General features: G+C 60.4%; 43 protein-coding genes and 2 pseudogenes (1 of these 45 running past the window's edge). 19 read left to right on the top strand and 26 right to left on the bottom strand.

Annotated elements, in window-relative coordinates; genetic code table 11:
* Window positions 1–38 carry the 5' portion of an ABC transporter substrate-binding protein gene (locus tag BLS87_RS11270; RefSeq protein ID WP_074752574.1) on the bottom strand. 1027 nt of this gene lie to the left of the window's left edge, so 38 of the gene's 1065 nt are visible here — the first part of the coding sequence; its start codon is at window positions 36–38; its stop codon lies beyond the left edge, outside the window.
* Window positions 39–426: 388 nt separating this feature from the next.
* Here BLS87_RS11270 and phnR point away from each other — a divergent pair, with 388 nt between their 5' ends.
* The 3 genes from phnR (at window position 427) to BLS87_RS11255 (ending at window position 2815) form a co-directional block, all read left to right on the top strand.
* Window positions 427–1146 carry a phosphonate utilization transcriptional regulator PhnR gene (gene phnR / locus BLS87_RS11265; RefSeq protein WP_074752573.1) on the top strand — a complete coding sequence of 240 codons (720 nt, stop codon included), beginning with the start codon at window positions 427–429 and terminating at the stop codon, window positions 1144–1146.
* A gap of 195 nt (window positions 1147–1341) precedes the next feature.
* Window positions 1342–2046 carry a TetR/AcrR family transcriptional regulator gene (locus BLS87_RS11260; protein ID WP_074752861.1) on the top strand — a complete coding sequence of 235 codons (705 nt, stop codon included), beginning with the start codon at window positions 1342–1344 and terminating at the stop codon, window positions 2044–2046.
* On the top strand, window positions 2036–2815 hold the full coding sequence (locus tag BLS87_RS11255) for a pyrroline-5-carboxylate reductase family protein (protein WP_074752572.1): 780 nt from the start codon (window positions 2036–2038) through the stop codon (window positions 2813–2815). The genes BLS87_RS11260 and BLS87_RS11255 overlap by 11 nt, the downstream gene beginning before the upstream one ends.
* A 186-nt stretch (window positions 2816–3001) precedes the next feature.
* On the opposite strand, the gene BLS87_RS11250 is transcribed toward BLS87_RS11255, so the two are convergent.
* Complete coding sequence (locus tag BLS87_RS11250) at window positions 3002–5038, bottom strand: NADH:flavin oxidoreductase (RefSeq protein WP_074752571.1); 2037 nt, start codon at window positions 5036–5038, stop codon at window positions 3002–3004.
* Window positions 5039–5254: 216 nt separating this feature from the next.
* Between BLS87_RS11250 and BLS87_RS11245 the strand changes: the two genes are divergently transcribed.
* On the top strand, window positions 5255–6163 hold the full coding sequence (locus BLS87_RS11245) for a glycine betaine ABC transporter substrate-binding protein (protein ID WP_074752570.1): 909 nt from the start codon (window positions 5255–5257) through the stop codon (window positions 6161–6163).
* 64 nt (window positions 6164–6227) lie between these two features.
* On the opposite strand, the gene BLS87_RS11240 is transcribed toward BLS87_RS11245, so the two are convergent.
* From BLS87_RS11240 to minC, 7 genes are all read right to left on the bottom strand, one after another.
* Entirely contained in the window at window positions 6228–8390 is a 2163-nt protein-coding gene (locus BLS87_RS11240; RefSeq protein WP_074752860.1) for a mechanosensitive ion channel family protein, read from the bottom strand.
* A gap of 177 nt (window positions 8391–8567) precedes the next feature.
* A complete protein-coding gene (locus BLS87_RS34150) occupies window positions 8568–8732 on the bottom strand; it encodes a hypothetical protein (RefSeq protein WP_167362053.1) in 165 nt (54 codons plus the stop codon).
* 151 nt (window positions 8733–8883) lie between these two features.
* Window positions 8884–10173 (bottom strand): M18 family aminopeptidase, encoded by a 1290-nt coding sequence (locus BLS87_RS11235; RefSeq protein WP_074752569.1) that lies wholly within the window; start codon window positions 10171–10173, stop codon window positions 8884–8886.
* 1363 nt (window positions 10174–11536) lie between these two features.
* The gene (locus BLS87_RS11225; protein ID WP_074752568.1) at window positions 11537–12172 is read right to left on the bottom strand and encodes an RluA family pseudouridine synthase; all 636 of its coding nucleotides are present in this window, start codon (window positions 12170–12172) and stop codon (window positions 11537–11539) included.
* Window positions 12173–12302: 130 nt separating this feature from the next.
* Window positions 12303–12557 carry a cell division topological specificity factor MinE gene (minE, locus tag BLS87_RS11220; RefSeq protein WP_037013831.1) on the bottom strand — a complete coding sequence of 85 codons (255 nt, stop codon included), beginning with the start codon at window positions 12555–12557 and terminating at the stop codon, window positions 12303–12305.
* Window positions 12557–13369 (bottom strand): septum site-determining protein MinD, encoded by an 813-nt coding sequence (gene minD, locus BLS87_RS11215; protein ID WP_074752567.1) that lies wholly within the window; start codon window positions 13367–13369, stop codon window positions 12557–12559. Before minD ends, minE begins: the two co-directional genes overlap by 1 nt.
* A 198-nt stretch (window positions 13370–13567) precedes the next feature.
* Window positions 13568–14314, bottom strand: coding sequence for a septum site-determining protein MinC (gene minC / locus BLS87_RS11210; protein ID WP_074752566.1), 747 nt, complete (start codon window positions 14312–14314; stop codon window positions 13568–13570).
* A 145-nt stretch (window positions 14315–14459) separates the two neighbouring features.
* Between minC and BLS87_RS11205 the strand changes: the two genes are divergently transcribed.
* From BLS87_RS11205 to BLS87_RS35190, 3 genes and pseudogenes are all read left to right on the top strand, one after another.
* Window positions 14460–15392, top strand: coding sequence for a lipid A biosynthesis lauroyl acyltransferase (locus BLS87_RS11205; protein WP_074752565.1), 933 nt, complete (start codon window positions 14460–14462; stop codon window positions 15390–15392).
* Between the two features lie 64 nt (window positions 15393–15456).
* Window positions 15457–16351: pseudogene (locus tag BLS87_RS11200) on the top strand (patatin-like phospholipase family protein); the annotation flags it as partial.
* Window positions 16352–16413: 62 nt separating this feature from the next.
* Window positions 16414–16662: pseudogene (locus BLS87_RS35190) on the top strand (patatin-like phospholipase family protein); the annotation flags it as partial.
* A 151-nt stretch (window positions 16663–16813) separates the two neighbouring features.
* On the opposite strand, the gene BLS87_RS11195 reads toward BLS87_RS35190, so the two are convergent.
* From BLS87_RS11195 to BLS87_RS11185, 3 genes are all read right to left on the bottom strand, one after another.
* Window positions 16814–17668 carry a pirin family protein gene (locus BLS87_RS11195; RefSeq protein WP_074752563.1) on the bottom strand — a complete coding sequence of 285 codons (855 nt, stop codon included), beginning with the start codon at window positions 17666–17668 and terminating at the stop codon, window positions 16814–16816.
* 233 nt (window positions 17669–17901) lie between these two features.
* Window positions 17902–18705, bottom strand: coding sequence for an MlaA family lipoprotein (locus tag BLS87_RS11190; RefSeq protein ID WP_074752562.1), 804 nt, complete (start codon window positions 18703–18705; stop codon window positions 17902–17904).
* Window positions 18698–19996, bottom strand: a complete 1299-nt coding sequence (locus BLS87_RS11185) for an alpha/beta fold hydrolase family protein (protein WP_074752561.1) — start codon at window positions 19994–19996, stop codon at window positions 18698–18700. The genes BLS87_RS11190 and BLS87_RS11185 overlap by 8 nt, the downstream gene beginning before the upstream one ends.
* Window positions 19997–20218: 222 nt before the next feature.
* Here BLS87_RS11185 and BLS87_RS11180 point away from each other — a divergent pair, with 222 nt between their 5' ends.
* Window positions 20219–20578 (top strand): hypothetical protein, encoded by a 360-nt coding sequence (locus BLS87_RS11180; protein WP_074752560.1) that lies wholly within the window; start codon window positions 20219–20221, stop codon window positions 20576–20578.
* Window positions 20579–21313: 735 nt separating this feature from the next.
* Here BLS87_RS11180 and BLS87_RS11175 read toward each other — a convergent pair.
* Complete coding sequence (locus BLS87_RS11175; RefSeq protein ID WP_143024361.1) at window positions 21314–22948, bottom strand: glycoside hydrolase family 17 protein; 1635 nt, start codon at window positions 22946–22948, stop codon at window positions 21314–21316.
* A 500-nt stretch (window positions 22949–23448) separates the two neighbouring features.
* Here BLS87_RS11175 and BLS87_RS11170 point away from each other — a divergent pair, with 500 nt between their 5' ends.
* From BLS87_RS11170 to BLS87_RS11160, 3 genes are all read left to right on the top strand, one after another.
* Window positions 23449–24306 carry a glycine betaine ABC transporter substrate-binding protein gene (locus BLS87_RS11170; RefSeq protein ID WP_074752559.1) on the top strand — a complete coding sequence of 286 codons (858 nt, stop codon included), beginning with the start codon at window positions 23449–23451 and terminating at the stop codon, window positions 24304–24306.
* 369 nt (window positions 24307–24675) lie between these two features.
* Complete coding sequence (locus BLS87_RS11165; RefSeq protein WP_062390323.1) at window positions 24676–24987, top strand: DUF485 domain-containing protein; 312 nt, start codon at window positions 24676–24678, stop codon at window positions 24985–24987.
* Complete coding sequence (locus BLS87_RS11160) at window positions 24984–26642, top strand: cation acetate symporter (RefSeq protein ID WP_074752558.1); 1659 nt, start codon at window positions 24984–24986, stop codon at window positions 26640–26642. Before BLS87_RS11165 ends, BLS87_RS11160 begins: the two co-directional genes overlap by 4 nt.
* Before the next feature lie 1057 nt (window positions 26643–27699).
* Here the strand turns inward: BLS87_RS11160 and BLS87_RS11155 are convergent.
* The gene (locus BLS87_RS11155; protein ID WP_020290439.1) at window positions 27700–27858 is read right to left on the bottom strand and encodes a DUF3309 family protein; all 159 of its coding nucleotides are present in this window, start codon (window positions 27856–27858) and stop codon (window positions 27700–27702) included.
* 305 nt (window positions 27859–28163) lie between these two features.
* Between BLS87_RS11155 and BLS87_RS11150 the strand changes: the two genes are divergently transcribed.
* The 6 genes from BLS87_RS11150 to csrA all read left to right on the top strand — a co-directional run bounded on the left by BLS87_RS11150 (window position 28164) and on the right by csrA (window position 31812).
* Window positions 28164–28541 (top strand): DUF2784 domain-containing protein, encoded by a 378-nt coding sequence (locus BLS87_RS11150; protein ID WP_074752557.1) that lies wholly within the window; start codon window positions 28164–28166, stop codon window positions 28539–28541.
* A 104-nt stretch (window positions 28542–28645) separates the two neighbouring features.
* Window positions 28646–29461 (top strand): SDR family oxidoreductase, encoded by an 816-nt coding sequence (locus tag BLS87_RS11145; RefSeq protein WP_074752556.1) that lies wholly within the window; start codon window positions 28646–28648, stop codon window positions 29459–29461.
* A 173-nt stretch (window positions 29462–29634) separates the two neighbouring features.
* Window positions 29635–30606, top strand: coding sequence for a hypothetical protein (locus BLS87_RS11140; RefSeq protein ID WP_074752555.1), 972 nt, complete (start codon window positions 29635–29637; stop codon window positions 30604–30606).
* Window positions 30606–30971, top strand: coding sequence for a hypothetical protein (locus tag BLS87_RS11135; RefSeq protein WP_074752554.1), 366 nt, complete (start codon window positions 30606–30608; stop codon window positions 30969–30971). The genes BLS87_RS11140 and BLS87_RS11135 overlap by 1 nt, the downstream gene beginning before the upstream one ends.
* Window positions 30972–31084: 113 nt before the next feature.
* Entirely contained in the window at window positions 31085–31417 is a 333-nt protein-coding gene (locus tag BLS87_RS11130; RefSeq protein WP_074752553.1) for a YnfA family protein, read from the top strand.
* A gap of 197 nt (window positions 31418–31614) precedes the next feature.
* Window positions 31615–31812 carry a carbon storage regulator CsrA gene (csrA, locus tag BLS87_RS11125; protein ID WP_074752552.1) on the top strand — a complete coding sequence of 66 codons (198 nt, stop codon included), beginning with the start codon at window positions 31615–31617 and terminating at the stop codon, window positions 31810–31812.
* A 45-nt stretch (window positions 31813–31857) separates the two neighbouring features.
* On the opposite strand, the gene BLS87_RS11120 is transcribed toward csrA, so the two are convergent.
* From BLS87_RS11120 to mnmC, 8 genes are all read right to left on the bottom strand, one after another.
* Complete coding sequence (locus BLS87_RS11120; protein WP_062390314.1) at window positions 31858–32088, bottom strand: YheU family protein; 231 nt, start codon at window positions 32086–32088, stop codon at window positions 31858–31860.
* Between the two features lie 265 nt (window positions 32089–32353).
* The gene (locus tag BLS87_RS11115) at window positions 32354–33541 is read right to left on the bottom strand and encodes an osmoprotectant NAGGN system M42 family peptidase (RefSeq protein WP_074752551.1); all 1188 of its coding nucleotides are present in this window, start codon (window positions 33539–33541) and stop codon (window positions 32354–32356) included.
* Between the two features lie 144 nt (window positions 33542–33685).
* Window positions 33686–35434, bottom strand: a complete 1749-nt coding sequence (ngg, locus tag BLS87_RS11110) for an N-acetylglutaminylglutamine synthetase (protein WP_074752550.1) — start codon at window positions 35432–35434, stop codon at window positions 33686–33688.
* A gap of 3 nt (window positions 35435–35437) precedes the next feature.
* A complete protein-coding gene (locus BLS87_RS11105; protein ID WP_074752549.1) occupies window positions 35438–37210 on the bottom strand; it encodes an N-acetylglutaminylglutamine amidotransferase in 1773 nt (590 codons plus the stop codon).
* Between the two features lie 537 nt (window positions 37211–37747).
* Window positions 37748–38836, bottom strand: a complete 1089-nt coding sequence (locus BLS87_RS11100) for a lipocalin-like domain-containing protein (protein WP_074752548.1) — start codon at window positions 38834–38836, stop codon at window positions 37748–37750.
* Window positions 38826–41306 carry an ABC transporter permease gene (locus tag BLS87_RS11095; RefSeq protein ID WP_074752547.1) on the bottom strand — a complete coding sequence of 827 codons (2481 nt, stop codon included), beginning with the start codon at window positions 41304–41306 and terminating at the stop codon, window positions 38826–38828. The genes BLS87_RS11100 and BLS87_RS11095 overlap by 11 nt, the downstream gene beginning before the upstream one ends.
* Window positions 41306–41974 carry an ABC transporter ATP-binding protein gene (locus tag BLS87_RS11090; protein ID WP_074752546.1) on the bottom strand — a complete coding sequence of 223 codons (669 nt, stop codon included), beginning with the start codon at window positions 41972–41974 and terminating at the stop codon, window positions 41306–41308. The genes BLS87_RS11095 and BLS87_RS11090 overlap by 1 nt, the downstream gene beginning before the upstream one ends.
* 302 nt (window positions 41975–42276) lie before the next feature.
* On the bottom strand, window positions 42277–44244 hold the full coding sequence (gene mnmC, locus BLS87_RS11085; RefSeq protein ID WP_074752545.1) for a bifunctional tRNA (5-methylaminomethyl-2-thiouridine)(34)-methyltransferase MnmC2/FAD-dependent 5-carboxymethylaminomethyl-2-thiouridine(34) oxidoreductase MnmC1: 1968 nt from the start codon (window positions 44242–44244) through the stop codon (window positions 42277–42279).
* Between the two features lie 166 nt (window positions 44245–44410).
* On the opposite strand from mnmC, the gene pap reads away from it, so the two are divergent.
* Window positions 44411–45913, top strand: a complete 1503-nt coding sequence (pap, locus tag BLS87_RS11080; RefSeq protein WP_074752544.1) for a polyphosphate:AMP phosphotransferase — start codon at window positions 44411–44413, stop codon at window positions 45911–45913.
* A gap of 373 nt (window positions 45914–46286) precedes the next feature.
* Here the strand turns inward: pap and BLS87_RS11075 are convergent, their stop codons facing one another.
* The 3 genes from BLS87_RS11075 to BLS87_RS11065 are packed head-to-tail and all read right to left on the bottom strand — an operon-like array spanning window position 46287 to window position 51214.
* Entirely contained in the window at window positions 46287–47630 is a 1344-nt protein-coding gene (locus tag BLS87_RS11075) for an HlyD family type I secretion periplasmic adaptor subunit (RefSeq protein WP_074752543.1), read from the bottom strand.
* A gap of 12 nt (window positions 47631–47642) precedes the next feature.
* The gene (locus BLS87_RS11070) at window positions 47643–49805 is read right to left on the bottom strand and encodes a type I secretion system permease/ATPase (protein ID WP_074752858.1); all 2163 of its coding nucleotides are present in this window, start codon (window positions 49803–49805) and stop codon (window positions 47643–47645) included.
* Window positions 49806–49858: 53 nt separating this feature from the next.
* Window positions 49859–51214 carry a TolC family outer membrane protein gene (locus BLS87_RS11065; RefSeq protein ID WP_074752542.1) on the bottom strand — a complete coding sequence of 452 codons (1356 nt, stop codon included), beginning with the start codon at window positions 51212–51214 and terminating at the stop codon, window positions 49859–49861.
* A 420-nt stretch (window positions 51215–51634) separates the two neighbouring features.
* Between BLS87_RS11065 and BLS87_RS11060 the strand changes: the two genes are divergently transcribed.
* The gene (locus BLS87_RS11060) at window positions 51635–57379 is read left to right on the top strand and encodes a retention module-containing protein (protein WP_074752541.1); all 5745 of its coding nucleotides are present in this window, start codon (window positions 51635–51637) and stop codon (window positions 57377–57379) included.
* A 102-nt stretch (window positions 57380–57481) separates the two neighbouring features.
* On the opposite strand, the gene BLS87_RS34430 is transcribed toward BLS87_RS11060, so the two are convergent.
* On the bottom strand, window positions 57482–57671 hold a 190-nt coding region (locus BLS87_RS34430; protein WP_208605157.1), incomplete at its 5' end, for a hypothetical protein.

Raw genomic sequence — 57671 nt, 5'->3', positions numbered from 1 at the left:
GCCGAACCCAGGAGTGATGCCAGCAAAAGGTGTTTCATTCGAAGCTCCTTTGGTGCACTTCTCGACGTTTTATAAGAAAGGGTCGGTGAAATGCTCATTGCGGGTTGGGGTGTCTGGTGCGTTGGTCTAGGTCAGCAATACCTGAGCCAAGTTAGGCCACTCTCATGACACTTTCGTGTCTGGACTGACTTTTGCTGGGGTGAATACGAGCAGACGGTACGGCTGTGGGGTAAGCGTAGACCATGGCCAACTCACTGATATAAAAAGCCTAATTTCTTTTTATTGTCTGGTTTTTCAAGCGGATCGCGCTGGCTTGTCACGTAACAGTCATCTACGCTGCCTAGGCTCTAGAGCACTGAAACGGGCCATCACGCTGCCGATCCTGCCCCCCCCTTTAGCACTGGTCTAGTCCAGATAGGTAACGCAATGCGCCAGGATGTGCCTCGAGCGGTGACGACCATCTGCAATGCCCTGCAGGAGCAGATCGAGCACGGTTTGTTGCTGCCCGGTAGCAAATTGCCTGCTGAACGCAAGCTTAGTGAAGTATTCGACACCACGCGCATTACCTTGCGTGAGGCGCTGGTGCAGCTGGAGGCTCAAGGGCTGATCTATCGCGAGGAGCGTCGCGGCTGGTTCATCTCGCCGCCTCGCCTGGCCTATGACCTGATGCGCCGTAGCCACTTCCACGCGATGGTGCAGGCGCAAGGCCGGGTGCCGGCGACGCAGGTGATTTCCGCCCGACTGCAACCGGCGTCGGCGGCGATCTGTAATTTGCTGCAGCTTCCGGCATTGTCCAGCGTGATCCAGATCTGCCGCGCACGGCGCATCGACGAGCGCTTGGTGCTGTACGTCGAGCATTACCTGAACCCCGAATATTTCCCGCAGATCCTGGAGTTCGACCTCAATCAGTCACTCACCGAGCTGTACGCCAGTCACTACGGCATTCGTTACGGTCAGGTGCGGTTCGAAATGGTGCCCACCGCGCTGCCGATGGACGCGGCGGCGGCTTTGAAAGTCTCGATCGGCAGTCCCGGTTTGCGCATTGCCAGGGTCAACCACGATCAGAGTGGCCGGCTGATCGATTGCGACCTGGAGTATTGGCGGCACGATGCGATTCATGTGAGTGCGGTGGTGGGGGATGTTTGAGACGTGTCCCTGCTGACCTGAGCATCCGTTCCTGACTCGCTGCAGTCTCCTACAAAAAAGGTTGTACGCCTGCGGTTACAGATCCCGCACACCAAAACCGAATGACTGAACGTCGTCCGAATGTACATCCGTGTACATCAAAAGACCATGAGCGTACAGTTGCTCCACTCGTTTTCAATCAAAGGCAACACGCATATGTCGGAATCAGGTAAGAGCCGGGGCAAAACCCAGGACTCCGGATGGCGGGGCTCGCCCGAGGGCTGGCTGGAGGCTGCCTACGATGCCTTGAAGGAATCCGGCGTGGACGCCGTGCGCGTCATGCCGCTGGCCAAGCGGCTGAATCTGTCGCGCACCAGTTTCTACTGGTTCTTCCAGGACCGCGAACAACTGTTGGCTGCCTTGCTGGCGCGTTGGAAAGACAAGAACACCGGCGGCATGGTCAAGCAGTCCGAAAGCTACGCGGAAAACATCACCGAGGCGATCCTTAACGTATTCGAGTGCTGGCTGAACCCTGCGGTTTTCGATTCCCAGTTCGAGTTCGCGGTGCGCAGTTGGGCGCTGCAGTCGGAGGAGGTCACTCAGGAAATCGTCGCGGCGGACGACGCGCGTATCAGCGCACTGACCGCCATGTTCAGGCGTTTCGGCTACGAGCAGGACGGCGCCGACACACGGGCCCGAACGATTTATCTGACGCAGATTGGCTACATCTCGATGAAGACCACCGAGGACATCACCGAGCGTTTCCGACGCATCCCGCACTACGTCGCGATCTTTACCGGCAAGGCGCCCAGGAAACGAGAGCTGGACCGCTTTTACGGCAAGTTCGGTTACGCCGAAAAAGAGCCGGGCGAGTTCGTTCCGCTGGCAGCTACCTTCGAGGAGACAACCGGTGCGAGCTGACTCGGTGGGCATCATCGGCGGCACGGGCTGGCTGGGCGGGGCACTTGCGCAGGCGTTGCTGGAGACGGCCTTTGTCGGCGCTGGCCGGCTGTTTCTGTCCAACCGGTCCGGCAGCCATCCGCTGGCGGACGCGGGTGCGCAGTTTATGACGAACAATCAGGCGCTGGTGGACGCCAGCGACACCGTCATCCTGTCGGTGCGTCCCGAGCAGTTCAGTGCATTGAGCGTGGACGCTTCGGGCAAACGGGTGATTTCGTTGATGGCGGGCGTCACATCACAGGCGATCAGCGCCGCGACTGGCGCATCCGTCATTGTGCGGGCGATGCCCAATGCAGCAGTAGACATCCGGCAGTCGTTTACGCCGTGGCATTGCGCGAGTGAGTTGTCGGCGTCCGATGTCGATTACGTGCAGGGTCTGTTGACGTGTGTCGGCACGGCGAGCCGGGTGCCAACGCAAGACTGCATCGACTACCTGAGTGCGTTGTCTGGCACGGGGCCGGCGTTTCCCGCGCTGTTGATGACGGCGCTGACTCGTCAGGCTGTGGCCGCCGGTATTCCAGAGGAGGTTGCCCGAGACGCGGCGCGAGGCGTGGTGCTCAACGCGAGCCAGTTGCTGAGCACGACCGAGCCGCAGGCGCTTATTGATTCACTGGTGGCGTACAAAGGTGTAACGGCGGCGGCGTTGCAGAGCCTGATGAACGCGGGCTTCGAAGGATTGATTGGCAATGCCGTGCAGGCAGGGGCTGAGGTCGCGCGCAGAGGAATGTAGGCGCGGAGCCTGGATCGATCCTCAGATCTTGATGCGAATGACATCCTGTGGGAGCGAATTCATTCGCGAAAAATCGTCCAGAAGACAAAGATCCATCCCCCGTGCCGACCCATCGCGAATGAATTCGCTCCCACAGGCAATCGTGTTGTCCCGTCGCGCCTCGGTGCCTGGCCCGACGGACACAGCCTACAAATCCTTCACCAACCGCAGCGCGTCATAAATCGCGGCGTGGGTATTGCGCGCGGCCACCGCGTCCCCGATGCGGAACAGCTGGAAGCGTCCGTCCGGATTGGTCACCAGGTTCTGCACCTTGCCCGCGATCAGGTCGTGCTGTTCCACCGCGCCGCCGTTACTGGAATGCGGACGCAGGTCGAAATACAGGTCATCCAGCGGCAACGTGCCGTGGTTGATCACCACTTGGTCGACCACACGCTCCTTGTTGACCTTGCCGTAATCGCTGCCGAAGACCGCCACCAGCTTGCCGTCACGCCTGAGCACCGACTCCACGCGATAGGTCACGGTGAACACCACGTCCAGATCCTGCAGGCTGCGCATGTACGGCACCAGGTTCATCGCCATCACTTCCGGTGAAAAGGCACGGTCTGGGGTTACGATCTCCAGCCGTGCGCCACTCTGCGCGATCACTTCGGCGGCTTGCAGCGCGGCGTGATCCCCCGCGTCGTCGAAGATCAGCACGTTCTTGCCCGGTTTGACGTCCCCGGAAATGATGTCCCAGGCCGAGACCACCAGGTCGTTGCCTGCCTTCAGCACTTTCGTATCCGGCAATCCGCCGGTGGCAACGATGACCACGTCCGGTTCCAGATCCTGCACCGTTTGCGCTTCTGCCCACGTGTTGAACTGAAACTTCACGCCCATGCGTTCGCACTGCGCCATGCGCCAGTCGATGATGCTGATCATCTCGCGGCGACGCTCGCTCAACGACGTGAGACGGATCTGCCCGCCGGGCTGGGCCGCAGCCTCCAGCACGGTGACGCCATGGCCGCGCTCAGCCGCCACACGCGCCGCTTCGAGTCCGCCAGGGCCTGCACCGATCACCACGACCTTGCGGTGAGTCGCGGCCTTGGGAATCTCGTGCGGCATGGTGGTTTCACGACCGGTCGCCGGGTTGTGGATGCAATAGGCCGCACCGCCCTGATAAATGCGGTCCAGGCAGTAGTTCGCGCCGACACAGGGCCGGATGTCCTCTTCGCGTTTTTCGATGATCTTGCGCACGATGTGCGGATCGGTCATGTGCGCGCGGGTCATGCCGACCATGTCGACCTTGCCCGATGCAATGGCGTGGCGAGCCGTCGCCACGTCGGGAATCTTGGCGGCGTGGAAGGTCGGGAAGCCCGTCGCGGCACGGATTTCGCCGGCAAAATCCAGGTGAGGCGAGTTGCGCATGCCCTGGATCGGGATCACGTCCGTCAGGCCGGCATCGGTGTCGATGTGCCCTTTGACGACGTTGAGAAAGTCCACCAGCCCGCTGTCCTTGAGCTTGTGGGAAATCGCGATGCCTTCCTCGGCGCCGAACCCGCCCGCCAGGTCTTCGTCGCCGGTGTAGCGCACGCCGAGCAGGAAGTCTTCACCGCATTGTTTGCGAATCCCGCGCAGGATGTCGAAGGTGAAGCGCAGGCGATTGTCCAGCGAGCCGCCGTATTCCCCTTGAAGGTCGTTGGTCAGCGGCGACCAGAACTGGTCCATCAAATGCCCGTACGCCTGAAGCTCCAAGCCGTCCATGCCGGCGGCTTTCATGCGTTCGGCAGCGTCAACGTAGTCCTTGATGATGCGCTGGATGTCCCATTCCTCCAGCTTCTTGGGGAATGACCGGTGGGAGGCCTCGCGCCGATGCGAAGGCGACACCACGGGTAACCAGTCAGCCTTGTCCCAGCGTGTCCGACGACCCAGGTGCGTCAGCTGAATCATCACGGCCGCGCCGTGCTCGTGGCATTCGTCGGTCAGTTCCTTCAGCCAACCCACCACTTCATCCTTGTACGCCAGCACGTTGTTGAACACCGGAGGACTGTCGCGTGACACCGCGGCGGAACCTGCGGTCATGGTCAGTGCAACACCGGCTTTGGCGCGCTCCACGTGATAGGCCCGGTACAAGTCTTTCGGCATGCCATCGACCGGATAAGCCGGTTCGTGGGAGGTGGTGATGATGCGATTTCTGAGGGTCAGGTTCTTGATCTTGTAGGGCTGCAGCAGCGGATCGCTGGACATCGTGGGGCGCTCCTGTCGGGGAACATCAGGCTTGGTTTGACGCAAAATTAGGTGGAATGTACATGAGTGTCAAGCATGGATGACGCAGGTGTACATTTCGCTTGCGCCCCCACTCTCTGTGTGGCTACTATCGGCCGAACAGCTGGCCGAGACTGGCGATTCGACACTTTCACTGCCGCACCCAGTAACACCCATACACGACAGGGGACATGCACGATGGATGCTTATTCGCCGTATAAGAAAAAACGTATTGGTTGGTTAGCAGGGATTGCCTTGACGACTGTGAGCCTGATGAGCCACGCCGCGGATCAACCGCCCGTGCGCATCGGATGGGTGAACTGGTCGGACACGGAAATCACGGTGAAGCTGGCCAACCTGGTGTTGGAAGATCAGTTGAAACAGCCGGTCAAGCTGGTGATGGCCGACATCGGCATTCAGTTCCAGGCCATGGCCAACGGTAATATCGATCTCATCCCGATGGTCTGGTTGCCGGGCACGCACAAGGCTTTCTACGACAAGTACAAGGACAAGCTCGAAGACTTGGGCGTGCTGTATGAGGGACGCATCGGCATGTCGGTGCCGGACATCGTGCCTGCCAGCGAGGTGTCGAGCCTTGCTGACCTGAACAAGCCGGGCATCTCGGAGAAATTCGACGGCAAGATCCTGACGTCCGAGGTGGGCAACGGGCAGTACAAACTGACCGAGAAAGTCCTCAACGATAAGAAGATCGTCGGCTACAAAATGGTCGCGTCTTCGGAAAGCGGCATGCTCAGTGAACTGGACCGCAACCTCAAACGCGGGAAGTGGTCACTGGTCAACGCCTGGAGCCCGCACTGGATGTTCGCCAAATACCCGCTGCGTTACCTGGATGACCCGGAGCATCTGTTTGGCGGCACCGAGCAGATTCATGTCGTCGCCCGCAAAGGGTTCAGCGCGCAGTACCCGAAAGTGGCGCAGTTCTTCACCCACTTCTCCATTCCGCAGGCTGATTTGCAGTCAATGATGTCCGAAGCGCGGGAGCAGGGCAGCTCACCTGAAAAAGTCGTAGCCGCGTACTACGCCGCGAACAAACAGCGTTTTGCGGCGATGGTTGAGGGCAACAAGACGGCGGCAATCAACCCGTAACGGTTGCTTGAAGGGAATGGGGTTGCCTGCTTGCCGGCAACCCTTAGTCCCGTGACCTGATGCATCAGTTGGCCGATGCATCATCCTTCTTCCCGCGCAGTTCACTCACGCTGCCGCCGCTGGTGCTGACCTGCACATTCAAACGCGGTGTCGCCAGGTCCATCCCCGCTTCATCGAGATAGCGTTTGAGCGACAGGTTGAACGCCCGGGACACTTCCCATTGTTTGATCGGGGCCGTCTTGAAGCGCGCCCGCAGGATGGCGTTGCCCGACTCGAAACTCTCGACACCCTGAATTTCCAGCGGCGACCAGATGTTTCGGCGTTGCAAGGGGTCGGTGCGCATCTTCTGGCCGACGTCGCGGATCATCTTCAGCGCGTCGTCGATGTTCATGTTCGACGGAATGGCGATGCGGAAGATGGCGTAGCCGAACTCCCGCGAATAGTTCTGGATGCTCTTGATCTCGCTGAACGGGATCGTGTGGACGATACCGTCGATGTCCCGCAGCCGGACCGTGCGGATGGTCAGCCCTTCGACCGTGCCCAGGTGTCCGCCCACGTCCACGTAATCGTCGATCGCCAGCGAGTCCTCAATGATGATGAACAAGCCGGTGATCAGGTCCGCCACCAGCGACTGCGCGCCGAAACCGATCGCCAGGCCGATCACACCGGCACCCGCCAGAAGCGGCGTAACGTTCATGCCCATGTTCGCCAGCGCCACAATCACGGCGATGATGAAAATGGTCACGAACAGCACGTTGCGGATCAGCGGCATCATGGTCTGCGCACGGGCGTTAGCCAGGCCTTTGCGCGAGCGGGTCAGGGCGTGATGAATCGCAGTGTCGGCCAGAATCCAGACCAGCCAGGCGAACATCAGCGTCGTCGCAAGGCCTGCAAAGCGCACGCTGATGTCGTGACCGTCGCCTTCGGAAAAGCGAATCAGCGACAGGCCCCAGACCCGCAGGCCCAGCTCGATGAACACAAGCCAGACCACCAGATGCACCACGGTGTAGAAGAAGCTTTTCAATCGGTCCGAGTAGAGCGCATGGCGTTTGTGGCCGTGGGACGGTTTCTGCGAATGGCGACGCACAAGGCCGTTGAGCACCATGCACACCACCAGCAACACGGTGCAGATCAGCGACTGGCGCAGCGCGGTGCTGGTGTCGCCCGCCGAGAAGAACGTGGCGAACAGCGAGACGCCCACCAGCACCATCGCAGGCAAGTACCAGAAGCTGCCGAGAATCTCGATGGTGTCGCTCAGCGCCCGGCGTTTCAGGCGCCGGGACAGCGGCTGATTGCGGATCAAGTGTGCAATCGGGCGACGGAAGCGGACGATGAACAGTCCCGTGGACACTGCCGCCATAACGTTGGCCAAGGTGGCTGCGGTATGGGCCAGATGCACGCCCAGGCTGGCGACAAGGCGTGGATCACTCAAGGCTTCGCCGAACGCCGCAAAGCTGCCGATCCACCACAGTGGACGGAAGGCCTGATGGCGCAGGATATGCAGCGCCTGATGCCGGTGCGGACCGTCCAGCAGCGAAAACGCGATTACGCAGATCGCCGAAAACAACGTGCCGACCACCAACGCATAAGCCAGCACCATCGCCAGGTCGCGGCCCAACGACGGCGGCAGGGAGTAGCTCAGGTAGACGGTGATCACCAGCGCGATCAGCCAAGGGCCGAGTTTGCGCAGGGCAAAGCGCAGCATGTCAGAAGGGCGAGGGTGTTGCGGCAGTTCTTCCGACAGGCCGAAACGCACGCGAACCCGGTGGCTGAGCCAGATCAGCGCCGCCGCCAGCAGGCTCCACAGCGCAATGACCACGGCGAAGCCGAAGATGATCGGCCACCACTGGTTGGCCGGCAGCATCAGGTCCATCAGTTCCTGCTCGGCCAGCGACACCTCGTCGCCCCATCGGCTGAGCGGGCTGTCATCGCCGGTGAACTGCTTCTCGAAGCCCGACAGCGTGCTGCCGATCAGCCCCAATACACCCTGTTCGGCGGTGGGTTGGGCTTTCTTGGTGGCGTCACGGAGTTTTTTCAGGTCATCAAGCAACTTGCTGCGTTGCTGATCGTTCTCCAGCGAGGTGATCACCTCGTCGAGTGACTGACCCAGCGGCTCTTGTGCCTGGGGCTGGGCTTTCTGGCCGCTCAAAAGGCTGGGCAGGCCAGCGGCCTGGGTCAGCGCGAAGGGAAACAGCGTCAGCAGACAAATCAGGAACAGGCGCGGCATGACGGACAGGCGGGCGGAAACAATCACCAGGCAATGAACCTCGAATCGACAGGCGCCTCATGCGACCAGGCGACGTCGGCCGGGCATTCAGGCAAAAAAGTGAGTTTACGAGCGGTGTCAGGTGTTGGCGAGAAGCATTTTGCGCTGCAACCCGCCAATCACTTCACGTTCGTGGGATCAGGTGAGCCTGTCCAGGATGTGAATTGCGGCAGTGCCGAGCATCAGCACCATGCCAAGGGTGATCGACGCAACGCCGCTGCGGTATTCGCGATAGCTGAAGCCCACGCACAGCATCAGCATCCCGATCACGACCGGGATCAGGATAGAGAAATAGTCGTCCATGATGGCTGGCCCTCTGTTTGTGACAGATACAGAGAGTCTAGGCCGGATTTGTCAGCGGGAGCGGCGAGGGCCGCAACACCTGCGTTGAGGTGCTCGTTGGCTGACGAAAGCGAAAGCATTCGCCAGCCGGTTCAGACAGCGGTTGCGTTGCCTATGGCAGCTCTGCGCTGGCGTAAAACGCGCTGAGCACCTTCACCAGATGCGCCAGGTCCTGACTGCCCGCCAGCTCACGGATGGAGTGCATGGCGAAGGTCGGCAAGCCGATGTCGACCGTGCGCACGCCCAGATGACCGGCGGTGATCGGGCCGATGGTCGAGCCGCAGGCCATGTCGGTACGAACCACGAAGCTCTGCACCGGCACTTCCTCGGCCATGCACAGATGACGGAAGAACCCGGCGGTTTCGCTGTTGGTGGCATAACGCTGGTTGGTGTTGACCTTGATCACCGGGCCGGCGTTGAGTTTCGGGCCGTGGTTGCCGTCGTGCTTCTCGGCATAGTTCGGGTGCACGCCGTGGGCGTTGTCGGCAGAGATCAGCAGCGACTTCTGGATGGTGCGCACATAGTCGTCGCCCTCGGGCAGCAGACGTTGCAGCACTTGCTCCAGCATCGGGCCATCAGCGCCGCAGGCGGAGGTCGAGCCGACTTCTTCGTGGTCGGTGCAGATCAACAGGCATGTTTCGTCGCCATCGGCATTGAGCAACGCTTGCAGACCGGCGAAGCACGACAGCAGGTTGTCCAGGCGCGCGCCAGCGATGAAGTCGCCGTTGAGACCGATGACGGCCGCGCTTTGGGTGTCGTAGAAACTCAGCTCGTAATCGAGCACCACGTCGGCGTTCAGGCCGTGCTCACGGGCGAGCTGGTCGGTGAGCAGTGCGCGAAAGTCTGCACGCTCGTCGCCAGCGACTTGCGCGAGGATCGGCGGCAGTTCGTTCTGCGGGTTGATCGGCCAGCCTTCGTTGGCGGTGCGATTGAGGTGGATCGCCAGGTTCGGGATGATCGCGATCGGCAGTTTGAAGTCGATCAGCTGGCTTTCGACCTTGCCGTCACGGCGGAAGGTGACACGGCCGGCCAGCGACAGGTCGCGGTCGAACCACGGGGCGAGCAGGGCGCCGCCGTAGACTTCGACGCCCAGTTGCCAGAAGCCCTGGCGCTGCAGTTCGGGCTGCGGCTTGACGCGCAGGCACGGGCTGTCGGTGTGTGCGCCGACCAGGCGGATACCGCCGATCAATGGCGAAAGACGGCCGAGTTTGAAGGCGACGAGGGAGGAGTCGTTACGGGTGACGTAGTAGCGGCCGCCGGCTTCGGTGTGCCATGGCTCACGTTCGTCCAGGCGCTGATAACCGGCGCCTTCGAGACGTTGCACAAGGCTTGCGGTGGCGTGAAACGGGGTGGGAGAGGCCTTGAGGAAATCGATCAGGCCTTGGTTCAACTCTTCGCGCATAAGTTACTCCAGACAGCAATGGCGGGAGTTTACAGGCCTCTGGGTGAGGTAGCGAGCTTGGTGGTTGTAGGATTTTCTGATCGTTCCCACGCAGAAACGTCTGATCGTTCCCACGCTCTGCGTGGTAATGCATCGATTGACGCTCCGCGTCGACTTGGACGCAGAGCGTCTTGCCCTGCATTCCCACGCGGAGCGTGGGAACGATCACCCAGAAACTTCGGAATGACGCAGTCCCTGTAGGAGCGCGCTTGCTCTGGGCCGCACTCGGACGATCTACCGCGCAGCGGAAGCAAAATCAAGCGACTCGATGAGGCCTGACACCCGCGTGCACAGGTCTTGCTGCCGGTTCCCGGCAGATCGCGGGCAAGCGCGCTCCTACGCCTTCCAGGCAGAAGCAAGGCTGTGCCAGGCATAACGTGCGTTCCCTCCGGCCAGGCTCGGGATTGAGGAGGGTTCGCGGCTTTTGATTCTGGCCGGAGGCCGTAGGAGCGTGCTTGCCCGCGATTTGCCGCGCAGCGGAAGCAAAATCAAGCGACTCGATGAGGCCTGACACCCCGCGTGCACAGGTCTTGCTGCCGGTTCCCGGCAGATCGCGGGACGAGCCACGCTCCTACGCCTTCCAGGCAGAAGCAAGGCTGTGCCAGGCATAACGTGCGTTCCCTCCGGCCAGGCTCGGGATTGAGGAGGGTTCGCGGCTTTTGATTCTGGCCGGACGCCGTAGGAGCGCGCTTGCCCGCGATCTGCCGCGCAGCGGTAGCAAAATCAGACGACTCGGTTATGCCTGACATACCGCATGCACCGGTCTTGCTGCCGGTTCCCGGCAGATCGCGGGCAAGCGCGCTCCTACGCCTTCCAGGCAGAAGCAAGGCTGTGCCAGGCATAACGTGCGTTCCCTCCGGCCAGGCTCGGGATTGAGGAGGGTTCGCGGCTTTTGATTCTGGCCGGAGGCCGTAGGAGCGCGCTTGCCCGCGATCTGCCGCGCAGCGGTAGCAAAATGAGGCGACTCGATGATGCCTGACATACCGCATGCACAGGTCTTGCTGCCGGTTCCCGGCAGATCGTCCGAGTGCGGCCCAGAGCAAGCGCGCTCCTACATTTCGTGGGGGGGGGCGTGCGGACGATTGATGACCGAATGAAGAATGCGAGGAGCGTTTGATCGTTACCACGCTCTGCGTGGTAATGCATCGATTGACGCTCCGCGTCGACTTGGACGCAGAGCGTCTTGCCATGCACGCGGAGCGTGGGAACGATCACCAGTAACTCGCCGAAGGCGAAACAGGTCTGGCGTTAGCCAGACCCATCGGCATCACTACAGAAAACGGATATCCCCACCGATCCAGGGGCCACCCACAAAACAGCGCAATCAAAACGGCGCAGGACACTCAAACCGCAACCGCTCTCCCGAAACAGGATGGGTAAACGCCAACATACTCGCGTGCAGACACAACCGTGGGTACGCCGCCAACGCCTCAGGATGCGCATACAGCCCGTCCCCCAGCAACGGATGCCCAATCGACAACATATGCACCCGCAACTGATGCGAGCGCCCGGTAATCGGCGTCAGCTCCACCCGGCAATGCGTGTCAAAACGCTCCAGCACCTTCCAGAACGTCAGCGCATGCTTGCCGAACTCGTGATCCACCACATGCCGTGGCTTGGTGGGCGGGTCGTAGCGCAACGGCAAATCGATGCTGCCGCTGTCCAGCGCGGGCTGTCCCCAGGCCAGCGCGGTGTACGCTTTCTCGGTTTCCCGGTCATGAAACTGACGAGACAGTTCGCGGTGCGTGTCCGCGTCGCGGGCCAGCAGGATGATGCCGGAGGTTTCCCAGTCCAGCCGATGGACGATACGCGCCTCGGGGTAGCCGTTTTCCTGCAGGCGCGTGATCAGGCAATCCTTGTTGTCGTCGGCACGACCGGGCACCGAGAGCAGCAGGGTGGGTTTGTTCACCACCAGCACGGCGTCGTCCTGATGGAGAATGTGAACATTGGACAGCGGCATCAAACAGCCTCGTAGCTAAACGGTCTCGTCGCAAAAAACAGACCCGTTGAAAGCACCAACGGCGGCTCGCTCACCCGCACCCCGCAAAAGGGTTCAGGTGACCGAGCCGCCGTGGCGACTGCCGTTTCGATCAACGATCAGGCAGGGTGATATTGAGTTCCAGAATCGAGCAGCTGCCGTCGTTTTCCAACGCGACATGCACGTCATCGTTGCCGATATTGACGTATTTTCGGATGACCTCCACCAGTTCCTTCTGCAAGGCTGGCAGGTAATCCGGGGTGCTGCGTTGGCCGCGTTCGTGCGCCACGATGATCTGTAGACGCTCTTTCGCTACCGACGCGGTGCTTGGCTTTTTGTTGGCACGAAAGAAGTCAAAAATACTCATTAATTACCCCCGAACAGACGTTCCAAAAATCCTTTTTTCTTTACGTCCAGGAAACGGTGCTCGACGGCTTTGCCCAGCAAACGATCAACGGCGTCACTGTAGGCCTGTCCGGCATCGCTCTGGTCATCGAGGATTACAGGCACGCCCGAGTTGGATGCCTTGAGCACCGCCTGGGATTCCGGGATCACGCCGAGCAAGGTGACCGAGAGGATCTCCTTGACATCTTCGACGCCCAGCATTTCGCCATCGCTCACTCGCTGCGGGTTATAGCGGGTCAGCAGCAGGTGTTCCTTGATCGGGTCTTCATTGTTTTCAGCGCGGCGGGATTTGCTCGCCAGCAGGCCCAGCATACGGTCCGAGTCACGTACGGAGGAGACTTCCGGGTTGGTCACGACGATCGCTTCGTCAGCGAAGTACATGGCCAGATGAGCGCCTTTTTCGATACCTGCCGGGGAATCGCAAACCACGAACTCAAAGTCCTGCTTGAGTTGCATAAGAACTTTTTCGACGCCTTCCTGGGTCAGCGCGTCTTTGTCACGGGTCTGGCTGGCCGCCAATACGTACAGATTCTCAAGGCGCTTGTCTTTGATCAGGGCCTGTTGCAGGTTGGCTTCGCCGTTGACCACGTTGACGAAGTCATAAACGACGCGACGCTCGCAACCCATGATCAGGTCGAGGTTACGCAGGCCGACGTCGAAGTCGACGATCACTGTTTTGTGGCCGCGCAGAGCGAGACCGGTACCGATAGCGGCGCTGGTGGTGGTCTTGCCCACACCACCCTTGCCGGATGTAACCACGAGAATCTTGGCCAAGGTGAATCACCCCTAGAGGAAAAGGATTTTTAGTCCCTGAAGAGCCCCTCGTGACACAGCGTGATGCGAGCAACGGTGAAGACACGCGCCTGAAGGAGGCTCATGTTTCGAGAAAACAAATGAATTTCCCGGATTTCCTTTCCCTTTGCATCGTTTTCGCGGTGAATCAGAGTGGCTTTGAAAATGGCGCAGTATCCGTTAAAGACGGGTGATGTTCAACACGTCGCCGGACAGACTGACCTGTACCCCGGCTCCCCACAGAGGATCTCTGCGCAGGTCTTCGGAAACCTTGTATTGCCCGGCGATGGAGACCAGTTCGGCCACCATTTGCTGGCAGAAAATCCGCGCTTTGGTATCGCCTTTGATGCCTGCCAGTGCCCGACCCCGCATGGGACCATACACATGGATGTTGCCATCGGCGAGAAGTTCCGCGCCCGGGCTGACGGAGGAAATCACCACCAGGTCCGAGCCCTGGGCATAAATCTGCTGACCGCCGCGCACCGGGGCCGTGATTATCTTGGTCGGCTTGATCAGCGGCTCGGGTGGTTTCTCGATGATTTCAGGTTTTTTCCGGACTTCGCCTTCCGTCGGATCGAGCGGTCGCTCCCGCGCGCCGGACGGTGGCAACACGGGCAGATCGATGGCGATGGCGGCGGCGATGTCTTCAATGCGGTTGGCGCGGATGGCCAATGTGCGCAGACCATGCTGGCGGCAGATGCGCATCATTGTCGGCAGGTCAATCGCGCCTTCGTTGGGCGGCAGCTTGTCCAGCGCCAGCACCAGCGGGGTATTGCTGAAGAAGTTCGGGGCCTGGGCGACTTTTGCCGCCAATTGACGATCCAGCGCTTCGAGGTTGTTGCGGGCCAGTTCCAGCACGGTGATGGCCAGCATGCTGCCCTTCAACTGGAACACGGGATCCTGGTCTTGCAATTCGATTTGGCTCATGTCGGCATACAGCGGCTTGTCGCTAAAAGTGCCGAGACTTATAACGAGAACGCCCGCGAGTCGCAAGCGAGCTGCAACCGACTAACCGCCACCGATCCCGTCGAGACGATGTAGAATGCCCGCCTTTGCCTTGACGGAAGCTGTAATGGATCGCCCGCGTTTTCGAGCTCAATTTCTTCATCCACGCTACTGGCCGCTCTGGCTGGGGCTGGGTTTGCTCTGGCTGGTCGTGCAGTTGCCATTTCGAGTGCTGGTGGCCATCGGCCGGGCGCTGGGTGGCGTCATGTATTACTTCGCTACCGATCGGCGGATCATTGCCGCGCGCAATCTGGAGCTCTGCTTCCCGCAATACGCCAAGGCCGAGCGCAAACGCCTGCTCAAGGAGAACTTCGCTTCCACCGGCATCGCCTTTTTCGAAATGGCCATGAGCTGGTGGTGGAGCCCGCAACGGCTGGCAAAGCTGGCCCACATCGAAGGGCTGCAGCACCTCAAACAGCCGCATCTCGAAGGGCAGGGCGTGATTTTGATGGCGCTGCATTTCACCACCCTCGAAATCGGTGCGGCATTGCTTGGCCAGCAACACACCATTGACGGCATGTACCGCGAGCACAAAAACGCCTTGTTCGATTATGTTCAGCGCCGCGGCCGTGAGCGTCACAACCTGGATTCGATTGCCGTTGAGCGCGAGGACGTGCGCGGGATGATCAAGCAGCTGCGCAAGGGCCGCGCCATCTGGTACGCACCGGATCAGGATTACGGCGCCAAGCAGAGCCTCTTCGTGCCGCTGTTCGGCATTCCGGCCGCCACCGTGCCGGCCACCAGCAAGTTCGCCACCCTTGGTCGGGCGCAAGTGGTGCCATTTACCCAAGAGCGTTTGGCGGATGGCAGCGGCTACAAGCTGGTGATCCACCCGCCGCTTGAGAACTTCCCCGGTGAAAGCGATGAGGCCGACTGCCTGCGCATCAACCAATGGGTCGAGCGCGCTGTCACGGCATGTCCTGAGCAATACCTGTGGGCGCATCGGCGTTTCAAAAGCCGACCGCCGGGCGAGCCGAAACTGTATAAAAAGCGTGGTTGAACCCCAGAGCTGAGCCTTCATGACGACAAGCGCAACAGAACAAAAACCAGTCAACAGCGCTTCAATGCGGTCGCAGGTCCCGGATGCCATCGAACCGGTCACCGGTCTGATCCTTTCTGGTGGTGGTGCCCGGGCGGCCTATCAGGTCGGCGTGCTGGCGGGCATCGCCGATTTGCTCCCGGTCGGTGCCAAGAACCCCTTTCCCGTCATCGTCGGCACCTCGGCGGGTGCGATCAATGCGGTAAAGCTTGCCAGCGGCGCGGCGCAGTTTCGTACCGCAATCCATGAACTGACTGACTTCTGGCAGGGCTTTCGCAGCCATCAAGTGTTGCGCAGCGACTGGGCGGGTGTGATTCGTCAGGCAGCACGATTCTTCGGTCGCAGCCTGCTGGGCATCGGCCGCAAGCAAGTGCCCGTCGCCCTGCTCAACAGTTCGCCGTTAAAGGACCTGCTCACTCAACGGCTCAATCTCGACGGGATCGACGAGGCCATTGAGGCGAAGCACCTGCACGCGGTGGCGGTCACGGCGTTTGGGTACGAGTCGGGCCAGGCCGTCACCTTTTACCAAGGTAAGGGCACCATCGACGCCTGGTTGCGGCATCGGCGGATCGGCGTGCCGACCCGGCTGACGGTCGATCACTTGCTGGCCAGTTCGGCGATCCCTCTGTTGTTCGCGCCGGTCAGGCTGGAGCACGAATATTTCGGCGACGGTGCAGTGCGTCAGTCGGCGCCCATCAGCCCGGCCTTGCACTTGGGCGCCAATCGCGTGCTGGTGGTCGGTGTCAGTGGCAACCCACGCGGGTTGGGCGCGAATACGCCGGTGCAGCGCGCGGTGAGTGGCATGCAGCCGAGCCTCGCGCAGATTGGCGGCCACATGCTCAACAGCACGTTCATTGACAGCCTTGAGAGTGACATCGAGTTACTGGAGCGGCTGAACCTGTTGAGCCGCATGCTGCCAGCCCAGACGCCTCATGAGCCTTCACCGCACGTCTCGGAGCAACCGACGCCCGCGCAGTCGCTGGCGCCGGTCGAGGTGTTGGTGATTTCTCCCAGCCAACCCATTGATGAAATCGCCGCACGCCATCGCCGGGAACTGCCGCCTGCACTGCGCACGTTTCTGCGCGGCCCGGGCGCGACCAAGACCAGCGGGGCAGGGGTGCTGAGTTATCTGCTGTTCGAGTCGGGGTATTGCAGTGAGCTGATCGAACTGGGCCGCCGCGATGCGATGGCCCAGAAGGAGCAATTGATGAGGTTTTTGCGGCTGGATTGATTCAGTCCTGTGCTGGCACGCTGAATGTGTAGGAGCCGGCTTGCTGGCGAAAGCGGTGTTTCAGTCACCTGATTCAGTGCCGGGTATACCGCATTCGCCAGCAAGCCGGCTCCTAGGCCTCCCACGCACGCAGCAAAAGGGGAGTCAGGTATCACGCCGTCAGCTTGTCATCCCGAAAATCGCGCAGCGCCTGTTCGATCTCTTCACGGCTGTTCATCACGAACGGGCCGTATTGCACGATAGGCTCGCCCAACGGTTTACCGGCAATCAGCAGCACCTTGCTGTCGACCGATGCGGTCAGTTGCAGCTCGCCGTTTTCCGACAGTCGGGCCAGACGGCTCTTGCCGAGTTTTTGCGTTTGACCGGCGATCTCCACCTCACCTTCGTACACATACAGCAGCACGCGGTGGCCTTCCGGGACTTTTGGGCTGATGCTCGCGCCCGCCGGCATATGGAAGTCGAAGTACTGCGGCTCGGTGTCCGGACGCTGCACTGCGCCGGCCTGTTGCGTCTGACCGTCGTCAAACTGCCCGGCGATGACCACCACCTCTACGCCGTTCTGCGTGGTGATGCGTGGGATGCGTTCCGGCTGGATGTCGTCGTAACCGGCATCGCCCATCTTCGATTTACCCGGCAGGTTGAGCCATAGCTGGAAGCCGCGCATCACGCCTTCTTCCTGCTCCGGCATTTCGCTGTGGATCACGCCGCGCGCGGCGGTCATCCATTGCACACCGCCGCCTTGCAGCAGGCCGACGTTGCCCATGTGGTCTTCGTGGCGCATGCGGCCTTCGAGCATGTAGGTGACGGTCTCGAAACCACGGTGTGGATGGGGCGGGAAACCCGCGATGTAGTCGTCAGGTTTGTCGGAACCGAACTCGTCGAGCATCAGAAACGGGTCGAACACCTCGACGCCGGGACCGCCGAAGACGCGTGTCAGCTTGACGCCCGCGCCGTCCGAGGTCGGTTGACCGGCCTGGATTGACAGCACTTTGCGTAATTGAGTCATGAGGCTCACTCCGGAACAGGTGGGAATGACGCCTATGGTATGCCTGTTGAGGCGATAGATGGTTGATGATTTTGCGAGGGATTGATCGGGGTTTTAGATGAGTTTGAAGGCGTATGCGATCACTTGTAGGAGCCGGCTTGCTGGCGAATGCTGGGTGTCAGCCGACTCATCTGCGACTGATTTAACGCGTTCGCCAGCAAGCCGGCTCCTACAGATCGCTACTGACTGGAGGCTTATTCAGAAATCTGCAACTTGCGCGCCTCGGTGTACACATACCGCACCTTCTCGTACTCGAACGGCGAGTCCATCTGTCCATACCGGAAGCTGGTGGTATAGCGCCGGTCGATCGCGCGCAGCAGGTAGAGCTCGGGATGGTCTTCGCTGACCTGCGCAACGTTCAGGAAGTTGATCTGCGATTCGGCGGTGAAGTCGAACACAAGGCCGCCTGTATCACGGAAGTTCGACGGGCCGAGGATCGGCAGGACGAAGTACGGGCCGGCCGGCACGCCGTAGAAGCCCAAGGTCTGACCGAAGTCTTCGCTCTGCTTGGTCAGGCCCATCATGGTCGCCGGGTCCCACAGGCCGGCGATGCCGATTGTGGTGTTGATGATCAGGCGTCCTGTCGTGGACATCGAACGCTTGCCCTTGAACTGCAACAGGCTGTTCAGCAGGTTGGGGATATCGCCCAGGTTGCTGAAGAAGTTGCTGACGCCGGTGCGCACGAAACTGGGCGTGACGTATTTATAGCCGTTGACCACGGGCAGAAAGACCCATTCATCAAACCGGTAGTTGAAGTGGTAAACCCGACGGTTCCACGACTCCAGCGGGTCATAGACGTTAAGGGCGTTGAGCGAGGAACGCTCGAACTCTTGCGCATCCAGGCCGGGGTTGAATTTCAGCGACTTCAACGGCTCGGTGAAACCATCGTCGTTGTCCAGGCGCTGCACGGGCGCGGCCTTGGAGACGATCGGCGCATCGGCCGCGTGAACGGCGCCTGCACAGAGCAGAGCGGCAATAAGCAATAGACGTTTAGCCACGGAAAAACTCCAGCATGGCGTCGCTGTTGACGCGATAGTTCATGTTGCCGCAGTGACCGCCATACGGGTAAACGGTCAGGCGATCGCCAAAGGTCTTGCGCAGGAATCCGAGGTCGCCCGGGCCGAGGATCACGTCGTCGGCGTTGTGCATCACGGCAATTTTCTTGCTGGTGCTGAGGTAATCCTTCAGTGCATACAAGCTGACCTGATCGACCAGTTGCAGCAGGCTGCCACCGTCGGTGCGGGCGCGCCACATCGGGATCACCTGTTCGGTCACGTAGCAATCGAAGTCGCATTGCAGCGCGCGCTTGAGGAACGGCGTCAGGCTGGTGCCTTCGCTGATCGGCGTCTTGGGCGGCGTAATCAGGCCGCGTCGGTTGATCAGGTCTGAAGTGAACGCGATGTCGGCGGCCGAGAAGCGGAACGAGGTGCCGATCAGCATTGCCATCTGCTCGTTGGACAGATGCTGTTTGGACTGCTGGAAGTCGTAGAGCAAGGCATCGTTGAGGTCGATGTAGCCTTTCTCGCGGAAGTAACGGGTCAGCTTCTGCAGCACCAGCTCATAGAAGGTGGTGCTGTTGGTGATGCCCTTCACGTCGGTCTGGACCATTTTGTCCAGGTTGGTGATCGAGGTGTAGAGGTTCACTGGCGGGTTGATCAGCAGCACTTTCTTGAAGTTGAAGCTGCGACGGGTTTCGTCGAGCTTGCTCACAAAAGCGGCGTCCAGCGCACCGAGGCTGTAGCCGGTGAGGTAGTACTCGGTAACTTGCAGCTTGCTCTGCTGGGCACGCACGGCCTGCATCACCCGGTACAGGTCTTCGGCGTCTTCGGACGTCACGCCGGGCGTCGCGAAGCGTGAGGCCGCGCTCATGAAATCGTAGCTGGTGGGCGACGAAAGCTGCACGACGTTGTAGCCCGCTCCGTAATAAAGCCGCTTCAGGTATTCATTGAGGGTGCTGTTGTACGGGGCGCCGGTGCCGGCAATAAGAAAGATCAGCGGAGCGGGTTTGTCCTGTTTCGCCAGGCGGTAACGCAGTTTCTTCACGGCCCAGAAGTTGTCCGGGAGCGTGAATTCGCGGTCGGGGCGCAGGGTCAGGCTGTAGTCATCCTGATCGATGTCGGCGTCCTCCGGCACTTTGGCGCGCAGGTCGGGCGGCGTGGTGGCGATGGTCGCTTCAAACGGGTTGGTCAGAGGGAAGCCATAGCTGGACGGGTCGATGTCGACCGCCATCACGGACGCACTCAAGAACAAGCCGCCAGAGAGGGCGGCGAGGCGCAGAAAACGAAGCATGACTAAATCCCTTGGGAAAGAAGTGCTGTTGAGATACGCAGGCTATGACACGGGTGTAGTGCCAAAGTGCCGTGCTGGCAAGCAAGCCCGGTACAGACCCTAGGCGACAATACACGTTCTGGCACATTTGGCGTGTCCGGTTGTGCTTTTTATGTGATGCGGTATCTGTCTCCAGGCGGCTGCGGCTATGCTGGGCGTCGTTTTCCTGAGCTGGGGTGTTCCGTGTCGCGTCGTCTGTCGCTGGTGGTTTTGTTCGTTGCGCTGGCCCTGTGGCTTGCCGCGGCCTATGGCGTGCGTTACGGGCTGATGGAAGATGTGCAATGGGTCGGACTGTGTTCCGAAGGCGCCGCGAAATGGCAATGTCAGGTGCGCTCGAATCTGGGCCTGATGATCCATTTCGGGGTATTTGGCTGGGGAGCGCTGATTGCCTCGGTGATCGCGTTTTTTGTACCGCGCCGACTGGGCCGGATCCTGGCGCTGATCGGTCTGCTGCTGGGGATGCTGTCACTGATGCTGTATAGCGCGAGCCTTGCCGTGTTCGCCGTGGTGATTGCCGGGTTGCGGCTGGTGCGGGCTGCCTGATAACCACCGGTTGAACACCGACCCTGTAGGAGACGTCGCAGGTTACGACGGCAGCGACCGCGGTGTGTCATTCACTGTGAATGTCGCTGACCCACCGCATTTGTCCGATCGCGGCCTGCAGCAAACCGGCTTCTACCGTTCAGGGGCGTGACTGAAAAGAAGTCCCAAACCCCAAACGCCAGACAGCATAAAGGGGAGCCGAGGCTCCCCTTTAAATCGTTGCACGTGCTCTTTTTTTATTGTTTTTAGGGCGGTCTATTGTTGTTTTTGGCAACCAGTCCCTTTACAGCGTTCTTCAGTGATCCCCATCCGGGATACAAGAGCAAACGTATTTTTTTGAGCGCTTATCTGCTTTGATCCGATTCGCTTGTGGCGAAGATCCAACCCGTTCCGGACGCTACCTGAAGGTAGTTTTATTGTTCTCTGTCGGGCTGCGAGGCCAAGACCTCGCTAAAGCACATCTACTCCAAAAAAATCTGTTGGCTGCGTCTCTGTACCGTTGTTCTTGTTATGTCAGAGCCGATTCATCTTATTTTTATTGGGTTTTCACATTTTGTTCTTGTTATGCAGGAGATATAGCAGGTGCCGTGCCAACTTTTTAAATTCCTTGTAAATCAATGAGTTATAGAAATCAGATGATTTCAAGGCCAGCGCGCGCGAGCCATTCTGTTTCCGTGTTACCCGTATTCTGTTTTGGAATCCCGCCATCGGTAACACAATGTGTTTCGTGTGCCGTCACCCGTTCGCGCGCGCGGGTAACGGCGACGTCGAAGGCTGGACGTCCTGTGATCTCGCGCCCACATTCATGCTGCGCCACAGCGCCAACGTCATGAGTGCGCTGACCACTGCCCACGCCCACGCCTGTGGATTGCTCAACCCTTCTCGGAACAGTTGCGGGACGATGCCTGCACCCACAATAAAGGCCAGCAAGCCGATTTCCCGGCGCGGCGCATTCACGGGCATTACTAACACGGGCCGTACTGACACGGGCCTTACTAAATACAAGAGCGCGGGCAGCCATAAGGTCGCGGTGGCGAAGCTGCGGTAACGCGGATCGAACACCATCGCCAGCATCATGACCGCCCCGGCGAACCCTGCGGCACCCAGCCACCACGCGGCGCGGGATTCGAACCAGGTGAACGCACGGCCGCGCCAGCCGGATCGTTCGCTCAAGGTCAATGCCGCATGCGCCAGCACCAATAGATTGAGCACCGTCAAGCTCACCGCCCACAGGTATTCGCCTGCGAACCGGCTGGTCACCCGCGCCAATTCGCCCCATGTACCGATGCAGCCTGCACCAAATACCGCGAGCAGCGGCAGGATCAGGGCACTGCGTGCGCGCGTGACCTGTCCGGCCAGTGCCAGTGTCGCCAGGCTGATCACACCACTCACCGCCAGCCAGAACCCCCAGTAGGGCAGGTTCGACACCGGACCTGCCAGTACGCCTTTCTCCTGGCGATCGGCGTCGAACAAACCCCAGTAACCGCCGACCGCGCCTTCGGCTTCGCGCTTCCAGGGTTGGTCGAAGGCTTCAATCAGGTTGTAGTGCCAGCCATTCTGTTCGGCCATCGCCACAAAACTGCGGATGAACTTCGCTTCGTTGACCCGACTCGGCAAGGCGGTCTCTCGCTGACGGCCTTCACTGGGCCATCCGGTTTCGCCGATCAGGATGTCCTTGGGGGCGAACGTGCTGCCGAAGGTCTGACGGATCTGCGCCACATGGGCCAGCGCCTCATCGATGCCTTTCGGGTCGTCCTCCCAGTACGGCAGCAGGTGAATGGTCAGGAAGTCCACGGCAGGTGCGATTTCCGGGTACTGCAGCCAGTACTCCCAGACGTCGGCGTAGGTGACGGGCTGCTTGACCTGGGCCTTGACCTGACGAATCAGTTTCGCCAGTTGCGCGCCCGTCACTTCTTTACGTAACAACGCCTCGTTACCCACGATCACTGCGGTGACAACATCCGGGTAGGCGTTGGCGGTCGCAATCAGCGCCTTGACCTCCTTGGCGGTGTCCTCGGGGTTGGCATTCACCCAGGCGCCCAGCATGACTTTCAAGCCATGTTTGCGCGCCAGTTCAGGGATCGCCTCCAGGCCGGTCATCGAGTAGGTCCGAATGCACTCGAAGCGTGTCGCCAGCAGCGCAAGGTCGGCATCCATCCGCGCCGGGCGCAACGTGAGCGGCTGGTCGAACGGCGATTGATCCTTGTCGAACGGCGTGTAGGACGCGCATTGCAGCTTGTGAGTCGGGGTCGCCGCGTCCGGCAGCACCACCGGTTTCCCGAGCCAGTACCAGTAGCCGGACAGGGCGATCAAAGCAATCAGACAGGAGAAAAGATAGAGAACGACAGGCGAGCGGGAGGTGGCGGGCATGATCGGGCCGAGAGAGGGCAGAGGGCCGCAGTCTAGCAAGCCAGCGCCATTACATCTGTAGGCGCGTGGCTCGTCCCGCGATCTGCCGGGAACCGGCAGTAAAGCCTGAGGCGTTGGTCATCGCTGGCACACACAAGGCGTCTGGTTTACGACTGCTTCTCAGCCGATCGCGGGACAAGCCACGCGCCTACCCATGAGCGCGACACACGATACTAAATGAGACATGCAATTTTCGGACGGACTGCCACCTGTTTTACGACCTGTTTGTCGTTGATGGCCCGGTGATGTCGTTTCCCGGTGCCTGAGTGTCGCCCAGAGGAAAGGGGCGAGGCCGGTGCAGGTCGATGATCGAACCGTCAACGCAGCGAGTGCGGCTGCGCAGGCAAGTGGTTGAGGCGTGAAAGGTGCGCGACGCGCCAAACGTGGGCGCAGGTCGCGGCCTTATAAGAACGTTAACGATTCCCGACGCCGTCGGGTTCAGGACTACCGGGGAAGTAACGATGAAGATTCGAAATATCCTGGGTGCAGGCGCCGCTCTGGCCCTTGCCATCAGTTCCACGCTGGCCGTTGCCGCTGACAAACCGGAGCTCAGCATCGGTTACGTGGATGGTTGGTCGGACAGCGTCGCGACCACCAACGTGGCCGCCGAAGTGATACAGCAAAAACTGGGCTACCCCGTGAAACTGCAAGCCGTCGCGGCCGGCATCATGTGGCAGGGCGTTGCGACCGGCAAGCTGGACATGATCCTGTCCGCCTGGCTGCCCGTGACCCACGGTGAGTACTGGGCCAAGAACAAGGACAAGGTCACCGACTACGGTCCGAACTTCAAGGACGCCAAAATTGGCCTGATCGTGCCGGAATACGTGAAAGCCAACTCGGTGGCGGATTTGAAAACCGACGAGTCCTTCAAGAAGAAAATTGTCGGCATCGACGCCGGTTCAGGTGTGATGATCAAGACCGACCAGGCCATCAAGGACTACGGTCTGGATGGCTACAAGCTTCAGGCGAGTTCCGGCGCCGGCATGATTGCCGAGCTGACCCGCGCTGAAAACAAGAAGGAATCCATTGCCGTGACCGGTTGGGTGCCGCACTGGATGTTCGCCAAGTGGAAACTGAAGTTCCTCGAAGATCCAAAAGGTGTTTACGGTGCTGCTGAAACCGTCGACAACATCGGCAGCCTGGACCTGGCCAAAAAAGCGCCGGACGTGGCTGAATTCCTGAAGAAATTCCAGTGGAGCAGCAAAGATGAGATTGGCGAAGTCATGCTCGCCATCCAGGACGGCGCCAAGCCTGAAGCCGCCGCCAAGGACTGGGTCGCCAAGCACCCTGATCGCGTCAAAGAGTGGACCGGTAAATAAGTTGCCATAAAGATTTAATCTTCAAGAAACCGCCTGTTGAGTGATCGCCAGGCGGTTTTTTATTTCCGCCGCTACACACTCACTGTGGGAGCGAGCTCCCTCGCGAATACCGTGCATCACCCCTCATTTATTCATTCACCGACCCCTGCATTCGCCAGCAGGCCGGCACACCACGGCCTCCGGCCAGAATCAAAGCCACTGCGTAAGGCTGTTACGCCAAACATGCCTCTGGTTTTTCTTTCGGGCCAGAAAGTGCAGGTCCGCGCACATCAACTAATGTCGTTCTAATACTAAGGTCGTCTGGAGTGCGCCTCAGAGCGGACTAAAGTGGAATACGTGACATCCATCTGTGCTGCGAGGACAAAAACAATGAACGACAGCATTTACCTCTCGATTCAGAACAGTGCCCGTTTCAAGGAACTGGTCTCGAAAAGGGAACGATTCGCCTGGATTCTCTCGGCGATCATGCTTGGGCTCTATGCCGCATTCATCCTTTTGATTGCGTATGGGCCTCAGATTCTGGGCGCCAAACTCAGCGCCACATCATCCATCACCTGGGGAATGCCAATCGGCGTCGGCCTGATTGTCTCTGCATTCGTGCTGACAGCCATCTACGTTCGCCGTGCCAACGGTGAGTTCGATGACCTGAACAACGCGATCCTGAAGGAGGCACAGCAATGATCCGCCCTCTGGTTGCGACCCTTGGCCTGTCTGCATTCGCACCGACCCTGTGGGCGGCCGATGCGTTGACGGGCGCTGTACAGAAACAGCCGCTGAACATCGCGGCGATCATCATGTTCGTGGTCTTCGTAGCGTTTACGCTGTGCATCACTTACTGGGCTTCGAAAAAGAACAAGACGGCAGCGGATTACTACTCGGCGGGCGGCAAGATCACAGGCTTTCAGAACGGCCTGGCGATCGCGGGCGACTACATGTCGGCGGCGTCCTTCCTGGGTATTTCCGCGCTGGTTTACACCTCTGGCTACGATGGCCTGATCTACTCGATCGGCTTCCTGGTGGGCTGGCCGATCATTCTGTTCCTGATCGCCGAACGCCTGCGTAACCTGGGTAAATACACCTTCGCTGACGTGGCGTCCTACCGCCTGAAGCAGAAGGAAATCCGTACCCTGTCTGCCTGCGGTTCGCTGGTGGTGGTGGCGTTCTACCTGATTGCGCAGATGGTTGGCGCAGGCAAGCTGATCCAGCTGCTGTTCGGTCTGGATTACGCGGTTGCCGTGGTACTCGTCGGTATCCTGATGTGCCTCTACGTGCTGTTCGGCGGCATGCTGGCGACCACCTGGGTCCAGATCATCAAGGCGGTGATGCTGTTGTCCGGTGCGTCGTTCATGGCGCTGATGGTCATGAAGCACGTCAACTTCGACTTCAACATGCTGTTCTCCGAAGCCGTGAAGGTTCACCCCAAAGGTGAAGCGATCATGAGCCCGGGCGGTCTGGTGAAAGACCCTGTCTCGGCATTCTCGCTGGGTCTGGCACTGATGTTTGGTACGGCGGGTCTGCCGCACATCCTCATGCGCTTCTTCACCGTGAGCGACGCGAAAGAAGCCCGTAAATCGGTTCTGTATGCGACTGGCTTCATCGGTTACTTCTACATCCTGACCTTCATCATCGGCTTCGGCGCGATCCTGCTGGTCAGCACCAACCCTGCGTTCAAGGATGCAGCGGGCGCACTGTTGGGCGGTAACAACATGGCCGCTGTCCACCTGGCCGATGCAGTGGGTGGCAGTCTGTTCCTTGGCTTCATCTCGGCGGTGGCGTTCGCCACGATTCTGGCAGTGGTTGCCGGTTTGACCCTGGCCGGTGCTTCGGCGGTGTCCCATGACCTGTATGCCAGCGTGATCAAAGGCGGCAAGGCCAACGAGAAAGACGAGATCCGCGTATCGAAGATCACCACCATCGCTTTGGCGGTTGTGGCGATCGGTCTGGGGATTGCGTTCGAAAGCCAGAACATCGCGTTTATGGTGGGCCTGGCGTTCTCCATCGCAGCGAGCTGTAACTTCCCTGTGCTGTTGCTTTCGATGTACTGGAAGAACCTGACCACCCGTGGCGCCATGATCGGTGGCTGGATGGGGCTGATCAGTGCGGTGGTGCTGATGATTCTTGGCCCGACCATCTGGGTGCAGATCCTGCATCACGAGAAAGCGATCTTCCCGTACGAGTACCCGGCGCTGTTCTCCATCGCCATTGCGTTTGTCGGCATCTGGTTCTTCTCGGTGACAGACAAGTCGAAAGCAGCGGAAGGTGAGCGTGCGTTGTTCTTCCCGCAGTTTGTGCGTTCGCAGACCGGGCTTGGGGCGAGTGGTGCGGTGTCGCATTGATTTGAATGTTTAAAGCAATATAAAACCCCGCTTCGGCGGGGTTTTTTATGCGGTTTTGGTGGCATGGGGTTTGGGTATTGATCCGTATTTTAGGGTGATGCTGATATTTTGGTTCGGCCTAACGGCCGATCTGTTCCGCCTTCGGCGGGTTACTTGAAAACCGGAATGCCGGACCATCCCCAAGTAACCAAGGGCCGGCTCCTGGTTGGGCCCGACTTCGTCGGGTACCCGCACTCCGACGACGCTCCGTGGGCCCGCGCCGAACGGACATCCATGTCCTGACGGCGCTCTCGCGGCATCCATGCCGCTCGACCCACTGCGCGTCGTCTGCGTTTGGCCTGCACCCAAGTCGCGTTTTGTGGCGTTTGGGCTATCGCGCTAGAAAAGCAAAATCAAAAGCATCGGATCACGCTCCTACAATTACCGGGGTGGCGTTCCACCTTGCCCGCGATCTACCGCGCAGCGGTAGCAACATCAGGCGACTCGATGAGGCCTGATACACCGCATGCACCGGATTTGCTGCCGGTTCCCGGCAGATCGTCCGAGTGCGGCCCAGAGCAAGCGCGCTCCTACAGTTAAGAGTGCAGCGCAGATAAGGGTGGAAAGCGGACGAATGATGCACGCATCAAAAAAGCGAGGAGCGTTAGCTCCAGCCCGAGTTGCTCTAATACGCGACAGTCCAGACACCACAAAACGCGACTTGGGTGCAGGCTGAACGCAGGTGGCGTGGAGTGGGCCGAGCGGCATGGATGCCGCGAGAGCGCCGTCAGGACATGGATGTCCGTTCGGCGCGGGCCCACGGAGCGTCGCCGAAGTGAAGGAACCTCGACGAAGTCGAGGCCAAACCGGGAGCCACAGCCTTTTGGTTACTTTTTGATGGTCCGGCACTCCGGCTCTTGAAAAAGTAACCCGCCGAATGCGGAACAGATCGGCCGTTAGGCCGAACCAAAATATCAGCATCACCCTAGAATACGGATCAATACCCAAACCCCATGCCACCAAAACCCCATAAAAAACCCCGCGACAAGCGCGGGGTTTTCCAGATGCTGCCAGGGGGTTATATCCTGCCGAGCAACACCAAAATCAACAGAATCACCAGAATCGTACCGATGATGCCCGATGGCCCGTAACCCCAACTTCTGGAGTGCGGGAACACTGGCAAACCGCCGACCAACAGGAGAATCAGGATGATGATAAGAATTGTGCCGATGCCCATGACGAGTTCCTTCTTGTGTACCTGGAAAGTGGCTATGCCGTTCAAGCTTCTGGCCAACTTGGCAAAAAGTTGTACCGCTTGATTACTCCGACTGTGGTGATAATCAAAAGGTTCGGATCAAAAGAAATAAAAAATAACATTTTTTAAAAATCCCTAAAAAACAGTAGGTTACCGATTGAACGCGGTGAGTAAAGGTACCCTTAGTTGGTGGCATTTCATGTGAGGATTGCACGTAATGAGTCAGGAACTTACAACCCGTCCACCGGTCCCCGAAGTTGCTGGAGAGATCAAATAGGAAGCAAGCTATGTTTTATTCCCTCATGGCGGACGCGGTGGTCGTCTTCCATCTTTTATTTATTCTCTTCGTCATGTCGGGCGCACTTCTGGCGTTGCGTTGGCGCGGATGGATCCTTATTCATTTACCGGCGGTGGCTTGGGGAATGGCCGTGGAGTTCCTGCACCTGTATTGCCCGTTGACCCCGCTTGAAAACAGCCTGCGCCTCAAGGCCGGCATCGCGGGTTATGAGGGAGATTTCATCGGTCACTATCTGATACCGCTGATCTATCCCGCCGGCCTCACACCACAGATTCAGATCGCGCTCGGGACATTGGTGCTCGTCGTCAATGTGATGGTGTATCTGATCCTGATCCAGCGTTGGCGTCGCCGACGCCGAGTGGCCTGAGGCGCCGGTTTGCCTCGCATATTCAGCGAGCTAATGAAGGCATTGTCCGACAATTTGTCTGTTTACACTCAGCTCACTTCTTCGCAATCGACAAGGCAACTGCTATGCAAAATCGCATCATGATCACTGGCGCCGGTTCTGGTCTGGGGCGTGAAATCGCACTGCGCTGGGCACGCGAAGGCTGGCGACTGGCGCTGTCGGACGTGAGCGATGCCGGGCTTCAGGAAACCCTGAGGCTGGTGCGTGAGGCGGGTGCAGACGGTTTCGTTCAGCGTTGCGATGTACGGGACTACAGCCAGTTGACGGCCTTCGCTCAAGCCTGCGAGCAGAAGTTCGGCGGCATCGACATCATCGTCAACAATGCAGGCGTGGCATCTGGCGGGTTCTTTGGCGAGTTGTCGCTGGAAGACTGGGATTGGCAGATCGCGATCAACCTCATGGGTGTGGTCAAAGGCTGCAAAGCATTCCTGCCGTTGCTGGAGCAGAGCAAGGGCAAGATCATCAACATCGCTTCGATGGCGGCGTTGATGCAGGGCCCGGCGATGAGCAACTACAACGTCGCCAAGGCCGGTGTGGTGGCATTGTCCGAAAGCCTGCTGATCGAATTGCGTCAGCAAGAGATCGGCGTCCACGTGGTGTGCCCGTCGTTCTTCCAGACCAACCTTCTGGACTCGTTCCGGGGGCCGACACCGGCGATGAAAGCCCAGGTCGGCAAGCTGTTGGAGAGCTCGCCGATTAGCGCGAGCGACATCGCCGAGTACATTTTCGATCAGGTCGGCAAAGGCGAGTTCATGATCCTGCCCCACGAGCAAGGGCGCATGGCTTGGCAACTCAAGCAGAAAAACCCGCAGATGCTGTACGACGAGATGGCCAATATGGCGGACAAGATGCGGGCCAAGGCGAAGTCCGGGAAGGACTAACGAGCTGCTTTGCTGCCGTCTGGGTAAAGAAATCTTTCTCGCCTGCAAAATGTAGGAATCCATCCCTCCCTGAGTAGGGTTGCTCTGAATTCTCTGGCACCCCTGCTCAAACAATCGTAAGTCTCTGGGCCTTTTCCTATGCTCTGCCGTTTTGCATCTTTAGGGACAGAACGATGACAACGGTTGGAAAGCCTTACATCTTCATCAATGACCAGTTTCAACACTACCCCACACTCAAAGCTCAGGTGGGAGGTGGCTCTAAATTCGATGCGCTCAATGCTCACATTCGGAACATCATGGTCATGCCCGGACAGCTTATCGTCGTGGGGGATGAATCCATGGCAAGGGTGACCCCGGACGAGGCTGAATTGGTAAGACTTGCCTATGGCGTACACCATGACCTGTCTCAGAACCAAGCGAGAGCCGATGGTCAGGTCATCAAAAACTATGACCTGTTACAGAATGTGCTCAATTATGGATCACTTGGGATAGGATCGGCTTCAAGTAGTTGGAGCAAACATCTGGATGGTGTACAGAAAACACTCGAAGACATAGAGCGCCTTTACCAATTGGCGTTGAAGCGCGGAACTCCGATTGCGCGTCAGGAGTTCATTAATCAGCGACGGGTGCTGTTCACAAAACTCGATACTCAGCTAGAGGGTGTGGCGCGATGGGGGACAGGGCTACATAACCGGGGGTCGATAAAACACATGCTGGGCGTGTCGACTAAAAGTTATATTCACACACAGGAGCTGCGCGGCTATGCGCAGAGGATCGGTAAAATCGCCAAGGCTTCCAATTTACTTAAGCACGGTACGGCTATAGGTATCGGCTTGAATATCACGTCTGCTGGGCTTGAGATAAAGGAGGCCTGCTCGATGGGACGTGAGGATATGTGCACAAAGGCGAAGTATGTGGAGGGGGCGAAGTTGGTGGTGGGAGTAGCAGGTGGTTATGTAGCTGGTGGGCTGGGAGCTTCCGCTGCTTACAGCGTGTGTGTGGTTGTGTTTGGTGTTCCTAGCGGCGGACTTGCTGTAATCGGTTGCGGAATTGTGGGCGGCCTCGTCGGAGGCTATGCGGGGGGCGTTGGGGGCGAGTGGTTAGGAGGGAGCGCTGGAGATCTTCTTTATGAGTGGAGGCCGTAATGTTTGATTTCGATAGTCGATGGTTATCCGTGGCGGTGTCTGTCGCTCTGATCGTTCATGCCGCCGCCTCCTATATTTTCTATCGAAAATACCTTGAGGTTATTGAAGAGTTTCTGAGCGATATAGAACTGGTCAAAAAGCATCGTGACGCTTACGGCAATCACTTTCTTGGCAGACGAATGCGTGAGATAGCGATTGTGTTCGTGATCATGGTGCCCGGTATGTATAAACGACAGGAGGTCATTCCGATGTGGAAGGTTCGTAGAGTACCGGCAGCGTTAAGATTCGGAGTCAAATTTCACTTCTACTCATCGGTGACTGTCGTCTCTTCTATGGCGCTGCTGTATTACGCTCAACACGCTTAGGGATTAATGGGCATCTCTTTGCGCTTTCGCTTTCAAGTCGTTCGACACATCAATTAGCAATTTTCTGATAGGGTGCGCCGTATCTTTCCGGCCACCTTTGAAGAGTGTTCACCGTGCTCAATTACGTTTGGTTCTTTCTGGCCGCCCTCTTCGAAATAGCCGGTTGTTATGGTTTCTGGATGTGGTTGCGACAGGGCAAAAGCGCGCTCTGGGTGATTCCGGCATTGGTCAGTTTGACGCTGTTTGCGCTGCTGCTCACGCGGGTCGAGGCGGCTTATGCGGGACGTGCGTATGCCGCGTACGGCGGGATCTACATCATCACTTCCATTGCCTGGTTGAGCGTTATCGAGCGCGTGCGTCCGTTGACGTCTGACTGGATCGGCGTGGCGTTCTGCGTCATTGGCGCGACCATTATCTTGCTGGGTCCTCGGTGGGCGGCGACCTGACAGGGCCCGGTAAAAAGCCCACGCTGTGCGGGCGTTTTTTCCGATCGGCGTCGTGGGTTCTGATGGTCCGTAGGATGTGTCTGTCAGCAATCGCCCCTAAGGCTTGAAGGGCAAGACTGATTTTCTCCAGGTGCATTGAAGCGCTCGGGGCCGCGCGGCAACCTGCTCTCTCGGTTACAACCAAGGGAGTAGGAAAAATGCTGGTATTGACGCGAGAAATCGGAGAAACCTTCTCCATCGGCGATGACATTACCGTGCAGATTCTGGGCATCACCGGCAATCAGGTACGTCTGGGCATTGATGCCCCGCAACATGTGAAAATCCACCGCGCAGAAGTCTACAAGCGCATCGCTGCGCGTCTGCAGCAGATGGCAGCGCAAACATCGGGCACCTAGACCCGTCGTCACACCGATCAACCCTCTGCCTTGCGGCCACCTTTGTTATTCGTCGAAGTACTCTTTGGGCACGTCATGCTTGAGCATCAGCTGACATTGCTGGCTGTCCAGATCGAAGAAAATCACCGCCTGACCTTTACTCAGCGCGTGCCGGACCCGCAGGACGCGGGTTTCCAGTGGGGTTTCGTCGCCATTGTCGGTCCCGTCCCGCGTCACGAAATCCTCGATCAAACGCGTCAAGGTGTCGGCTTCGAGTTGGTCGTAGGGGATCAGCATGGGGTTCTCGGTCAGGGCGAAGGGAGAGATGGCGGGATGCTAGCGCGGTCCAGGTTGGGAGGCTACAGCGGTAGTTAATTTTTCCTACGCTGCTGCTGATTTCTGCACTTCAACCGTGGGAGCGAATTCATTCGCGAGACGGTGGTAGAGGCTCAACATCCCTATTGCCTGCAACTTTGCATCGCGAATGAATTCGCTCCCACAGGACTTCTTTGATCATTCCCACCCAGGGTTTAGGAATGATCAGCGCGGGGCGGATAAATGCTTAACGCTGCCCCACCAACGTATCCACCGACGGCACCCGTGTGTCGGTTTCCATCTGCGCGTCGTGCTCCAGCTGATGGCTGAAATTCTCCAGCGATGCATTCGAAGGATGCGCATCGCTGGCGAATACCGGCGGGCTCATGATGTACGCCGAGAGCAAGCGACTCAGCGTACTCAGGCTGTCGATGTGCGTACGCTCATAGCCGTGGGTCGCATCACAGCCGAAGGCCAGCAACGCGGTGCGCGTGTCATAGCCTGCGGTGATCGCCGAGTGCGCATCGCTGTAGTAATAACGGAACAGGTCGCGGCGCACCGACAGCTCTTTTTCCTGACCCAGACGCAGCAAATGCCTCGACAGGTGATAGTCGTAGGGACCGCCGGAGTCCTGCATGGCGACGCTCACCGCGTGCTCGCTGGAGTGTTGACCGGGGGCGACCGGCGCGATGTCGATACCGACGAACTCACTGACGTCCCACGGCAGGCTGCCCGCTGCGCCGCTGCCGGTTTCCTCGGTGATCGTGAACAGCGGGTGGCAGTCGATCAGGGGTTCGGCGCCGCTGTCGACAATGGCCTTGAGCGCGGCGAGCAGGGCGGCGACCCCCGCTTTGTCGTCCAGGTGCCGCGCGCTGATGTGGCCACTTTCAGTGAACTCGGGCAGCGGGTCGAAGGCGACGAAATCACCGATGTTGATCCCCAGCGACTCACAGTCTGCGCGGGTTGCGCAGTAGGCGTCCAGGCGCAGCTCAATGTGGTCCCAACTGATCGGCATCGTATCGACGGCAGTGTTGAACGCGTGCCCCGAGGCCATCAATGGCAGCACGCTGCCGCGAATCACACCGGTGTCGGTAAACACACTGACCCGGCTGCCTTCGGCAAAGCGGCTGGACCAGCAACCGACCGCCGACAGGCCCAGCCTGCCGTTGTCCTTCACTTCACGCACGCTGGCACCGATGGTGTCCAGGTGAGCGGAAACGGCGCGGTCGGGGCTGTTCTGCCTGCCTTTCAAGGTGGCCCTAATGGTCCCGCGCCGGGTTAACTCAAAAGGAATGCCCAGCTCTTCCAGACGTTCGGCGACGTAGCGCACGATGGTGTCGGTAAAGCCCGTGGGACTTGGAATCGCGAGCATTTCCAGCAGGACTTTCTGCAGGTAGTTCAGATCCGGGTCGAGGATTTTTTGTGCAGTGGTCATGGAGAGGCTCCTGAATGTGTGAGCGGGTCCCTTGTAGAAGCGCGCTTGCCCGCGATATCGGCGTGTCAGCGACGAAGATGCTGACCGGCGCTACGCAATCGCGGGCAAGCGCGCTCCTACAAAAGCAGGGGAGCGCGCCGAATTTCAGCCGTGCACGGGCAGGCTGTGGGGAAACAAAAGGTCGACGAAGCGTTCGGCGGTCGGCTGTGGTTCGTGGTTGGCGAGGCCGCAGCGTTCGTTGGCTTCGATGAACACGTATTCCGGCTGGTCGGCGGCCGGGACCATCAGGTCCAGACCGACCACCGGAATATCCAGGGCGCGGGCGGCACGGATGGCCGCGTCTTTCAATACGGGATGAAGGATGGCCGTCACGTCTTCCAGACATCCACCGGTGTGCAGATTGGCCGTGCGGCGCACCGCCAGACGCTGATCCGCAGGCAGCACGCTGTCAAAGGTGAAGCCAGCATCTTCCACAGTACGACGGGTTTCCTCATCCACCGGAATCTTACTTTCGCCACCCGTGGCCGCCGCACGACGACGGCTTTGCGCTTCGATCAACTGGGCAATGGTGTGACGACCGTCACCCATGACTTCAGCCGGCCGTCGAATCGCTGCCGCCACCACATCGAAACCGATGACGACAATGCGCAGGTCCAACCCTTCGTGAAAGCTTTCCAGCAGCACGCGGCTGTCGAACTGACGGGCGCGTTCGACGGCGGCCTGGACGTCGTCGATAGTTCGCAGATCGACGGCAACGCCTTGGCCCTGTTCACCGTCGACCGGCTTGACCACGACCCGCTCGTGCTCGTCGAGAAACGCCAGGTTGTCATCGGCATTGCCCGCGAGTTGCTGCACGGGCAGTTCAAGGCCCGCAGCTTTCAGCACTTTGTTCGTCAGGCGTTTGTCCTGGCACAGCGTCATGCTGACCGCGGTGGTCAGATCGCTCAGCGACTCACGGCAGCGAATGCGTCGCCCGCCATGGATTAAAGTGAACAGGCCAGCCTCCGCGTCGTCGACTTGCACGTCGATGCCGCGACGGTGAGCTTCTTCAACAATGATCCGCGCGTACGGGTTGAAATCCGCCTCCGGGCCGGGGCCCAGGAATAGCTTTTCGTTAATGCCGTTCTTGCGCTTGATGGCGAAGGTCGGCAGGTTGCGAAAACCGAGCTTGGCGTAAAGGTTCTTTGCCTGCTGGTTGTCGTGCAGCACCGACAGGTCCAGATAGGCGAGGCCGCGGCTCTGGAAATGCTCGATCAAGTGCCGGACCAGCACTTCGCCAACGCCGGGTCGCGTGCATTGCGGATCAACCGCCAGACACCACAGGCTGCTGCCGTTTTCCGGGTCATTAAAAGCCTTCTGATGGTTCAGACCCATAACGCTGCCGATGACCGCGTTTGTGGTCTCGTCTTCAGCGATCCAGTACACCGGACCGCCCTGATGACGCGGGGTTAGCAGCGCCGGGTCGATGGGCAGCATGCCCCGGGCGATGTACAGATTGTTGATCGCCGTCCAGTCATCCTGGCTTTGTGCGCGGCGGATGCGAAACCCGCGAAACACGCGCTGCGAAGGACGGTAGTCGCTGAACCACAAACGCAACGTGTCTGACGGGTCGAGGAACAACTGCTGCGGCGACTGGGCAAGCACCTGTTGCGGTGCCGCCACGTAGAGCGCGATGTCGCGCTCGCCAGGCTTCTCGTTCAGCAACTCATGAGCCAGCGCCGCAGGATCTGGGTACGTGTGACCGATCAGCAGTCGCCCCCAGCCGCAATGCAGGGCCAGGGGTGCTGCGTCCGGCGTACTGCCGTCTTCGGCGAAGCGTGCTTGCAACCGTTCATAGGACGGCGCCTGACCGCGCAGCAGGCGCTGGTTGTAGATCGAAGCGTTGGCTTTCATCGGTCAAAGTCCTTGTTCGCTGAGCCACAGGTTCAGGGCCGCGAGCTGCCACAGCTTTGAGCCGCGCAGCGGGGTCAATTGACCATCGGGATCGGTCAACAGCGTGTCGAGCATGGTCGGGTTGAACAGGCCACGGTCCTGGCTCGGGTCGAGCAACAGGTCGCGCACCCAATTCAGCGTGTCGCCCTCAAGGTGCTTGAGGCCCGGCACGGGGAAATAACCTTTCTTGCGGTCGATGACCTCGGACGGAATCACCAGGCGCGCTGCCTCTTTAAGGACTTGCTTGCCGCCGTCCGGCAACTTGAAGCGGGCGGGTACGCGGGCCGACAGCTCGACCAGGCGGTAGTCAAGGAACGGCGTACGCGCTTCCAGGCCCCAGGCCATGGTCATGTTGTCCACGCGCTTGACCGGGTCGTCCACCAGCATCACGGTGCTGTCCAGACGCAACGCTTTGTCCACCGCCGCATCGGCGCCGGGCATGGCGAAGTGTTCGCGCACGAAATCGCCAGCGGCGTCATTGGCGGTCAGCCATTGCGGCGCAACGGTATCGGCGTATTCCTTGTAGCTGCGGTCGAAGAAGGCATCGCGGTACGCGGCATACGGATCGCTCGCGCCATCGACCTGCGGGTACCAGTGGTAGCCAGCGAACAGTTCGTCGGCGCCCTGGCCGCTCTGCACCACTTTGCAGTGCTTGGCGACTTCCCGGGACAGCAGGTAAAAAGCGATGCAGTCGTGGCTGACCATCGGCTCGCTCATGGCGCGGAACGCCGCCGGCAATTGCTCGATGATTTCGCTTTCCTTGATGCGCAACTGATGGTGATTCGTGCCGTAGTGCTTCGCGATCAGGTCCGAATACTGGAACTCGTCGCCGCGCTCGCCGCCTGCATCCTGAAAGCCGATCGAGAAGGTCGAAAGATCCTTCACGCCGACTTCGCGCAACAGGCCGACCAGCATGCTGGAGTCAACGCCACCGGACAGCAACACACCGACGTCCACCGCCGCACGTTGACGAATGGCCACGGCTTCGCGGGTGCTGTCGAGCACGCGGTCGCGCCAGTCTTCCAGGGTCAGGTTCGCTTCATCGGCGTGAGGGCCGTAGGGCAGGGTCCACCAGGTTTTCTGCTCGACCTTGCCATCGGCGCCCACGCGCATCCACGTGGCCGGCGGAATTTTCTCGACGCCCGCCAGCAGGGTGCGCGGTGCAGGCACCACGGCATGGAAGTTCAGGTAATGGTTCAGTGCTACCGGATCGAGCATCGGACTGATGTCACCGCCTTTGAGGAGCGCGGGCAGTGCCGAGGCGAAACGAAGGCGCTTGTCGGTCAGCGACAGGTACAGCGGTTTGACGCCCAGACGGTCGCGGGCAATGAACAGGCTGTTGTTGTCGCGCTCCCAGATGGCGAAGGCAAACATGCCGTTGAGCTTGGGCAGCATGTCGGCGCCCCAGGCGTGATAACCCTTGAGCAGCACTTCGGTGTCGCCACCGGAATGGAACTGATAACCGAGGGCTTCAAGCTCGGCACGCAGTTCCGGGAAGTTATAAATCGCACCGTTGAAGGCCAGTGACAGGCCCAGATGGCTGTCGATCATCGGCTGGGCCGAACCGTCCGACAAGTCCATGATTTTCAGGCGACGATGGCCGAGGGCAATCGGCCCCTGGCTATGAAAACCCCAGGCATCCGGGCCGCGAGGGGCCAGATGATGGGTGATGCGTTCTACCGCGGCGAGGTCCGCAGGTTGGTTGTCAAAACGTAATTCACCAGCTAATCCGCACATATAATCCTTACCGGTTTTCCGTTGGGGAACGTAGACGGGACGTCCGGCTACCCAAAGACTGACCGGCAGGGATTGTGAGAGTTTTAGAACGATGAGTTATAAGCGGGGCGTGAGTCTGACATCGCACTGACCGGCAGATACTCGTCTCAGGGCCGTAACACGGGACCCGACGGTTGCCTCCATTGCCCATGACGCTGCAGTACCTGTAGGAGACGTCCGAGGTTACGAGGGCAGCGAATGCGCCGGTTCAGTCACCGACAATGTCACCTGACCCACCGCCTTCGCCCGTAACGCACGTTACCTGTAGGAGACGTCCGAGGTTACGAGGGCAGCGAATGCGCCGGTTCAGTCACCGACAATGCCACCTGACCCACCGCCTTCGCCCGTAACGCACGTTACCTGTAGGAGACGTCCGAGGTTACGAGGGCAGCGAATGCGCAGGTTCAGTCACCGACAATGTCACCTGACCCACCGCCTTCATCCAAACACGGCCCGCACCCAGCCAGCTCCTGCTCATTGCGCGTCAACCGCAGCATCTCAATACCCCGTCATCTCCAGATACCCCACGCCTTTCTGACTGCCGCTTATCTGCACCGGGCCTTCCCAATAAGGGATCTGCAAATTCATCCAGGCCTGGGGGTTGAGCGCTTCCACGGTGATGTCCACGTCCTTGCCGGGGATTTTTACCGACCAGCGGGTGGGCATGTCGCGACCGTCGACCTCGGTGGTGTCTTGCGGCTCTAGCTCGATGTCCTTTGCTTCGAGCCGTTGGGTGCTGCCGTCACCGTTGATCCAGGTCCCGGTGAGGTACGGCTCGCCGTCCTTCTGCCGCATGCGATAGAGCATCACGTCGGCACCGTCGCTCAGGTGCAGGGAGAACCAGTCCCAGCCGGTCTGGTTTTCCGTCAGCGGCTGGCTGCTCCATTCGCGGTCCAGCCAGGCGGGGCCCGTGACCTGATAGGTCTTGCCATCGATCTCAAGGCTGCCTTCGGCCTGAAAGAACGGCTGACTGTAGTAGTACGACGCCTGGCCTTGCTCCGATTTCTGGCTGAATCCCTGCTGGCCTTGCAGCACCAGCGGCTTGCTCGACGTCAGGTGCAGGCGATAGCTGAACTGCGCCCCGCGGGCTTCCAGTTGCATGTCGGTCAACGGGTCTTCGACGCTGGCGTGGCTGGTCAACGCCCAGTCATCGATCCACGCCGACATGGGCGCCAGCGTGACGCCCGCCTGACCCACGCCCCCTCGGGCATACCGCTCGGCGGCGTAGTGCTCGTCCTGCGAGGTGACGGCTGCATGGCCCATCCACAGGTTGCGATTGCTCCAGCCGTGATTGTCCTGCGGCGCCGTATTGGAGCGGGGCAGGGCGTTGCGGAACAGCGTCCATTGCACGCCAAACGACTGGCCGTCGGCGTCCTTGAGGTTGGCGGTGATGTACCACCATTCGATGCGAAAGTCGTTGTGCGCGCCATGATCCAGCGGAAACAGGAACGTCTTGCCCGGCGTGACCTGCGCGTAATGGGCCGCATCATCCGCCAGCCCCGCGAAGCCTTTTTCTTCCTCGGGTTTGTCGTCGCAGGCGGCCAGTAACAGCACGACCGTCAGCAGGGCCATCGCCTTAGCTTTCATTGGCGAATGTCCTCAGCAGATCGGCAGGTCGGGTGCGGTACAGGCGGTACAAAGGCCACGCCGAAGCCAGCAGGGTGGCAAGCATCGCCAGCAGCATCAGACGCAGCAGCTGCATCGGGAACACCTGTAACGGCAGACGCCAGCCGAAGGCTTGCACGTTGATGACCGCATCCAGACACCAGGCCAACAACAGCCCCAGCGGGATCGCCAGCACCAAGGTCAGCACCGCCAGCACCCAGGTCTGCGCAAGATTCAGCAGCATCAATTGCCGGCGCGTGACCCCCAGAGCCCACAACGGCGCCAGTTGCCCCAAGCGGCTCTGGCTCTGGGTGAGCAGGCTGATGAACAGCGCCACACCCGCGACCATCAACGTCAGGCTGTTCAAGGCGGCGGTCGCGGCGAAGGTGCGTTCGAACACTTGCCGGGACCACGCCTTGAGCTGGATCTGGTCGACGATGCGGTTGTCATCGATGGTGAACTTGTTGTGCAGCACGCGCAGCAACTGCGGGATGGCCCGAGGATCGATGCGCAGGTTGAAGCGATTAGGTGTCAGCTGTGGCCAGTGTTTGAGCAGGTGATCGGCGTTCACCAGTATGTGGCCCTTCGGGTTGCCATAGTCTGCGTAGATCCCGACCACGCGCAGCGGCCAGTCGCCGTCGGGTGCGGGCAGACTCACCTGATCGCCGACACCGACCTTCAGGCGTCGCGCCAGTTGTTCGCTGAGCATCAGCGTGTCGTCAGACGCCAGTTGCGCCCAGGCATCGCCACTGACCGATTGCAGCAAGGGCCAGTGTTGCCGGTAATGTTCGTGGTCGATCACGCCATACAGCTCGGCCGGCCAGCCTTTGAGTTGCAACGACACTTGATAGTTGGGCAGCACGGCAGAGGTCAGCGGTTGCTCGCTCAGCCATTTTTCCAGCGGCGCGGCCTGGGCCGAATTTTGCGGGTTGATGTACAGCTCGGCGCTCAGGCGTTGTTCCAGCCAGTGGGTGAAGGTCTGGCGAAAACCCGACGTCATGCTGCCCGCGCCGATGTTGGCCGCCATCGCCAGCAGCAGGGCCATCAAGGCCAGGCTCAAGGCCGGCAATTGTTGGCGGCAGTCGGCGAGGAACCATTGCCCCAGTACCGATCGGCTTTTACCCAGCAGCAGGTTGAGCAGGGCGTTGAGCAGCACCGGCAGACCCAGCGCCGCACCGAGCAGCAGGCTCGCCATCAGCACGAAGCCCACCGCAAGGCTGTTGCCGAACAGCACCGCGAGGACCGCGATCACGACCGAAATCCCTGCGACCCAGCCCTGACGTTTCAACCAGCGTGCGTGGGTTTCATGCCAGGCTTGTGCGTTGGCCAGCGCCAGCAAAGGCAGGCGCGCCGCGCGCAACACGCTGCTCGCCCCGGCGAGAAACGCGCCGAAAAGGCTCACGCCCAATCCACTCAGCCACCACCCGATGCTCAGGTTCAGGTGCCCGGCGACTTCAGCGCCATACAGGCCCCGCAGGCTGGCGGCGACGTCAGGCAACAGCAGGCTCGCGAGCCAATAACCGCTGATCACGCCTGCGATTCCGCCCAGCAGCGCCAGCACGCCCAGTTCGATGATCAGGCTGACGATCAATCCCCGCGCACTGACGCCGCACGCGCGCAGGTTTCTCAGCAGACCCCGACGCTGTTCCAGCGCCAGACCAATCGCCGCGTGAACGATGAACAGCCCGACCACGAACGACAGGAAACCCAGTGCATCAAGGTTCAGGTGAAAGCTTTCGGTGAGCCGCCCGAGGTCGTTGTCCTCGCCGCTCTTGCGCATCACCAGTTCGCCCTTGAGGTCGTCGGGCAGGTCCGGGGCGTTTTCTGCAAAATCTCTGGGCAAAATCAGACGTGAAATCTGTCCCGGTTGATTGAGCAGTTGCTGAGCGAAGCCGATGTCCATCAGTAACAGGCCGGGTGCCATGTCGGCTTGGGCATGCAGCGGTGGAAGCGTCTGGCCTGAATCGGTTTGAGGCTGTTCGCCTTCATGCAGGCCCAGAGCCTGAATGGTTTGCGGGGAGATCCAGGTGCTGCCCGGCGGGGTGAAAAACGACACGATCTGCGCAGTGTCGAGAGACTGCCCCGCGAGGGCGGTATTGACCGGCAATGACACCGGCTCGATGCCGAGCAAGGTCAGGCGTTGGTCGGGCAGGTCCTTGAGCGTGACGCGGCCTCGCAGCGCGGGTGAGACCGGCCAGCCGGCACGGCGCAGGCTGACGAACAGCTCTTGCGGGAAATTTGCGCCGTTGGGGGTGACGAGGATTTTCTGCGGCTCGCCGCCAATCAGCTGACTGGCCTTGGCGTAGCTTTCGCGTGCCTGGCTGTTCAACGCCTGCACGCCGGTCAGCAGGCTGGTCGCCAGCCACAGGCCGGTCAGCACGCTGAAGAATTGCACCGGATGACGCCGCCAATGGCTGAGCAGCGCTTTCAGCGTCCAGAAGAAGACGGGCATCAACGTTCGCCTTCAGTGGCCAGACGTCCCAGATGCAGCACTTCCTGACGGTCCAGTCGGGCCGCGACTCTGGGGCTGTGGGTGACCATCAACAGGCTGGTCGGGCTGTCGGCGAGCAGGTCGAGCAGCAACTGCAAGACCTCATCGCTGGTGTTTTCGTCCAGGTTGCCGGTGGGCTCATCCGCCAGCAACAGGCCGGGGCGCGAGGCGAGGGCGCGGCCAATGGCGACACGCTGCTGTTGCCCGCCGGAGAGTTGTTCGGGGTAACGCTTGAGCAGAGCGCCCAGGCCCAGACGCTCGGTGAGTTCGGCTTGCCATTGAGGCTGATAGCGCCCGGCAAGGCGAGCCTGAAAGGCCAGGTTGTCTTCGACCTTGAGGCTGCCGATCAGGTTGAACTGCTGAAACACCAGGCCGATTTCCGTGCGTCGCCAGTTGGCCAGTTGCGCTTCGTTCATCTGATCAAGGCGCCGGCCGGCGATTTCGATGCTGCCTTGATCGACCTGATCGAGGCCCGCGACCAGGTGCAATAGAGTGCTTTTGCCGCTGCCCGATTCGCCCATCAACGCCAGGCTTTGCCCTTGGCCCAATTGCAAATCCACCCCGCATAATACCGCCAACGGGCCTCGCGCCGTGGCATAACTCTTGAACACGCCTTGGACTTGCAGCATCGACCTGCACCTGGAAGAGGAGTGAGGTGGAGAATACCGGGTTGGCCGGGGGGGATGTAAACAGCACGATCGTGCAGATGTGTAGCCGGTTGGATACGTTGAGGCAAAGGTCGCTTGAATGCCGTGGCACTGTGGGAGCGAATTCATTCGCGATTGCCCAGCAAGACCCACACAGCGCTGTCGTCAGGACTATTTTTCGCGAATGAATTCGCTCCCACAGGGTCAGTGCAGCGTGTCAGAGGCCACTGATTCACTGCCTTTGCCAGCAAGCCGGATGCAGCAGAGAGGTGTGCTGAGGCCAGCTACTTCCCTCTGATCAACCCGCGCAATACAAACCGGTTCGGATGGCAGGCCTCGGCCACGGCGCGGGGCAGGGGCAGGGGTTCGTTGTCGAGCCAGGCGGCGATCAGCTCGCCGGACAGTGGCGCGGTGATCAGGCCGCGTGAGCCGTGCCCGCTGTTGATGTACAAACCGTCTACCCAAGGGCAGGCAGTGTCGGGCGTTTGCCGGGCGTCCTTGCGCAGCATCGCATAGGCCTCGAGGAAGGCGGCCTTGTCCGCCAGCGGTCCGACGATGGGCAGGTAATCAGGGCTGGTGCAGCGAAAGGCGGCGCGACCTTCCAGGTGTTCGGCAGGCAACCGATCGGCATCCAGGCGTTCGGTCAGGTCGTCGGAGATCTCCCGCAGCAGGTCCAGATTGCCCAGATGCTCCTCAGTGGTCGGCGTCAGGTCATCACGCTTGAAGTCGAAACTCGCCCCCAGCGTGTGTTCACCCAGACGCGCTGGTGCCACGTAGCCCTCGGCGCAGACCACCGTGCTCAACGACGCGCTGGCACTAGTTTCATGCAGTCGGGTGATTTGCCCACGAATGCGTTTGAGCGGCAGGTCGGCGCTGGCCGGGAAGCGCTTGACCTCTGCGGCACCTGCGAGCACCACGACCGGTGCTGAATCCAGCAGCCGGTCGCCGTCCCATGCCTGCCAGTGATCACCTTCGCGTCTTAATTCGACGACGTCGTGGTGTGGCATAAGGCGGATGTTCGCCGCGTTCGCCTGACGACGACACAACGCAGGCGGGTGAACCCAGCCGCCTTCGGGGTAAAACAGGCCACCGCTGTTCAACGCAATGCCCGCCTTCGCTTCGGCGGCGGGCGTGTCCAGAACGTGCAGCAGCTCGGGTGAAAACGCGTCGGCCAGTTGCGCCTGACGTTGCTGTTCCTTGTCGTCGAACGCCAGTTGCAGCACGCCGCAATCGTCCCAGTCCACACCGCGTTCCAGTCGTTCCAACAGGCGACGGGTGTGACCAAAACCACTGAGGATCAGTTGTGAAAGCGCGGTGCCGTGGGCGGAAAGCTTGAGATAGAGCACGCCTTGCGGATTGCCGGACGCCTCTTGCGCAAGGTCCGCATGACGCTCGAGCAAACTGACCTGCCAACCCCGGGCAGCCAGGCTGGAAGCGGTCGCACACCCGGCGAGTCCGGCGCCGATGACCAGCGCCTTGCGTTCTGTGTCGGGTGATGGCGGTCGCGCAAACCAGGGTTTGGGTGCAGGCACGTCTTCTGGCCAGCCGAGAAAGCGGCCCTTGAGCACTTCCCATTTGTGGCCGATGCCCGGCACGCGCTTCATCTTGAAACCTGCCGCGTTCAATGCCCGGCGGACCCAGCCGGTGCTGGTGAACGTGCCGATGGTCGAGTCTGGCGCTGCAAGGCGGGCCAGTTCGGCGAACAGCTCGGGCGTCCACATTTCCGGGTTTTTGGAAGGCGCGAAACCATCGAGAAACCACGCATCGATCTCACCATCCAGTTGCGGCAGCATGTCCAGCGCATCGCCAATCAGCAGGGTGAGCGTGATGCGTCCGCTGTCAAACACCAGGCGTTGAAACCCCTCGTGGATGGCGACGTATTGCTCCAGCAGTTGATCCGCAAATCCTTTCAGCTCCGGCCACAGTGCGAGCGCTCGTACCAGGTCGGCGCGGCTCAACGGGAATTTTTCGACGCTGACGAATTGCAGGCGCGCGCCGGGTGTGGCGCAGGCCTCGAACAGCTGCCACGCGCAGAGAAAATTGAGGCCGGTGCCAAAGCCGGTTTCACCAATCACCAGACGCCCGCTCGCCGGCAGCGCAGCGAAGCGTTCGGGGAGTTCGTTCTGGGTCAGAAACACATGACGCGTCTCGGCGAGGCCCGATTCATTGGAGAAATAGACGTCGGCGAACGCTCGAGAGATCGGGTTGCCGTTTTCGTCCCAGTCGAGCTGGGCATGCTGGAGAGTTGTCATGATTAGGCTGTGAAAGGCGCTTTGGCAGGTGCAAGGTGGGCATCTTAACGCACTGCGGGTGCGGTATCGCAGCCGGCGAATTGACCCATGGCACGGTTTTGCGGTCTCAACCGGCACTGACTTATTCGATCCGCTAGTCTTGAGCGATCAGGAACAGGAGCCGTACATGTTCGAATCCGCTGAAATCGGCCACACCATCGACGACGAAACCTACGACGCCGAAGTGCCGGCCTTGCGAGAAGCATTGCTTGAAGCGCAGTACGAACTGCATGAACAGGCCAAGCGCCAGATCATCATTTTGATCAACGGCATCGAAGGCGCGGGCAAGGGCGAAACCGTCAAGCTGCTCAACGACTGGATGGACCCGCGCTACATCGAAGTGCGCACTTTCGATCAGCAGACCGACGAAGAACTCGCCCATCCGCCCGTGTGGCGCTATTGGCGTCAGCTGCCGCCGAAGGGGCGTATCGGCGTTTTTTTCGGCAACTGGTACAGCCAGATGATCCAGGGTCGGGTACACAAGCAGTACAAGGACCCGGTGCTGGATCAGGCCATCAACGGTGCCGAACGCCTTGAAAAGATGCTCGTCGATGAGGGGGCGGTGATCTTCAAGTTCTGGTTCCATCTGTCAAAGCAGCAGATGAAATTGCGCCTCAAGACCCTTAAGGACGACGCTTTGCACAGCTGGCGGATCAGCCCGCTGGACTGGCAGCAGTCAAAGACCTATGACAAGTTCGTGCGCTTCGGCGAGCGCGTGCTGCGTCGCACCAGTCGCGACTATGCGCCGTGGCATGTGATCGAAGGCGTCGACCCCAACTACCGCAGCCTGACCGTGGGACGTCTGCTGCTCGAAGGTTTGCAGAATGCGCTGAAGACGCCGGAAGGCAGTACCAACCTGGTCAACCTCGGGCCGCTGCCCAGCAACACCGACGAATTGAGCCTGCTGGACAACCTGGACATGACCCTGGCGCTGGAGAAGGACGATTACGACGAGCAACTGATTACCGAGCAGGCACGTCTGTCGGGTCTGATGCGCGACAAGCGCATGCGCCGTCACGCGTTGGTGGCGGTGTTCGAAGGCAATGATGCGGCTGGCAAGGGTGGCGCCATCAAGCGCGTGGCCGGTGCGCTCGATCCACGGCAGTACCACATCGTGCCGATCGCGGCGCCGAGTCAGGACGAGCTGGCGCAGCCGTACCTGTGGCGCTTCTGGCGGCAGATCCCGGCACGGGGCAAGTTCACGGTGTTCGACCGTTCCTGGTACGGCCGGGTGTTGGTGGAGCGCGTGGAGGGTTACTGCTCCGAGGCCGACTGGCTGCGGGCGTACAGCGAGATCAACGACTTCGAAGAACAACTCACCGACGCCGGCATCGTCGTCGTGAAGTTCTGGCTGGCGATTGACGACAAGACCCAGCTGGAGCGTTTCCAGGCGCGGGAAAAGATTCCGTTCAAGCGCCACAAGATCACCGAGGACGACTGGCGCAACCGCAAGAAGTGGCCGCAATACCGCGAGGCCGTCAGCGACATGGTCGACCGCACCAGCACCGAGATCGCCCCGTGGACGCTGGTCGAAGCCAACGACAAGCGCTGGGCCCGGGTGAAGGTGCTGCGCACGATCAACGAAGCGCTGGAGGCGGCGTTTGCGAAGGACGATAAAAAGCGCAAATAGGCGGTAAAGGCTGCGCGCGGTCGAACCTGTGGGAGCGAATTCATTCGCGATGCGGTGGTGAATCCGATGAATATCTTTCGGATGCACCGGCCAATCGCGAATGAATTCGCTCCCACAGGCCTATGGTATGGCCTGACGGTCAGTCATTACCCCGTACCTGTAGGAGCGCGCTTGCCCGCGATGCGTTGTATCTGGCGATGGAAGTGCATCGAATGTACCGACGTCATCGCGGGCAAGGTGGAACGCCACCCCGGTCGCTCCTACGCCCTGCGGGCAGAATCAAAGCCTCCAGAAGAGGCTGTACATGTAGCGTGAGGAAGACAGTCGCTACGGCCTGCGGCCAGAATCAAAGACCCAACGTTGGGAGCACTGACTACCGCTCCCGCAATGCCTCCGTCCTGGCCTTCAGCACCGGTTTCAACAGGTAGTCCATCACGCTTTTCTCGCCGGTGATGATGTCCACGGTGGCCACCATGCCGGGGATGATCAGCAGTGGTTTGGCGTCGCTTCCCAGATGGTTTTTGTCGGTGCGCACCTGGATCAGGTAGAACGTGTTGCCCTTGTCGTCGGTGGTGGTGTCGGCGCCGATCAGCTCCAGTTTGGCGGGCAGGCCGCCATAGATGGTGTAGTCGTAGGCGCTGAATTTCACCATCGCTTTCTGACCCGGATGCAGGAACGCGACGTCCTGCGGCCGGACCTTGGCTTCGATCAGCAGGTTGTCTTCCAGCGGCACAATTTCCACCATGTCGCTGCCTGGCTGAACCACGCCACCGATGGTGTTGACCTTCAGCGTCTTGACGATGCCTTTCACCGGCGAGGTCACTGTGGTGCGGGTCACTCGGTCGTCGATGGCGATGCTGGTGGCGCTGGCTTTTGCGAGGTCAGCGCGTTTGTCGTTCAGGTCCTTGGCGGCGTCCGAGCGGAAGCTGTCCTGCGATTCCTGGATCTTGCTTTTGATCTCATTGATGGCGGCCTCCGCGCGAGGGATCGCCAGCGAGGTGGCGTCCATCTGACCACGTGCTTCAGACGCCTTGCCTTTGAGCCGAATGATCTCGACCGGCGACACCGCACCACTGTTCACCAGCGGTGCGGACATGCTCAGCTCCTGCTGAATGAACCCGAGTTGATTGCGGTACTGATCCTGTTTCGAGCGAAATTCGGCGACTTCCTGAGTCTTTTGCCGCAGCTGTTCTTGCAGCGTGCGTTGCTCGCTGGCCAGGCGACGCTGGCGTGAGTCGTACAGCGATTGCTCGTCTGCCGCGACCTGTGGCGCCTTGGCCAGCACCACGGCGGACGGTTTGAACGGACGGCCTTCAGACTCCGCGGACAGGCGATCAACCTGAGCCATCAGCGTGTATTTATCGACCTCGCTCTCACCCTTGTTCGACAGAAAACGCGTGTCGTCCAGGCGCAGCAGCGTGTCGCCCTTGTTCACGATCTGGCCTTCACGCACGAAGATTTCGGTGACGATGCCGCCTTCCAGGTTCTGTATCACCTGGACTTTACTCGACGGGATCGCCTTGCCTTCGCCCATGGTGACTTCCTGCAACACGGCGAATTTGGCCCAGACCAGCGCGCAGATGATCAACGCGGCCGTGATCCAGACCGTGATGCGAGACCCACGGGACGAGTCTTGTGCCGCGACGCCGGCGACTTCCGGCATGAACTCGGTATCGACCTGACGACCAGGGTGAAAATAACCTTGAGCGGATGACATAGGGAACGCTCCTTAAACCGTGGCCGGGCCGACACGGCCCTTGCGCAGTGCTTCGACGACGAGCTCTTTGGGACCATCTGCGACGACTTTGCCGTTGTCCAGCACCACCAGCCGGTCGACCAGGCTCAGCATCGACATGCGGTGGGTCACCAGCAGCAGTGTCTTGCCTTGCATCAGGGTGAACAGCTTCTGACGCAGCACGTCTTCGCTGCCGTTGTCCATGTGGCTGGTGGGTTCGTCGAGCAACATGATGGGCGGGTCGAGCAGCAACGCGCGAGCCAGCAACACGGCCTGGCGCTGACCGCCGGACAGCAACTGCCCGCGCTCACCCACCGGCCGGTCGAAGCCCAGAGGGTGATTACGCGCCAGCTCGGTCACGCCCGTCAGCTCAGCCACTTCCAGCATCCGGGCGTCGGTGACGTAACGGGCGCCCAGAGTGAGGTTGTCCCGCAGGCTGCCCGCCAGCAGCGGCAGGTCGTGGGCGACATAACCCACCTGCTGGCGCAGGTCGGCGACGTCCACCTGGCGCAGGTCCAGACCGTCGAGCAACAGCTGCCCTTCATCCGGCGTGTAAAAGCCCATGATCAGCCGCGCCAGCGTGCTCTTGCCTGAGCCGCTGCGGCCAATGATGCCGATCCGCTCACCCGGTTTGACGGTGATGCTGACCTCGTTCAAAGCCGCCGATGTGCCCGGACCGCCGTAAGCGAAGCTCGCTTTGACGACCTCCATCGCCCCTTTGAGTTGAGTGTGCTGCAGCGGGTGTTTGGTCGGGTCGCGCTCTTGCGGCAGGGCCATCAACGCGTCGGTGCTTTTCATGGTGATCTGCGCTTGTTGATAGCGCGTGATCAGCCCGGCGATCTGCCCCAACGGCGCCAGCACACGACTGCCCAGCATATAAGTGGCGACCAGTGCGCCGACGCTGAGGTTGCCGGCGATGATGCTGTAGACGCCGGCAACGATGGTCGCCATGCCCGAAAACTGCTGAATGAACAACGTGCCGTTGCTGGCCAGCGCCGAGAGATCCCGCGCATGGCTGTCGAGGCGAGTGAGGGCACCATGGGTGTGCTCCCACTTGTGCTGACGTTCGCTCTCGGCGCCGCAGGCTTTCAGGGTTTCCAGACCGCCCAGGGTTTCCACCAACAACGCCTGACGCTCGGCGCCCAGCGCGAGGCTGCGTTCGACGGTGTCGCGCAGGCGTATCTGGATGATCCAGGCAAACAAAATGGTGACCGGGAACGCCACCAGCGGAATCACCACCAGCCAGCCGCCCAGTAGCCCGATCACCGCCAGCATCAAGATGGCAAAGGGCAGGTCGATGATGCTGGTCAGGGTCACGGCGGTGAGGAATTCGCGCAGCCCCTGAAAGTCATGAATGCTCTGGGCGAAGCCGCCGATGGTGGCGGGACGTGCCTTCATCGACATGCCCGTGATGCGCTCGAACAACGTGGCGGACAGGATTACGTCGGTCTTCTTGCCGGCTTGGTCCAGCAGGCGCGCACGCACCAGGCGCAAGGTCAGTTCGAAGCCGGTGCCGATCAATAACCCGATGGCGAGGACCCACAAAGTGGATGTGGCCTGGTTGGGCACAACGCGGTCGTAGGTCTGCATGACGAACAGCGGCACCATCAACCCCAGCAGGTTGATCATCAGGCTGGCGAGAATCGCGTCGCTGTACAGCCAGCGCGACAGCTTGAGCGTGTCGCGAAACCAGGCGTTGACCCTTGGCACCAGCGGCGAGCGCAGGTTTTCCAGCTCGTGGCGGGGGCGTGCGAACAGCGCCTGGCCGGTGTACAGCGTGGCCAGTTCCTCACGGGTCACGCGTTGTTCGCCGCCGTCCGCTTCGCTCGGCAAAATCAGCGCCCGACCGTCTTCTTCCCATCGTCGAAGGACCGCGCAGCGATTGCCCTTGAGCAGCAGTAATACAGGCAGGTTCAGACCGTCGATGGCGTCCAGGTTGCGACGCAGAACACGCGCCTGCAACCCGGCGCGAGCGGCGGCGCGAGGCAGAAGGTCGACGCTCAAGGATTGTTGCGCCAGCGGCAGACCGGCGCTGAGGCTGGTCCGGCTGGCGCTGCAGTCGTGGAGCCGGCAAAGGATGAGCAAGCCATCCAGCAGCGGGTCATCGAAGTTCGAACGTGGGTCAAATGCAGGTGCTGATTCAAATACAGGCGGCATGCTGGTCACAGACTTCTCCCGCGCTAAATGCGCTACTGCTTACTTCAGTTCGCTTACTTCAGTTCGGGAAGCCGGGCTTCGCTTTTGACTTCTGTCAGCGCGACGGCGGCCGTTGGCAATACCACACGCGCCTTGCTCAGCAGCTCGCCTTCGGTGGCCAGCACCCGGTACATCGAGTACTCCTCGGTGTAGCGCAGTTCGGTGTAGCGACGGGCGGCGTTGTACAGCTCGTTTTCACTGTCCAGCAGGTCAAGCAGGGTCCGTTGACCCAGGCCAAACTGATCCTGATACGCGGCGCGAACCTTGGTCGTGGTTTCGGCGTATTCACGGGCGATCGGGGTCTGGACGCGGGCGTTGTTCATGGCGTTCCAGGCCAGCGACAGGTTTTCGTTGATCATGCGCAATGCGTTGTTGCGGATGTCCATCGCCTGGCCGGTCTTGTAGGCGTCCGAGTTCAAGCGGGCCTTGTCACGGTTGCCGTTGAACAGGTTGTAATTCATCACCACGGCGGCGCGCCATTCGTTGTCGTGGCCTTCTTCGCCTTGCAGGTTGTTGTTCGCGCCGACAGCCAGTTCACCGTCGAACCGTGGATAAAACGGCGATTTGGCGACTTCGTATTGTTTCTCGGCGGCGTTGACATCGGCCTGTGCGGACTTCAGATAAGAGTTATTGACCAACATGCTCTGCCGGGCGTCGCTCAGGCTTTTTGGCACTTCGCCTTTGATCGACGGGGGCGCCTCAAGCTCATCGGGCATCTTGCCCACGGCACTGAAGAAATTGGCTTCGGCGTCGGCCAGGTCCACCTGTGCGGTGTAGAAGTTGTTCTCGGCCAACGCGCGGCGGGCTTTGGACTGATCGCTGTCGGCATTGCTGCCGATGCCACGGTTGGTGCGCAGGCCGATCTGGTCATTGATGCGCAGGTGGGCCTGCAGGTTGTTCTTCGCAAGGTCGAGCAACTCACGGCGTTTGAGCACTTCGAGGTACACCTCGGTGGCCCTGAGCGCCAGATCTTCAGCGGTGCCGCGCAAGTAGTACGCCCGGGAATTCACCACGGCCTGCGTCCGGCCGACCTCGTTCTTGGTGTTGAAACCGTCGAACAGCATCTGGCGCAGACGCAATTCCGACTGGGTGTAATTGAGCGTTTCTTCGTTGTGATTTCCGAAGGCGCGTGTGGTGGGGCTGTCGGTGTGTTCGCGGCCGTAGGCGGCGATCACGTCCACGGTCGGGAGATAGCCCCCTTTGGCGAATTTCACATCTTCATCTGCGGACAATCGGTTGTTCACGTTGGAGTGAATTTCCGGGTGGTTGTCGACAGTGTTCTGAATCGCCTGACTCAGTGACATGGCTTGCGCCTGGGCGCAGGCGACCGCCAACACAACTGCACTGTAGAGCGGGGTCAAATCGCGCATGGAACTTCTCCCTGGATTGTTATCTTCTGCTAACGCCAAAAAACCGTCGAATGTTGCGGTTGAAACCGTATCAGGTTTGTAACATCAGAGCTAAGAACAACTTTGGGAAAAGCTCAGACGTTTTTTTCATAAGCCTTATTCCAAAAAAAACTTATGCCATTTCTGGTTTTCAAGCGAAGGTTGATTTCAGGAAACGCTTATATTCAAGGTTTTACAAGCATCTTACGGTTGCGGTGGAAGTTTCAACGGAAATTTGACGGCGTTCGATCAAGTGGTTTTTCGAGCAAAAAACTTGAAAAAATTCAGCGACATAAAATTGTCGTATGAAGCTGGCTCTTAGCCATTTCTGTGCGCCGAATGAACAGTTTTTGTTGGATTCGTAACATTTTCTGATCCGGTATTTGCAGCAAAGGAGTGGATATGGCCAGGTTGATCGGTACTGTGCAGCAGGTGGTGGGCGACGTTTTCGCGGTGGCGGGCAACGGCACCAAGCGTCTGGTGATCGAAGGCGACAAGGTTTATGCCGGCGAACAGCTGCAAACCGGACCCACGGGCGCGGTCGCGATACATCTGGCCAAGGGAGGCGAACTGACGCTGGGGCGAGACAGCAGCATGCCGCTGACGCCGGAGATCCTCGCCAACCACGCGACGCACGTAGACACCCCGGATGCGGCGCCCAGTCAGGCCCAGTTGTCCGACGTGCAGCAAGTCCAGCAGGCGATTGCCGCCGGGGCTGACCCGAGTCAGGTCACCGATCCGCCCGCTGCTGGCAATGCCAACCCAGGCGGTTCGCCGACAGCGTTGGGGGGCGGGCACTCGTTCGTGCTGCTGACCGAAACCGCAGGCGTCGTGAACCCGGTGATCGGGTTTCCGACAGCCGGTCTGAGCACCACCTTCCTCCTGCCGGAGCTTGAGGTGGGTACGTTCGTAAACGGCTCGCCCGACGCGAGTCTTCCGCCGATCGTGGTGCCGCCGCCGGTGGTGACCCCGCCCGACAATCCTCCGCCTGATCAACCGCCACCGCCGCCGCCGGTGGACAACGGCGTGACCCTCGGCTCCAGCGAAGTCACGCTGAACGAAGCCAACCTCGCCGATGGCAGTAACCCCAGCCCGGATTCGCTGACTCAGAACGGGGTGATCAAAGTCTCTGCGCCTGACGGTTTGCAGACCCTGACCATCGGCGGCATCGACGTCGTGGTCAACGGCGTGGCGATCACTTCGCCACAATCGATCACCCTGCCATCCGGCAATACGCTGACCATCCTGGGTTACAACCCGACCACGGGCGAGGTGACTTACACCTACACGCTCACTGGCGCGGAAACCCACAATCAGGGCGATGGCACGGTCAACAACGAACAGATCGCCGTACATGCCGTGGACAGCGACGGCGACGTGGCCGATGGCACGATCAGCGTCCACGTGACCGACGACGTGCCGCAGGCCAATCCCGACATTGGCTACGTTAAAGAAGGTGGCGAAACCAGCGGCAACATCCTTGGCAACGACACCGCAGGCGCCGACGGTCCGGGAACCGGTGGGTTGATCATTGGCGTGCGCGCGGGCAGCGACACCTCGACCCCGGTTTCCGGGGGCGTAGGCACGGTCATTCAAGGGCTATACGGCACGTTGACGGTCGACGCCAACGGCAATGCCTCGTATCAGGCCAACCCCAACTCGGGCGGACAGGGCGACGCGCAGGATGTCTTCACTTACACCATCCGCGACGCCGACGGCGACACCAGCACCACGACGGTGACCGTCAACGTCTACCACAACGATGGCGTGATCATCGGTGGCAGCGATTGCACCCTCAGCGAAGCCAACCTGGCGGACGGCAGCAGCCCGGACGCCGCGGCGCTGACCCAGACCGGCACCGTTAAGGTCACCGCCCCGGACGGCCTGCAAACCCTGACCATCGGTGGCATCAACGTGATCGAAAACGGCGTAGCGATCACGTCGCCGCAATCGACCACGTTGCCTTCGGGCAGCACGTTTACCGTCATTTCCTATAACCCGGTCACTGGGGAAGTCACCTACAGCTATACGCTCAACGGTGCGGAAACCCACAACCAGGGCAACGGCACGGTCAACAACGAACAGATTGCCGTGCATGCGGTGGACAGCGACGGCGACGTGGCGGACGGCAACATCAATGTCCACGTGACGGACGACGTGCCGCAGGCCAATCCCGATATCGGCTACGTTAAAGAAGGTGGCGAAACCAGCGGCAATATTCTCGGCAACGACACCGCAGGCGCCGACGGTCCGGGAGCCGGTGGGTTGATTGTTGGCGTACGCGCGGGCAGCGACACCTCGAACCCGGTTTCCGGTGGAGTCGGGACTGTGATTCAGGGTCTTTACGGCAACCTGATCGTCGATGCCAACGGCAACGCTTCTTATGTGGCCAACCCGAATAATGGTGGTCATGGCGACGCGCAGGACGTCTTCACTTACAGCATCCGCGACGCCGACGGCGACACCAGCACCACGACGGTGACCGTCAATGTCTACCACAACGATGGCGTGACCATCGGCGGTGGCGACTGCACGGTCGATGAAGCGAACCTGCCGGGCGGCTCGCATCCGGATCAGGATGCGCTGACGCAGACCGGCACCATCAAGATCACCGCACCGGACGGTCTGCAGACCTTGACCGTGGGCGGTATCAACGTAATCGATCACGGCGTGCCGCTATCGTCCCCACAATCGACGACCCTGCCTTCGGGCAGCACGCTGACCATCCTCACCTATAACCCGACAACGGGCGAGGTGACGTACACCTACACGCTTAACCAATCGGAAAACCATAACCAGGGCGACGGCACGTCACTCAACGATCAGATCCCCGTGCATGCGGTGGACAACGACGGTGACGTCAGCGACGGCAATGTCGTGGTCAAGATTCTCGACGACACGCCTCAGGCGCACTGCGACATTGGCAACGTTGCGGCGGGCGGTGATGTCAGCGGTAACCTGCTGCTCAACGATTCGGCGGGCGCAGACGGCGCTGGCCCTAACGGCCTGATCGTCGGCGTGCGTGCCGGTGGTGACACTTCAACCCCGGCATCGGGCGGTCTGAACAATGTGATCACCGGGTTGTACGGCACGTTGATTGTCGACGCCCAAGGCAATGCGACCTATCACAGCAACCCGGCGCTGGTCGGTCCGCATGGCGAGCAGGACGTGTTCACTTACACCATCCGCGACGCCGATGGCGACACCAGCACCACCACGGTCACGGTCAACGTCGCCCCGCCTTGCCCACCGGTTGCCTGCAACGATCATGACGTCACCGTGCAGGAAAGTGCGCTGGATACCCACAAGGACGGCCAGGACCTGGCACCCGGGAAAGTCACCGGCAGCCATCCTGGCTCGACTGGGGAAACCGGCACCGGCACGGTTGCCGACTCGGCCCACGGCGGTTATGGCGCGTTGACCTTCAGCCTTGACGGCGCACACAACGGCACCGCTCAAGGTCAGTTTGGCGTGTTGCATCTGAACGCGGACGGCAGCTACACCTACACGCTGACGTCGGCACCGAAAACCACGCCTGCCGCCAACGACGGGCCGAACATCACCCACGACACGTTCAATTACACCGTCACCGACTCGCTGGGGCATTCATCCACCGCGCAGATTGTGGTCAACATCGTCGACGATCAACCGAAAGCGGCCTGTATCGACAAGACGGTGACCAGCGAGGGCGTCGACACCAACCTGATGCTGATCGTCGATAACTCGGCGAGCATGAACGAGGCGTCGGGTGTGAACGGGCTGTCTCGTCTGGGCCTGGAAAAACAGGCGATCATCGAGCTGCTGAACAAGTACGAAGCCCTGGGTGATGTGAAAGTGCAACTGGTGACCTTCAACAGCCAGGCGAACATTGGCAGCAACGAATGGGTGGATGTCGCCACGGCCAAGGCCATGGTCAATGCGTTGACCGCTGGCAACGGCACCAACTACGACGCCGCGCTGGCCGCTGCACAACAAGCATTCGTCGAGAAAGGCGCCATCGCGGGTGCGCAAAACCTTGCGTACTTCTTCTCGGACGGCAACCCGACGACGTCGCCGCAGCATTCTGATCCGGACCACGTGCCTAACCCTGCACGCGGTGACGGTATCGACGCGACTGAAGAACACGCCTGGACCGCGTTCCTCGACAGCCATCACATCAACGCCTTCGCCATTGGCGTCGGTACTGACGTGAGCAGCACCTACCTCAACCCGGTCGCCTACAACGGCGCGACGGGCACCAACACCAGCGCCGTGGTGGTCACAGACCTCGGTCAGCTGAATGTGGTGCTCAGTGGCACCGTGCAGGGCGGGGTGCATGGCAGCCTGCTGGAAGGCGGCAGCTTCGGTGCCGATCAGGGCTTCATCAAATCCGTCAGCGTCGACGGCACCACGTACACCTTCGATCCCAAGGCTTACAGCCATCAGGGCGGCGTGACGACCAGCGGCGGGGACAACCACGGTGTCTTCGATGCCCAGAACCACACCCTGACGGTCACCGGTGAGCACGGCACGCTGGTGGTCAACATGGGCACCGGCGAATACAGCTACACGCCGTCAGTGGGCGTCACCCAACCGGTGACCGAGAACATTCACTATGTACTCAGCGACAACGACGGTGATCTGGCCTCGGCCAACCTCAATGTTCAGGTCGTTCCGCCGCCTGTGTACGAAGCCCCGATTGCGGTGGCCGACAACGTCATCACCAACCTGGGCGGTTCGAGCATCGTCATCCCGGGCGCCGCACTGGCGGCCAACGATGTGCCGGGCAATGGCGGCTCGCTGACGGCCTCGCCGACTTCCTTCAACACCGGGTGGACCGCCAAGGGCGCTGACTTCTCTGCGGGCTCGCTGAAAACCCTTCAGTTCGCAGGGACCCAGAACAAAGACAGCAATCACCTGAAAAACCTGGACCGCAGCGACTTCTTCAACAACACGGCGACCACGGCCTTGCTGGTGATCAGCGGTTACCTGGGCGCCGTCAATGCGGCGCCGTCCAACGCACAGGACCTGTACAGCGTGCACCTCAGGGCGGGTGAAACCGTCACGGTCGACCACAGCCTGACCAACGACGTGTTGGGCATGGCGTGGAAGTTCGAGGACGGCGCGTACCACGGCCTCTCGGATGGCGGCACGTTCACGGCGACCGAAGAGGGCACGTATCGCCTGATCGTGGTCAATCAGGCCGACGCCGGGGTGAAAGAACACTACAACCTGAACCTGACCATCGATTACGCGGCGGTCAACACCACCCCGGATGTCCACAGCACCTACACCGTCACCGACCCGCACGGCGGCAGCAGCACCGCCGCGGTGAACATCGCGCATCAGGACGGGCACACGGTACTGGGCACGACGGGTGATGATGTGTTGGTCGGCGCGGCCGACAGCCACCTCCACGGTGGCGACGGCAACGACGTGCTGGTAGCAGGGCCTGGCACTAACGAACTGTTTGGCGACAACGGCAACGACATGCTCTTCAGCGGGCCGGGCAACGACCTGCTCGATGGCGGGGCCGGGAACAACACCGCCAACTACTCGCTGGCCACGGCCGGCGTGACCGTCAGCACCGCCGAGCTGGGGGCGCAACACACCGGTGGGGCCGGGACCGATACGCTGGTCAATATCCAGAACCTGATCGGTTCCAACTTCAACGATCACCTGACGGGCGATCAGGGCAACAACGTGCTCAATGGCGGTCTGGGCAACGACGTCCTCAACGGCGGCGCGGGCGATGACCTCCTGATTGGCGGGCCGGGTAACAACATGCTGACCGGTGGTTCTGGGCACGACACCTTCCAGTGGCAAGCCGGCAACACCGGGCATGACACGATCACGGATTTCAACTTCGGTCTCGACAAACTCGACCTTTCGCAGTTGTTGCAGGGTGAACACGCCGATGCCAATTCACTGGAGAACTTCCTGCACTTCAGCGTCAGCGGCAACGGCGCGTCGTTGGTGTCTTCCATCGGCGTAAGCAGTGTGGCGGGCGGGGCGACCACTCAAACCATCGACCTGGCCGGGGTCAACCTGGCACAGCAGTACGGTGTTTCTCCTGGGGCAGGCGGTGTGGTGGCGAGCGGGCACGATACCGCTTCGATCATCAACGGCATGTTGGGGGATCACTCGCTGAAGGTGGATACGGTTTGATTGAAAGGCTTGCGGTGTGCCTGGAACACCGCACCAATGGTTTCGCGTCGCGATGTGCGCTTGGGTTGGGGGCGTTTGGTGCGGCGCGGATTGTTTCTGCTTCTAAAGCCGGGTTGGCTGTGCGGTCGGGTGTTTATCTAATCGTTCGGTGGCGCTGATGGTGGGTTCTGCCTGACGGCAGAAGCGTTCCGCCTTCGTGAACTGACCCCCGAAAGTTGGACACCCAGTCCAACCGAGGGGACAGCCATGACGAAGTACGATCCAGCCTTCAAACTCAAGCTGGTTAAACAAT

It is taken from the genome of Pseudomonas abietaniphila (assembly GCF_900100795.1).
Classification (GTDB): domain Bacteria; phylum Pseudomonadota; class Gammaproteobacteria; order Pseudomonadales; family Pseudomonadaceae; genus Aquipseudomonas; species Aquipseudomonas abietaniphila.
Note: the sequence above shows the minus strand (reverse complement) of the source record. Positions and strands in the feature narration are given on the sequence as shown.

What these genes read in the sequence shown, in the direction of transcription:
- BLS87_RS11160 (WP_074752558.1), top strand. Translation starts at nt 24,984, where the DNA reads ATGATCCGCCCTCTGGTTGCGACCCTTGGCCTGTCTGCATTCGCACCG.
- BLS87_RS11260 (WP_074752861.1), top strand. Translation starts at nt 1,342, where the DNA reads ATGTCGGAATCAGGTAAGAGCCGGGGCAAAACCCAGGACTCCGGATGG.
- pap (WP_074752544.1), top strand. Translation starts at nt 44,411, where the DNA reads ATGTTCGAATCCGCTGAAATCGGCCACACCATCGACGACGAAACCTAC.
- csrA (WP_074752552.1), top strand. Translation starts at nt 31,615, where the DNA reads ATGCTGGTATTGACGCGAGAAATCGGAGAAACCTTCTCCATCGGCGAT.
- BLS87_RS11205 (WP_074752565.1), top strand. Translation starts at nt 14,460, where the DNA reads ATGGATCGCCCGCGTTTTCGAGCTCAATTTCTTCATCCACGCTACTGG.
- BLS87_RS11060 (WP_074752541.1), top strand. Translation starts at nt 51,635, where the DNA reads ATGGCCAGGTTGATCGGTACTGTGCAGCAGGTGGTGGGCGACGTTTTC.
- BLS87_RS11120 (WP_062390314.1), bottom strand. Translation starts at nt 32,088, where the DNA reads ATGCTGATCCCCTACGACCAACTCGAAGCCGACACCTTGACGCGTTTG.
- BLS87_RS11195 (WP_074752563.1), bottom strand. Translation starts at nt 17,668, where the DNA reads ATGACTCAATTACGCAAAGTGCTGTCAATCCAGGCCGGTCAACCGACC.
- BLS87_RS34150 (WP_167362053.1), bottom strand. Translation starts at nt 8,732, where the DNA reads ATGGACGACTATTTCTCTATCCTGATCCCGGTCGTGATCGGGATGCTG.
- BLS87_RS11140 (WP_074752555.1), top strand. Translation starts at nt 29,635, where the DNA reads ATGACAACGGTTGGAAAGCCTTACATCTTCATCAATGACCAGTTTCAA.
- BLS87_RS11095 (WP_074752547.1), bottom strand. Translation starts at nt 41,306, where the DNA reads ATGCCCGTCTTCTTCTGGACGCTGAAAGCGCTGCTCAGCCATTGGCGG.
- BLS87_RS11250 (WP_074752571.1), bottom strand. Translation starts at nt 5,038, where the DNA reads ATGTCCAGCGATCCGCTGCTGCAGCCCTACAAGATCAAGAACCTGACC.
- BLS87_RS11235 (WP_074752569.1), bottom strand. Translation starts at nt 10,173, where the DNA reads ATGCGCGAAGAGTTGAACCAAGGCCTGATCGATTTCCTCAAGGCCTCT.
- phnR (WP_074752573.1), top strand. Translation starts at nt 427, where the DNA reads ATGCGCCAGGATGTGCCTCGAGCGGTGACGACCATCTGCAATGCCCTG.
- BLS87_RS11070 (WP_074752858.1), bottom strand. Translation starts at nt 49,805, where the DNA reads ATGCCGCCTGTATTTGAATCAGCACCTGCATTTGACCCACGTTCGAAC.
- minE (WP_037013831.1), bottom strand. Translation starts at nt 12,557, where the DNA reads ATGAGTATTTTTGACTTCTTTCGTGCCAACAAAAAGCCAAGCACCGCG.
- BLS87_RS11170 (WP_074752559.1), top strand. Translation starts at nt 23,449, where the DNA reads ATGAAGATTCGAAATATCCTGGGTGCAGGCGCCGCTCTGGCCCTTGCC.
- ngg (WP_074752550.1), bottom strand. Translation starts at nt 35,434, where the DNA reads ATGAAAGCCAACGCTTCGATCTACAACCAGCGCCTGCTGCGCGGTCAG.
- BLS87_RS11225 (WP_074752568.1), bottom strand. Translation starts at nt 12,172, where the DNA reads ATGCCGCTGTCCAATGTTCACATTCTCCATCAGGACGACGCCGTGCTG.
- BLS87_RS11145 (WP_074752556.1), top strand. Translation starts at nt 28,646, where the DNA reads ATGCAAAATCGCATCATGATCACTGGCGCCGGTTCTGGTCTGGGGCGT.
- BLS87_RS11100 (WP_074752548.1), bottom strand. Translation starts at nt 38,836, where the DNA reads ATGAAAGCTAAGGCGATGGCCCTGCTGACGGTCGTGCTGTTACTGGCC.
- BLS87_RS11240 (WP_074752860.1), bottom strand. Translation starts at nt 8,390, where the DNA reads ATGCCGCGCCTGTTCCTGATTTGTCTGCTGACGCTGTTTCCCTTCGCG.
- BLS87_RS11090 (WP_074752546.1), bottom strand. Translation starts at nt 41,974, where the DNA reads ATGCTGCAAGTCCAAGGCGTGTTCAAGAGTTATGCCACGGCGCGAGGC.
- BLS87_RS11065 (WP_074752542.1), bottom strand. Translation starts at nt 51,214, where the DNA reads ATGCGCGATTTGACCCCGCTCTACAGTGCAGTTGTGTTGGCGGTCGCC.
- BLS87_RS11245 (WP_074752570.1), top strand. Translation starts at nt 5,255, where the DNA reads ATGGATGCTTATTCGCCGTATAAGAAAAAACGTATTGGTTGGTTAGCA.
- BLS87_RS11185 (WP_074752561.1), bottom strand. Translation starts at nt 19,996, where the DNA reads ATGCTTCGTTTTCTGCGCCTCGCCGCCCTCTCTGGCGGCTTGTTCTTG.
- mnmC (WP_074752545.1), bottom strand. Translation starts at nt 44,244, where the DNA reads ATGACAACTCTCCAGCATGCCCAGCTCGACTGGGACGAAAACGGCAAC.
- minC (WP_074752566.1), bottom strand. Translation starts at nt 14,314, where the DNA reads ATGAGCCAAATCGAATTGCAAGACCAGGATCCCGTGTTCCAGTTGAAG.
- BLS87_RS11135 (WP_074752554.1), top strand. Translation starts at nt 30,606, where the DNA reads ATGTTTGATTTCGATAGTCGATGGTTATCCGTGGCGGTGTCTGTCGCT.
- BLS87_RS11075 (WP_074752543.1), bottom strand. Translation starts at nt 47,630, where the DNA reads ATGTCATCCGCTCAAGGTTATTTTCACCCTGGTCGTCAGGTCGATACC.
- BLS87_RS11115 (WP_074752551.1), bottom strand. Translation starts at nt 33,541, where the DNA reads ATGACCACTGCACAAAAAATCCTCGACCCGGATCTGAACTACCTGCAG.
- BLS87_RS11175 (WP_143024361.1), bottom strand. Translation starts at nt 22,948, where the DNA reads ATGCCCGCCACCTCCCGCTCGCCTGTCGTTCTCTATCTTTTCTCCTGT.
- BLS87_RS11165 (WP_062390323.1), top strand. Translation starts at nt 24,676, where the DNA reads ATGAACGACAGCATTTACCTCTCGATTCAGAACAGTGCCCGTTTCAAG.
- BLS87_RS11155 (WP_020290439.1), bottom strand. Translation starts at nt 27,858, where the DNA reads ATGGGCATCGGCACAATTCTTATCATCATCCTGATTCTCCTGTTGGTC.
- BLS87_RS11150 (WP_074752557.1), top strand. Translation starts at nt 28,164, where the DNA reads ATGTTTTATTCCCTCATGGCGGACGCGGTGGTCGTCTTCCATCTTTTA.
- BLS87_RS11105 (WP_074752549.1), bottom strand. Translation starts at nt 37,210, where the DNA reads ATGTGCGGATTAGCTGGTGAATTACGTTTTGACAACCAACCTGCGGAC.